Source organism: Nesterenkonia sp. K-15-9-6 (genome assembly GCF_052656005.1).
Genome location: NZ_JBQYEY010000009.1, coordinates 57,672 through 114,296 on the forward strand (window position 1 = coordinate 57,672; position 56,625 = coordinate 114,296).

General features: G+C 70.0%; 50 protein-coding genes and 2 pseudogenes (1 of these 52 cut by a window edge). 34 read left to right on the forward strand and 18 right to left on the reverse strand.

Features of this window, described 5'->3' with window-relative positions:
* The 3 genes in view from SD455_RS07545 to SD455_RS07555 are tightly spaced (at most 59 nt apart) and all read left to right on the forward strand, a layout consistent with a single transcriptional unit that may run on beyond the window.
* A protein-coding gene (locus SD455_RS07545; protein ID WP_311025006.1) for a Gfo/Idh/MocA family protein crosses the window boundary here: on the forward strand, positions 1-530 show its end. 646 nt of this gene lie to the left of the window's left edge; only the last 530 of its 1,176 coding nucleotides appear in the window; its start codon lies off the left edge, out of view; the stop codon is at positions 528-530.
* A 59-nt stretch (positions 531-589) separates the two neighbouring features.
* Positions 590-1,276, forward strand: coding sequence for a ThuA domain-containing protein (locus SD455_RS07550; protein ID WP_445507711.1), 687 nt, complete (start codon positions 590-592; stop codon positions 1,274-1,276).
* Entirely contained in the window at positions 1,273-2,424 is a 1,152-nt protein-coding gene (locus SD455_RS07555; RefSeq protein ID WP_445507712.1) for a Gfo/Idh/MocA family protein, read from the forward strand. Before SD455_RS07550 ends, SD455_RS07555 begins: the two co-directional genes overlap by 4 nt.
* Here SD455_RS07555 and melA read toward each other — a convergent pair.
* Positions 2,381-3,829: an alpha-galactosidase gene (gene melA, locus SD455_RS07560; RefSeq protein WP_311025013.1), complete on the reverse strand. Its 1,449-nt coding sequence runs from the start codon at positions 3,827-3,829 to the stop codon at positions 2,381-2,383. The genes SD455_RS07555 and melA overlap by 44 nt on opposite strands.
* Positions 3,830-3,911: 82 nt before the next feature.
* Here melA and SD455_RS07565 point away from each other — a divergent pair, with 82 nt between their 5' ends.
* From SD455_RS07565 to SD455_RS07590, 6 genes are all read left to right on the forward strand, one after another.
* Positions 3,912-4,715, forward strand: coding sequence for a helix-turn-helix domain-containing protein (locus SD455_RS07565; RefSeq protein WP_445507757.1), 804 nt, complete (start codon positions 3,912-3,914; stop codon positions 4,713-4,715).
* Between the two features lie 76 nt (positions 4,716-4,791).
* A complete protein-coding gene (locus tag SD455_RS07570; protein ID WP_445507713.1) occupies positions 4,792-6,087 on the forward strand; it encodes an ABC transporter substrate-binding protein in 1,296 nt (431 codons plus the stop codon).
* Positions 6,088-6,109: 22 nt separating this feature from the next.
* Positions 6,110-7,786, forward strand: coding sequence for an MGH1-like glycoside hydrolase domain-containing protein (locus SD455_RS07575; RefSeq protein ID WP_445507714.1), 1,677 nt, complete (start codon positions 6,110-6,112; stop codon positions 7,784-7,786).
* A gap of 124 nt (positions 7,787-7,910) precedes the next feature.
* Positions 7,911-9,206 (forward strand): ABC transporter substrate-binding protein, encoded by a 1,296-nt coding sequence (locus SD455_RS07580; RefSeq protein WP_085437366.1) that lies wholly within the window; start codon positions 7,911-7,913, stop codon positions 9,204-9,206.
* Positions 9,207-9,348: 142 nt separating this feature from the next.
* The gene (locus tag SD455_RS07585; RefSeq protein WP_445507715.1) at positions 9,349-11,397 is read left to right on the forward strand and encodes a beta-galactosidase; all 2,049 of its coding nucleotides are present in this window, start codon (positions 9,349-9,351) and stop codon (positions 11,395-11,397) included.
* A 39-nt stretch (positions 11,398-11,436) separates the two neighbouring features.
* The gene (locus tag SD455_RS07590) at positions 11,437-12,201 is read left to right on the forward strand and encodes an SAM-dependent methyltransferase (RefSeq protein WP_445507716.1); all 765 of its coding nucleotides are present in this window, start codon (positions 11,437-11,439) and stop codon (positions 12,199-12,201) included.
* Between the two features lie 13 nt (positions 12,202-12,214).
* Here the strand turns inward: SD455_RS07590 and SD455_RS07595 are convergent, their stop codons facing one another.
* Positions 12,215-12,970 (reverse strand): DUF305 domain-containing protein, encoded by a 756-nt coding sequence (locus SD455_RS07595; protein ID WP_445507717.1) that lies wholly within the window; start codon positions 12,968-12,970, stop codon positions 12,215-12,217.
* A 195-nt stretch (positions 12,971-13,165) separates the two neighbouring features.
* Between SD455_RS07595 and SD455_RS07600 the strand changes: the two genes are divergently transcribed.
* Positions 13,166-14,596: an LVIVD repeat-containing protein gene (locus SD455_RS07600; RefSeq protein ID WP_445507718.1), complete on the forward strand. Its 1,431-nt coding sequence runs from the start codon at positions 13,166-13,168 to the stop codon at positions 14,594-14,596.
* 71 nt (positions 14,597-14,667) lie between these two features.
* On the opposite strand, the gene SD455_RS07605 is transcribed toward SD455_RS07600, so the two are convergent.
* From SD455_RS07605 to SD455_RS07625, 5 genes are all read right to left on the reverse strand, one after another.
* Complete coding sequence (locus SD455_RS07605; RefSeq protein WP_445507719.1) at positions 14,668-16,281, reverse strand: aldehyde dehydrogenase (NADP(+)); 1,614 nt, start codon at positions 16,279-16,281, stop codon at positions 14,668-14,670.
* 42 nt (positions 16,282-16,323) lie between these two features.
* On the reverse strand, positions 16,324-17,277 hold the full coding sequence (kdgD, locus tag SD455_RS07610) for a 5-dehydro-4-deoxyglucarate dehydratase (protein ID WP_445507758.1): 954 nt from the start codon (positions 17,275-17,277) through the stop codon (positions 16,324-16,326).
* Positions 17,278-17,397: 120 nt separating this feature from the next.
* On the reverse strand, positions 17,398-18,288 hold the full coding sequence (locus tag SD455_RS07615; RefSeq protein ID WP_344684799.1) for a LysR family transcriptional regulator: 891 nt from the start codon (positions 18,286-18,288) through the stop codon (positions 17,398-17,400).
* Between the two features lie 164 nt (positions 18,289-18,452).
* Complete coding sequence (locus tag SD455_RS07620) at positions 18,453-19,154, reverse strand: FadR/GntR family transcriptional regulator (RefSeq protein WP_445507720.1); 702 nt, start codon at positions 19,152-19,154, stop codon at positions 18,453-18,455.
* Positions 19,155-19,168: 14 nt separating this feature from the next.
* Positions 19,169-20,302: an L-talarate/galactarate dehydratase gene (locus SD455_RS07625; RefSeq protein WP_445507721.1), complete on the reverse strand. Its 1,134-nt coding sequence runs from the start codon at positions 20,300-20,302 to the stop codon at positions 19,169-19,171.
* A gap of 153 nt (positions 20,303-20,455) precedes the next feature.
* Here SD455_RS07625 and SD455_RS07630 point away from each other — a divergent pair, with 153 nt between their 5' ends.
* Positions 20,456-20,704: a DUF6480 family protein gene (locus SD455_RS07630; protein ID WP_070159784.1), complete on the forward strand. Its 249-nt coding sequence runs from the start codon at positions 20,456-20,458 to the stop codon at positions 20,702-20,704.
* A gap of 13 nt (positions 20,705-20,717) precedes the next feature.
* On the opposite strand, the gene SD455_RS07635 is transcribed toward SD455_RS07630, so the two are convergent.
* Positions 20,718-21,725 (reverse strand): LacI family DNA-binding transcriptional regulator, encoded by a 1,008-nt coding sequence (locus tag SD455_RS07635; RefSeq protein ID WP_311025023.1) that lies wholly within the window; start codon positions 21,723-21,725, stop codon positions 20,718-20,720.
* A 106-nt stretch (positions 21,726-21,831) separates the two neighbouring features.
* Between SD455_RS07635 and SD455_RS07640 the strand changes: the two genes are divergently transcribed.
* Positions 21,832-23,505, forward strand: a complete 1,674-nt coding sequence (locus SD455_RS07640) for a flavin monoamine oxidase family protein (RefSeq protein ID WP_445507722.1) — start codon at positions 21,832-21,834, stop codon at positions 23,503-23,505.
* Between the two features lie 13 nt (positions 23,506-23,518).
* Positions 23,519-24,379: a carbon-nitrogen hydrolase family protein gene (locus SD455_RS07645; protein WP_445507723.1), complete on the forward strand. Its 861-nt coding sequence runs from the start codon at positions 23,519-23,521 to the stop codon at positions 24,377-24,379.
* A gap of 63 nt (positions 24,380-24,442) precedes the next feature.
* On the opposite strand, the gene SD455_RS07650 is transcribed toward SD455_RS07645, so the two are convergent.
* A complete protein-coding gene (locus SD455_RS07650; RefSeq protein ID WP_445507724.1) occupies positions 24,443-26,377 on the reverse strand; it encodes an HNH endonuclease signature motif containing protein in 1,935 nt (644 codons plus the stop codon).
* 328 nt (positions 26,378-26,705) lie between these two features.
* Between SD455_RS07650 and SD455_RS07655 the strand changes: the two genes are divergently transcribed.
* Both SD455_RS07655 and SD455_RS07660 read left to right on the forward strand, forming a co-directional pair.
* Positions 26,706-27,284, forward strand: coding sequence for a type 1 glutamine amidotransferase domain-containing protein (locus SD455_RS07655; protein ID WP_085437589.1), 579 nt, complete (start codon positions 26,706-26,708; stop codon positions 27,282-27,284).
* Between the two features lie 90 nt (positions 27,285-27,374).
* On the forward strand, positions 27,375-27,731 hold the full coding sequence (locus SD455_RS07660; RefSeq protein ID WP_070159036.1) for an L-rhamnose mutarotase: 357 nt from the start codon (positions 27,375-27,377) through the stop codon (positions 27,729-27,731).
* Positions 27,732-27,762: 31 nt separating this feature from the next.
* On the opposite strand, the gene SD455_RS07665 is transcribed toward SD455_RS07660, so the two are convergent.
* On the reverse strand, positions 27,763-29,034 hold the full coding sequence (locus tag SD455_RS07665; protein WP_445507725.1) for an ABC transporter substrate-binding protein: 1,272 nt from the start codon (positions 29,032-29,034) through the stop codon (positions 27,763-27,765).
* Between the two features lie 327 nt (positions 29,035-29,361).
* Here SD455_RS07665 and SD455_RS07670 point away from each other — a divergent pair, with 327 nt between their 5' ends.
* The 7 genes from SD455_RS07670 (at position 29,362) to SD455_RS07700 (ending at position 39,057) form a co-directional block, all read left to right on the forward strand.
* Positions 29,362-30,645, forward strand: coding sequence for an MFS transporter (locus SD455_RS07670; protein ID WP_445507726.1), 1,284 nt, complete (start codon positions 29,362-29,364; stop codon positions 30,643-30,645).
* A 31-nt stretch (positions 30,646-30,676) separates the two neighbouring features.
* Positions 30,677-31,963, forward strand: coding sequence for a BNR repeat-containing protein (locus SD455_RS07675; RefSeq protein WP_445507727.1), 1,287 nt, complete (start codon positions 30,677-30,679; stop codon positions 31,961-31,963).
* A gap of 71 nt (positions 31,964-32,034) precedes the next feature.
* On the forward strand, positions 32,035-33,201 hold the full coding sequence (gene rhaI, locus SD455_RS07680) for an L-rhamnose isomerase (RefSeq protein ID WP_070159033.1): 1,167 nt from the start codon (positions 32,035-32,037) through the stop codon (positions 33,199-33,201).
* Positions 33,201-34,142: an alpha/beta hydrolase fold domain-containing protein gene (locus SD455_RS07685; protein WP_445507728.1), complete on the forward strand. Its 942-nt coding sequence runs from the start codon at positions 33,201-33,203 to the stop codon at positions 34,140-34,142. The genes rhaI and SD455_RS07685 overlap by 1 nt, the downstream gene beginning before the upstream one ends.
* 30 nt (positions 34,143-34,172) lie before the next feature.
* The gene (locus SD455_RS07690; protein WP_445507729.1) at positions 34,173-36,209 is read left to right on the forward strand and encodes a bifunctional aldolase/short-chain dehydrogenase; all 2,037 of its coding nucleotides are present in this window, start codon (positions 34,173-34,175) and stop codon (positions 36,207-36,209) included.
* Positions 36,210-36,237: 28 nt separating this feature from the next.
* Positions 36,238-37,710 carry a rhamnulokinase gene (locus tag SD455_RS07695; RefSeq protein ID WP_445507730.1) on the forward strand — a complete coding sequence of 491 codons (1,473 nt, stop codon included), beginning with the start codon at positions 36,238-36,240 and terminating at the stop codon, positions 37,708-37,710.
* 66 nt (positions 37,711-37,776) lie between these two features.
* Entirely contained in the window at positions 37,777-39,057 is a 1,281-nt protein-coding gene (locus SD455_RS07700; protein ID WP_445507731.1) for an alpha-hydroxy acid oxidase, read from the forward strand.
* On the opposite strand, the gene SD455_RS07705 is transcribed toward SD455_RS07700, so the two are convergent.
* Both SD455_RS07705 and SD455_RS07710 read right to left on the reverse strand, forming a co-directional pair.
* Positions 39,017-39,325 carry a hypothetical protein gene (locus tag SD455_RS07705; RefSeq protein ID WP_445507732.1) on the reverse strand — a complete coding sequence of 103 codons (309 nt, stop codon included), beginning with the start codon at positions 39,323-39,325 and terminating at the stop codon, positions 39,017-39,019. The genes SD455_RS07700 and SD455_RS07705 overlap by 41 nt on opposite strands.
* A 13-nt stretch (positions 39,326-39,338) precedes the next feature.
* Positions 39,339-39,689 (reverse strand): hypothetical protein, encoded by a 351-nt coding sequence (locus tag SD455_RS07710; protein WP_445507733.1) that lies wholly within the window; start codon positions 39,687-39,689, stop codon positions 39,339-39,341.
* Positions 39,690-39,854: 165 nt separating this feature from the next.
* Between SD455_RS07710 and gudD the strand changes: the two are divergent.
* From gudD to SD455_RS07725, 3 genes and pseudogenes are all read left to right on the forward strand, one after another.
* A pseudogene (gene gudD, locus SD455_RS07715) lies at positions 39,855-40,034 on the forward strand (glucarate dehydratase); the annotation flags it as partial.
* A gap of 92 nt (positions 40,035-40,126) precedes the next feature.
* On the forward strand, positions 40,127-41,131 hold the full coding sequence (locus SD455_RS07720; RefSeq protein ID WP_445507734.1) for an AEC family transporter: 1,005 nt from the start codon (positions 40,127-40,129) through the stop codon (positions 41,129-41,131).
* 90 nt (positions 41,132-41,221) lie between these two features.
* Complete coding sequence (locus SD455_RS07725) at positions 41,222-42,127, forward strand: fructosamine kinase family protein (protein ID WP_237090082.1); 906 nt, start codon at positions 41,222-41,224, stop codon at positions 42,125-42,127.
* On the opposite strand, the gene SD455_RS07730 is transcribed toward SD455_RS07725, so the two are convergent.
* The 5 genes from SD455_RS07730 to SD455_RS07750 form a co-directional block, all read right to left on the reverse strand.
* Positions 42,099-43,460, reverse strand: coding sequence for an Nramp family divalent metal transporter (locus SD455_RS07730; RefSeq protein WP_445507735.1), 1,362 nt, complete (start codon positions 43,458-43,460; stop codon positions 42,099-42,101). The two genes, SD455_RS07725 and SD455_RS07730, sit on opposite strands and share 29 nt — an antisense overlap.
* A 93-nt stretch (positions 43,461-43,553) precedes the next feature.
* Positions 43,554-44,513, reverse strand: coding sequence for an electron transfer flavoprotein subunit alpha/FixB family protein (locus SD455_RS07735; RefSeq protein WP_070159093.1), 960 nt, complete (start codon positions 44,511-44,513; stop codon positions 43,554-43,556).
* The gene (locus SD455_RS07740) at positions 44,510-45,325 is read right to left on the reverse strand and encodes an electron transfer flavoprotein subunit beta/FixA family protein (protein ID WP_170922648.1); all 816 of its coding nucleotides are present in this window, start codon (positions 45,323-45,325) and stop codon (positions 44,510-44,512) included. Before SD455_RS07740 ends, SD455_RS07735 begins: the two co-directional genes overlap by 4 nt.
* A 188-nt stretch (positions 45,326-45,513) precedes the next feature.
* A complete protein-coding gene (locus SD455_RS07745) occupies positions 45,514-46,317 on the reverse strand; it encodes an ABC transporter permease (protein ID WP_083277350.1) in 804 nt (267 codons plus the stop codon).
* Positions 46,318-46,321: 4 nt separating this feature from the next.
* Entirely contained in the window at positions 46,322-47,035 is a 714-nt protein-coding gene (locus SD455_RS07750; RefSeq protein ID WP_070159092.1) for a FadR/GntR family transcriptional regulator, read from the reverse strand.
* A 313-nt stretch (positions 47,036-47,348) separates the two neighbouring features.
* Here SD455_RS07750 and SD455_RS07755 point away from each other — a divergent pair, with 313 nt between their 5' ends.
* The 9 genes from SD455_RS07755 (at position 47,349) to SD455_RS07795 (ending at position 56,067) form a co-directional block, all read left to right on the forward strand.
* Complete coding sequence (locus SD455_RS07755) at positions 47,349-49,019, forward strand: ABC transporter substrate-binding protein (protein WP_445507736.1); 1,671 nt, start codon at positions 47,349-47,351, stop codon at positions 49,017-49,019.
* A 14-nt stretch (positions 49,020-49,033) separates the two neighbouring features.
* The gene (locus SD455_RS07760; RefSeq protein ID WP_070159090.1) at positions 49,034-49,987 is read left to right on the forward strand and encodes an ABC transporter permease; all 954 of its coding nucleotides are present in this window, start codon (positions 49,034-49,036) and stop codon (positions 49,985-49,987) included.
* Positions 49,988-50,000: 13 nt separating this feature from the next.
* The gene (locus SD455_RS07765) at positions 50,001-50,879 is read left to right on the forward strand and encodes an ABC transporter permease (RefSeq protein WP_445507737.1); all 879 of its coding nucleotides are present in this window, start codon (positions 50,001-50,003) and stop codon (positions 50,877-50,879) included.
* Positions 50,880-50,883: 4 nt separating this feature from the next.
* Positions 50,884-52,518 (forward strand): dipeptide ABC transporter ATP-binding protein, encoded by a 1,635-nt coding sequence (locus SD455_RS07770; protein ID WP_445507738.1) that lies wholly within the window; start codon positions 50,884-50,886, stop codon positions 52,516-52,518.
* A 90-nt stretch (positions 52,519-52,608) separates the two neighbouring features.
* The gene (locus tag SD455_RS07775) at positions 52,609-52,983 is read left to right on the forward strand and encodes a RidA family protein (RefSeq protein WP_070159088.1); all 375 of its coding nucleotides are present in this window, start codon (positions 52,609-52,611) and stop codon (positions 52,981-52,983) included.
* The gene (locus SD455_RS07780; protein WP_445507739.1) at positions 52,980-53,345 is read left to right on the forward strand and encodes a Rid family hydrolase; all 366 of its coding nucleotides are present in this window, start codon (positions 52,980-52,982) and stop codon (positions 53,343-53,345) included. The genes SD455_RS07775 and SD455_RS07780 overlap by 4 nt, the downstream gene beginning before the upstream one ends.
* A gap of 115 nt (positions 53,346-53,460) precedes the next feature.
* Positions 53,461-54,381 carry an HpcH/HpaI aldolase/citrate lyase family protein gene (locus tag SD455_RS07785; protein WP_070159081.1) on the forward strand — a complete coding sequence of 307 codons (921 nt, stop codon included), beginning with the start codon at positions 53,461-53,463 and terminating at the stop codon, positions 54,379-54,381.
* Between the two features lie 70 nt (positions 54,382-54,451).
* Positions 54,452-55,618, forward strand: coding sequence for an acyl-CoA dehydrogenase family protein (locus SD455_RS07790; RefSeq protein ID WP_445507740.1), 1,167 nt, complete (start codon positions 54,452-54,454; stop codon positions 55,616-55,618).
* 50 nt (positions 55,619-55,668) lie between these two features.
* Complete coding sequence (locus SD455_RS07795; protein ID WP_445507741.1) at positions 55,669-56,067, forward strand: FAD-binding protein; 399 nt, start codon at positions 55,669-55,671, stop codon at positions 56,065-56,067.
* 21 nt (positions 56,068-56,088) lie between these two features.
* Here SD455_RS07795 and SD455_RS07800 read toward each other — a convergent pair.
* Positions 56,089-56,316 (reverse strand): annotated as a pseudogene (locus SD455_RS07800) (IS1380 family transposase); the annotation flags it as partial.
* Positions 56,317-56,625: the final 309 nt, after the last annotated feature.

Below are 56,625 nucleotides of genomic sequence, written 5' to 3' on the forward strand. Positions count from 1 at the left end.
TGCACACCTTCGTCACCTCCCGCCCGGTCTCCGGCTCTGCGGAAGGGCTCGGCGGCGCGGGGGACGTGTCCGGGGAGCGCGGGCCGGTGACGGTCGACGACGCGGCCGCCTTCACCGCCCGGTTCTCCGGCGGCGCGGTGGGCGTCTTCGAGGCCACCCGGTTCGCCCTGGGCCGGCGCAACGCCAACCGGCTGGAGATCAACGGCTCCCGAGGCTCGGTGGCCTTCGACTTCGAGCGGATGAACCAGCTGGAGTACTTCGACGGCGAGGACCCCCAGCAGGCCCAGGGCTTCCGGACCATCCAGGTCACCGACGCCGTCCACCCCTACACCGACCACTGGTGGCCGGTGGGTCACGGCCTGGGCTACGGGGACCTCTTCGTGCACCAGGTGGCCGACGTGCTGACCGCTCTGGACGCCCCCGAGGGTGCCCGGCCCGACTTCGGGGAGGCCCTCGACGTCCAGCGCGTGCTCGACGCCGTGGAGCGCAGCGCCGAGGATTCCAGCCGGTACACCTCCGTGACCCGCTGAGGGCCGCCTGATCGCCTGACCACCCCTTCGTCTGACCACGTTTTCGTCTGAGGAGATCCATGACCAAGAGAGCGCTCATCGTCCGCGGCGGCTGGGACGGCCACCAGCCCGTGGAGGCCACCGAGCTGTTCCTGCCGTTCCTTCGGGAGAACGGCTACGACTGCCAGGTGCACGAATCCCCCGAGGTCTACGCTGATGCGGACACGATGGGGGAGGTGGACCTGATCGTGCAGTGCATGACCATGTCCACCATTGAGGCCGACCAGCTCACGGGCCTGCGCACCGCCGTCGCCGGTGGGGCCGGTCTGGCCGGCTGGCACGGCGGCATCGCCGACTCCTACCGGAACAGCGACGGGTACCTGCAGCTGATCGGCGGCCAGTTCGCCCACCACCCGCCGGTGGCGCCGGAGGAGCGCACGGGTGAGCAGTCCGACTACTACATCCCGTATCGGGTGGACGTCCAGGAGAAGGACCACCCGATCACCCGCGGCATCGAGAGCTTCGACCTGGTCACCGAGCAGTACTGGGTGCTGCATGATGACCTGATTGACGTGCTGGCCACCACCACGCTGCCTCGTCGGGACTTCGACGAATGGGAGCGCCCGCACGTCAACCCGGCCGTGTGGACTCGCCGCTGGGGGAAGGGGCGGGTCTTCGTCTCCACTCCGGGCCACCGCGTGGAGGTCCTGGAGCATCCCAGTGTCCGCACCATCATCGAACGGGGGATGCTGTGGGCGAGCCGATGAGCGAGCAGGGAGGCCAGGTGCGGCCTGGAGCGGAGCGTGTGCGCCTCGGCATGGTCGGCGCCGGGAACATCAGCGGCCAGTACCTGGAGACGATCAGCCGGCTGGAGGCCCTCGAGCTCGTCGCCGTCGCGGATCTTGACCTGGACCGTGCGCGAGCCGTGGCCGAGCCCCACGGGGCGGCCGCGGAGGACCTGGACGGGCTGCTGGGGCGTGACGATGTGGACCTCGTGCTCAACCTGACGGTGCCGCAGGCCCACGCCGACGTCTCCTCCGCGGCGATCCGTGCGGGCAAGGGCGTCTACGTGGAGAAGCCCTTCACCGCCGACGTCGCCTCCGGACGCGAGGTGCTCCGGCAGGCGCGCGAGGCCGGGGTGGTCATCGGCAGCGCCCCGGACACTGTGCTGGGCACCGGGGTGCAGACGGCCCGCGCCGCACTCGACGCCGGGCAGATCGGCACCCCCATGAGCGCCACGGCGACCATGGTCATCCCCGGGCACGAGGCCTGGCACCCGAACCCGGACTTCTACTACCAGCCCGGCGGCGGCCCGCTGCTGGACATGGGCCCCTACTACCTGACCACCCTGGTGACCCTCTTGGGTCCGGTCCGGCAGGTCATCGGTGCCGCCGGCGCGCTGCGGGACGAGCGGGTCATCGGCTCCGGCCCCCGAGCCGGGGAGCGCATCACGGTCACCACGCCGAGCCACGTCACCGGCGCTCTGGTCCACACCTCAGGCGCCATCTCCACCGTGGTGATGAGCTTCGACGGCGCGGCCACCCATGCCGCGCCGCTCGAGATCCAGGGCACCGAGGGCGCGCTCGCAGTGCCCGACCCCAACCGCTTCGACGGCTCCGTGTCCCTGTTCCGCGGCGGCGCCGGCTGGGAGGAGCTGCCGGTTGCGGCCGGTTACCGGGAGGCCGCCCGCGGCTATGGGATCGCCGATCTGCTCTGGTCCGGCGCCTTCGACGGGGACCCTCTGCGCGGGCGGGCCCAGGGAGAGCTGGGGCTCCACGTGCTGGAGGTCATGGACGGGCTGCTGTCCTCCGCGGAGTCGGGTCGGGCCGTGGACATGACCACCACCGCGGAGCGGCCGGATCCGGTGTCGCTCAGCTCCGCAGCGCATCCGGCAGCAGCGCAGCGTGCGCGGTGAGCAGCTCCTCGGTCATCTCACGGATCTCCTCCACGGTGAGCAGGGCGGCAGTGAGCGGGTCCAGGGCGACGGCGTGATGGACGTGCTCGCGCGAGCCCTCCAGAGCTGCGCGCACGGCCAGCTCCTGCACGTTGACGTTGGTCCGGTTCACCGCGGCCAGCTGCGGGGGCAGATCACCGAAACGGGTGGGCCGCACCCCGGCGCCGTCCACGAGGCAGGCGACCTCCACGCAGGCTGATCCCGGCAGGTTCGTGATCACGGAGCCTTGGGAGCCGGGGGCGAATCCGGCGTCGCTGTTGGGGACGTTGCCGTGCACCACGGCCGGCCGGCCGGTGACCATCGCATTGACGATGATCGCCCCGTACTCCACTGACGGCTTCAGCTCCGCCTGCAGCTCGGCCAGCTGATCGCTGAGATCCCCGGATTCGTCATGGGCGGCACAGATCTCGTAGTAGTCCCAGCGGCTGGGGATGTACTCCTCCACCAGCTCCGGAGTCTTGCGGAAGTAGGGCAGGTATTCGGAGGCGTGGTGGCTGGACTCGGTCTGGAAGTGTCCGAAGGTCTGCATGATCGCTGTGCGGACCTGCTCGTTGCCGCCCTCGTAGTCGCTGGCGGCGTCAGCCTCGCCACTGTGGTCGCCGTCGTCGGCGGTCAGCGATGCCGCCGCCCGTCCGCGCCGGTGCCGGGCGCCCATGACCTCTCGCAGCCGCGGGTACAGGTCCTCCTCCCCGCGGCGGAAGGAGAGGATCCAGGCCTGGTGATTGATGCCCGCGCTGGTGAAGGTGACGTCCTCATAGGGCACGCCCAGGGTGCGGGCCAACATCCGGGTGGTGCCCTGCACGCTGTGGCACAGCCCCACGGTGCGGAGCCCCTTGGCGTTCAGGTAGGCGGTGGCCATGGCCATGGGGTTGGCGTAGTTGATGAACTGCGCGTCGGGGCACAGCTCGAGGGCGTCCTCGGCGATCGCGTCGTAGGCGGTCACGGAGCGCAGGAAGCGGAACACGCCGCCGGGGCCGAGGGTGTCGCCCACCGCCTGGTCGATGCCGTGGCGGCGGGGGATCTCGACGTCGTGCCGGTAGGACTCGATGCCGCCCACCTGGAAGGTGATGATGACGACGTCGGCGCCTCGGAGGGCTTCGCGGCGGTCGGTGGTCTGCTCGACGACGGTGGGGAACCCGTGATGCTCCACCAGGCGACGGGCCGCGCCGGCGACGCGGTCGAGCCGCTGCGGGTCGATGTCCATCAGGGCCAGCGTCGCGCCGCGCAGGGCGGGGAAGCTGACCAGGTCTCCGATGAGGCGGAAGGGGAACACGAATCCTCCGGCGCCGATGATGGCGATCCGGGGTCCTGCAGGTGCGTGCTCGATGCTGACGGGGGCGGGGGCTTCTGCTGTGATGTGGCTCATAGTTGCTACGCTAGACCGGGTGATGTTGAAGAAACTTCCGGATATCCCCCCAGATCCTCCTGGATCCTCAGCTGTGCAGGACATGCCTCCGGCGCTGTGGGTCCGGCGCGGCAGTCCCCCGGTGATGGAGCGGGCGCATCGGCATGATGATCTCGAGGTCAACATCGTGGTCAGCGGTCAGCTCGACTACCTGCTGGGCGGACGCCGGGTCAGCATCGGTCCCGGGCAGATCGCCCTGTTCTGGGCGGCCTTCCCGCATCGGCTCATCGACCCCGGTGAGGCGGACGTCTGCTGGGTGCACCTGCCGCTGAGCACCGTGCTCAGCTGGGGGCTGGGTGAGCGGGACATCGGGATGCTGCTGCGGATGCAGCCTGTCGTGGTGCCTCTGGAGGACGTGCCGGTGCGCGCCGTCGACCTCTTCGAGGTGTGGCGCACCGAGCTTGCCGGCGACGACGCCGAGATCGCCCTGCTGGAGGCGCAGGCGCTGGTGCGCCGGGTGCTCGCCTGCCACCGTGCGGGCACGGAGCCCTCGCCGTCTGCGCCGGGCCAGGGTGCGGCCGAGCATGCGGTGGTCATGGCGCGCTTCCTGGCCACCCATCACCGCCGTCCCGTCACCGTGGCCGACGCCGCCGGGGCCGCCCACCTCTCGCCCACCTATGCGATGGGCGTGTTCAAGAAGGTGCTGGGCATGACCGTGGCCGACTATCTGACCATGTGCCGGCTGGCGGAGGCCAAACGGCTGCTGCTGACCACGGACTGGTCCGCTGCCGACGTCGCCCATGCCGCCGGCTTCTCCTCGCAGAGCAGCTTCTACGTGCACTTTCGGCGCGACGCGGGCGCCTCGCCTTCCGGGTATCGCCGGCGGTATGACTCCATGCCGGACTGACATGCTGGGCGGCGTTGACCGTGACATGGGCCACTCATAGTCTTATGGAACGATTAAATCCCGAGGAAGGCCCGCCATGCCCCGGCACGTGTCCCATCCCTTCTCGCCTCGCGGGCTCCAGAGCGTCGCCGCCTGCGGAATCGTCGCCCTGGTGCTGACCTCCTGCTCCGCAGGGGACGCCGGCACCGCCGACGGCGACGTCGACCTGCGATTCTCCTGGTGGGGCAGCGGCCTGCGCGTGGAGCAGACCGAGGCCATCATCGACGCCTTCGAGCAGGAGCATCCGCACATCAGCATCGAGGGCTCATACTCGGACTTCGGCGGCCACTGGGAGCAGCTGGCCACGCAGACCGCAGGCGGCGACGCCCCCGACATCATCCAGATGGACGACAAGTACCTGCGCGAATACGCCGACCGCGGCGCGCTGCTGGATCTCACCGACGTGGACACCTCCGGCATCGACCAGGATGCCGTGGACAACGGCCGCACCGAGGATGGGCTCTTCGGCATCACCACGGGCATCAACTCGCTGGCTCTGGGGGCGAACCCCGAGCTCTTCGCCGAGGCGGGGGTGGAGATGCCCGACGACGAGACCTGGACCTGGGAGGACTTCGCCGCAATCACCGAGGAGCTCAGCGCGAACCTCGACGACTCCTACGGCACCAACGAGACCAATGAGCCCGGCGGCTTTCAGGCCTGGCTGCGTCAGCAGGGCCAGCACCTGACCACCGACGAGGGAGAGCTGGGATTCGAGGCCGACGACCTCGCCGAGTACTACGACTACTGGCTGGATCTCCTGCACGCCGGGGCCATGCCTCCGGCCGGAGTCATGGCGGAGAACCGCGGCGCCGACCCGGAGCAGCAGCTCATCCACACCGGGCGGGTGGCTCTGGCGCCGATGTGGACCAGCTCGCTGGCCGGGATCTCCGAGTCCGCAGGAGTGGACATGGAGCTGCTGCGCTTCCCCAGCCGCACCGGCAGTGCGGAGAACAACGGGCTCTGGTACAAGTCCTCCATGTTCCTCTCCGCGTCCTCCCAGACCGAGCACCCGGAGGAGGCGCAGCTGTTCATCGACTTCATGGTCAACGACGTCGACGCCGGCCTGCTGGGCCTCACCGACCGGGGCCTGCCGGCCAACCCGGCGGTGCGCGAGGCGGTCCTGGACGCCATCGACGGTCAGGACTTGGTCTCAGCCGAGTTCATCGCCGACATCGAGGACGAGCTCGCCGGGCCCGAACCGGTGCCTGCGCTGGGATTCTCCGCACTCCAGGAGATCATGATGCGCTACGAGGACGAGCTGTACTTCGAGCGGCTCACCCCGCAGGAGGCGGCCGAGCGCGTCCATCAGGAGATGGAGGGCGTCCTTGACTGAGGTGTCCGGGCCTGAGGCGTCTGTGCCTGAACTCTCCGTGCCTGAGCTCTCTCCGCCCGCGGCGCAGGCGCTCGCCCGCCTGCGCGAGGCTGACCGATCCGCTCTCTCCTCCGCGCTCGCGGAGGGACTGACCGCCACCGGGGCGGGATTCGCCGCCGTCGGGGGCCCGCTGCAGGAGAGGTGGGGCCAGGCGCTCGCGGACCTGGACGCCTGCCTCCGGGAGCAGCGTGGGGTCACCGTGCTGCATGAGGGCGGGGCGTACGACGGCGCCTGGGTCGAGTCCACCGGCACCATCAGTGCCGAGGTGCTCTCTCGGTTCGCCCCGCAGGCCGCCGCCGACACCTTCGCCCTCTTCGCCGAGCACCAGCGCGGCGACGGGCTCATCCCCTATAAGGTCACGCGGGACGGTCCGGCCTTCAGTCAGATCCAGATGGTCACCCCGCTGGCCCGCTCCGTGTGGACCCACCACCGCCTGCACGCCGAGAGCACCGCGTGGCTGCGCCGGATGTATGAGGCGATGTCCGCGCACGACGCATGGCTCGCCGCGCACCGGGACACCCGCGGCACCGGGGCGGTGGAGGCCTTCTGCACCTTCGACGCCGGCCATGACCTGTCCCCGCGGTTCTGGTTCGCCCCGGACCGATGCCTCGGCGGCGAGGCTTCCCGCTGCGACCCCGAGGCGCCGGGGGTGCCGTACATCGCCCCGGACCTCACGGCGAACGTGGCCTGCCAACGGACCTATCTGGCCCAGATCGCCGAGGAGCTCGGGGAGGACCCGACGCCGTGGCGGGCGGCCGCCGCCGCCAGCGGGGAGGCGCTGTTCGCCCACTGCTGGGATGCCGTGGACGCCGCCTTCTACGACCTCGACGCCGCGGGGCAGCCGGTGCGGGTGCTCAGCGATGTGCAGCTGCGCGTCATGGCCTGCGAGATCGGCGACGACGACCTCTTCGCCGAGGTGCTGCGCCGCCACCTGTTCGCCACCTCCCGGTTCCTGTCCCACTACGGGCTGACCTCCCTGGCCATGGACGACCCTCGTTTCGACGGCGACCACACCCGCAACTCCTGGGCCGGGCCGGTGAACATGCTCACCATGATCCGGGCGCCGCATGCCTTCGAGCATCACGGCCGTCCCGCCGAGCTGGCCGTGCTCCTGAAGCCCGTGCTCACCGCGCTGGCCGTCGCGGACCGCTATCCGCAGTGCCTGGACCCGTGGAGCGGGGAGGCCGGCTACACCTCCTGCTACTCCCCGGCGGCGCTGTGGGTGCTCGACGCCGTCGAGCGCCTCTGCGGCATCCTGCCGATGCCCTCCGGCGGCTTTGCGGTCACCTCCCTGGCGCCGACCCGACTGGAGCACGGCGCCGCGGCCGAGGCGGTGGCCGCCTCCCGCAGGCTGGGCGGGGTGACCTGGGAGGCCGTGTCCGACGACACCGGCACCGTGCTGCTGCGCGATGGGGCGGAGCATCTGCGGATCCCGCGCGGCTGGCGGGCCGAGCTGACTGAGGATGGCACGCTCACCGCCGTCGTCGGGGTCGCTCCGCGGCCGGTGACAGGGCGGCTGACGGGACCGGGCGCGCCGGGCGCCCCGGACGGCGCAGCAGGTGGCGGTGAGCTCACCCTGGCTCCGGATGAGCGGGTGCGCTGGGCCGAGGGGGTCGTCGTGGACCGCGGCGGACCGACGTTCATCGCTCCCCGAGCGTGAGGGGCGTCTCGGACGGCGCTTTCCCGGGCGTATTGACAGGTGAGTGGGATCACATCTATCGTGAGAAAAAATCGTTTCAATTCTCTGGGACGAGTTGCACCCCCTCACCTAGACGGAGAATCCCATGCCCCTCACCGGATCCCACCTGTCCGGCCGCATCGGCCGCTTCACCTCGCTCGCCGCGGCGGCCACCGTCGGCACCCTGGCCCTGACCTCCTGCGGCGGAGGAGGCGACGACGACGGCGACGTCGAGCTGCGCTTCGCCTGGTGGGGTTCCGACTCCCGTCATCAGGCCACCCAGGAGATCATCGACGCCTTCGAGGAGCAGAACCCCGGCATCACGGTCACCCCGGAGTTCGGCGACTGGTCCGGCTACTGGGACCAGCTGGCTACTCAGACCGCCGCCGGCGAGATGCCCGACATCGTCCAGATGGACGACGCCTACCTGCGCGAGTACGCCGACCGTGGTGCCCTGCTGGACCTCGACCAGGTGGACACCTCCGGGCTGGACCCGGACGTGGTGGAGAACGGCCGCACCGAGGACGGGCTGATCGGCATCACGACAGGTATCAACGCCATGGTGATCATGGCCAACCCGGACGTCTTCGACGAGGCCGGGGTCGAGATGCCGGACGACTCCACCTGGACCTGGGACGACTACCTGGAGATCACCTCCACCATCACGGAGAACGTGGACGGCGTCTATGGCGCCACCGGCCCGGGCCAGCCTGCGGACCTGCAGATCTGGCTGCGGCAGCAGGACAAGAACCTCACCACCGAGGACGGTGAGCTCGGCTTCGAGGAGTCCGACGCCGCCGAGTACTTCGAGCACCTGCTCGAACTGATGGAGGAGGGTGGCTACCCGCCGGCTTCGGTGATCGCGGAGGACCAGACCCCCGGTCCGGACGAGTCCATGACCGCCTCCGGCGAGGTCGCCATGGGCATGTGGTGGACCAACCAGCTGGCGGCGATCTCCGGGGCCGCAGGCGCGGACATGGTGCCGCTGCGCATGCCCTCCCACACCGGCAGTGCCGAGGACAACGGCATGTGGTTCAAGTCCACCATGCTGATGTCGGTGGCCTCCACCACCGATCACCCGGAGGAGGCCCAGCAGTTCGTGGACTTCATGATCAACTCCGAGGAGGCCGGCGAGGCCAATCTGACCGACCGCGGTCTGCCCACGAACCTGGACGTCCGGGACGCCGTCGTCGACCAGATCGACGGCGCCGACCTGACCTCGGCTGAGTTCATCGAGGAGATCGACGCCGAGATCGGCGACCCCGAGCCGGTCCCCGCCATGGGCTTCTCCGGGATGCAGCAGATCCTTCAGCGCTACGAGCTGGAGGTCTTCTTCGAGCGGCTCTCCCCGGAGGACGCCGCCTCCCAGATGATGTCCGAGATGGAGAACGAGCTGCGCTGACCCTTCCGCGCTGACCCTTCCGCGCTGACCTGTCCTCGCTGATCAGGCGTTTCGTCCCCGTCGTCTTCGCGTGTCCGTGGAATCCCACGAGGACACGCGAAGACGACGGGGACTGACGCACATCCGGCCCCACCACCAGGAGATGAGACGCATGACCGCCTCGGAGCACGACGCCACCGCCCGCGACACCACCCGCCTCGGCTGGCCAGCCGTGCACGGCCTCGCCTACGGCGGCGACTACAACCCCGAGCAGTGGCCGCAGGACGTCCGGGAGGAGGACGTCGAACTCATGCGGCAGGCCGGGGTGAACCTGGTCAGCGTCGGCATCTTCTCCTGGGCCATGCTCGAACCCCGCGAGGGCGAGTATGACTGGGGCTGGCTCGATGATGTGTTGGACCGTCTCCATGCGCAGGGGGTCTCTGCCGCACTGGCGACCGCCACCGCCTCGCCCCCGCCGTGGCTGACCCACCGTCACCCGGAGATCCTGCCGCAGGATGCCGACGGCACGATCCTCTGGCCGGGTGCGCGGCAGGCCTATTCCGTGTCCTCCCCGGTGTTCCGCGAGTACGCGCTGCGGATGACCCGGGCGATCGCGGAACGCTATGCGCAGCACCCGGCGCTGGCCCTGTGGCATGTGGACAACGAGCTGGGATGCCACAACGCCCATGACTTCTCCGACGACGCCGCGGCGGCCTTCCGCGCCTGGCTGGAGGCTCGGTACGGCACGGTGGAGGAGCTCAACGCCGCCTGGGGGACGGCGTTCTGGTCCCAGCGGTACAGCAGCTTCGAGGAGGTCCTGCCGCCGCGCAGGGCCCCGATGTTCGTGAACCCCACCCAGCAGCTGGACTTCCATCGGTACTCCTCGGACGAGTTCCTGGCCTACTTCCGGGAGATGAGGGCCATCCTGCGGGAGGTGACCCCGGGCGTCCCGGTGACCACGAATTTCATGTGCACCACCCGGTCCAAGACCATGGACTACTTCTCCTGGGCCGCAGAGATGGACGTCATCGCCACCGACCACTACACGATCGCCGACGACGACGAGCGGCACATCGAGCTGGCCTTCAGTGCGGACCTGACCCGCGGTGTGGCCGCAGGACGCCCCTGGATGCTGATGGAGCACTCCACCAGTGCGGTGAACTGGCAGCTGCACAACCGCACCAAGTCCCCGCAGGAGATGCTGAGGGACTCGCTGGGGCATGTGGCCCGCGGGGCGGATGCGGTCATGTTCTTCCAGTGGCGGCAGTCGGCCGCCGGGGCGGAGAAGTACCACTCGGCGATGGTCCCGCATGCCGGCCCGGACTCCGACGTCTTCCGCACCACCGTCCGGCTGGGGGAGGTGCTGCGGGCCCTGGAGCCGGTGAAGGGGTCCACCGTGCGGGCGCAGGTGGCGCTGGTGTTCGACTATGAGGCCTGGTGGGCCTCCGAGCTGGACTCGCACCCGCGCAATGACTTCTCCTACCCGGAGGAGGTCATGCACCTCTACCGGGCGCTGTGGCTGGCCGGGATGACGGTCGACGTCGTCCATCCCTCCGCCGACCTCTCCGGCTACCGTGCCATCGTGGTGCCCTCCCTGTATCTGGTCCGGGAGGAGCACGCGCAGGCGCTGGCCGACGCCGCCGAGGCCGGAGCGTCGGTGCTGATCAGCTTCTTCAGCGGCATCGTGGACGAGCACGACGCCGTCCGGCTGGGCGGCTACCCCGGGGCGTTCCGTGAGCTGCTGGGCATCCGCACCGAGGAGTTCTGGCCGTTGCAGGGCGCGGAGTCCCACGCCCTCCACGGCGGCGGCCGTGGCGAGTTCTGGGCGGAGAACACCCATCTGGAAGGAGCGGCTGAGGTGCACACCTGGGCCGAGGGCCCGTTGGCCGGGCGGCCGGCGGTCACGCGTCGTCCGGTGGGCCAGGGTGCGGCCTGGTATCTGGGCACCCGCCCCGACGGGGAGACGCTGCAGTCCCTCGTGGGCCGGGTGCTCGATGAGGCCGGCGTGGCGGCTGAGGCCGAGGCGCCGGAGGGCGTCGACGTCGTGCGGCGCCACGGCGAGGACGGAGCGACGTACCTCTTCGTGCTCAATCACACGGCGCAGGACGCCGTCATCGGCGCCGACGGCCGTGAGCTGATCACCGGCGCCGAGGTGGCTGGAGACCTCACCGTGCGGGCGGGGGAGGTCGCCGTCGTCGCGGAGGGTTGCTAAGGTTCCGGCACGGCCACGCGAGTGCCGCAAGGAGGCGCCATGGACCTGCCGGAGAGCTTCGTCATCCGCGAGTCGGGCTCACGCATCCTCAATCCACTGGACCCGGCCAAGCTGGACCAGCTCGGCCGCTCCCTGCGTCTGCCGCCCGGCCGCCGCCTGCTCGATCTGGCCTGCGGCAAGGGGGAGGCGCTGTGCACCTGGGCGCGTGATCTCGGGTTCACCGGCACCGGCGTGGACATCAGTCGGGCGTTCCTGGCCGACGCGGAGGCTCGTGCGGAGGAGCTCGGCGTCGCGGAGGCGGTGCGCTTCGTGCACGGGGACGCCGCCGAGCACGTCGCGGAGGAGCCGGTGGAGGTGGTCTCCTGTCTGGGGGCCAGCTGGATCGGCGGTGGCGAGAGCTGGGAGACCCACGTGAGCGGCACGGTGGCCCTCATGCGCCGCAGCCTGGCCCCGGGCGGGATGCTGCTGCTCGGTGAGCCCTGGTGGCGCAGGGTCCCGGAGACGCGGGAGGCGTTGGACGGATGCTACGCGAGTTCCGTGGAGTCCTACGCGGAGCTTCCTGCCTTGCTGGATCTCCTGGACCATGAAGGCTTGGACGTCGTGGGCGCCACTGTGGCGGATCCGGACAGCTGGGACCGCTACGCCGCTCCGCAGTGGCTCTCGGTGCGACGCTGGTTGGACCGCCATCCGCATCACCCGCTGGCCGATGAGATGCGGGAGGATCTCTCTGTCGCCCCGCGGCGCCATCTGCTGCATCAGCGGGAGCATCTGGGCTGGGGCGTGTTCACTCTGATGCCACGGTGAGGTGACTCCAGCCTCAGAGCTCGTCCAGCAGCTGCTCCAGCCGGGAGATCTCCGCAGTCTGGTCGGAGTGCACGTGGCCGGCCAGCTCCTGGACGGCCAGGTCGATGCCATTCGCCTGGGCGCCTTCGCTCATCTCCAGGGCGCCCTCATGGTGGACGATCATGCCTTCGAGGAAGAGGCGGTCGAACTCCTCGCCCTCGGTCTGCCGCAGTTCGGTCATCTCCTCCTGGCTGAGCATCCCCGGCATCGGGGTTTCGCCGTGGGAGTGGGTGTCCGGCGAGGGGATCTCGCCCTCGGCGACCTCCCGGGCCTCCTGAGGGACCGGCTGATCGCGGGCCTCCAGCCAGTCCGCCATGTAGCCGATCTCGCCCTTCTGGGCCAGGTGCATCCGTTCGGCGAATGTCGTGAGCTGCTCGGACTCCGCGCGGGCCGGGACCAGGGCGGTCATCTCGAGGGCCTGGGCATGATGGGCGATCATCATGGTCATGAACTCCGTGTCCACGTCATTCCACTCGTCGCTGAGACCCTGTACGCCGTCATAGTCCTCCGGGTCCACACGTTCGGTGTCCTCGCCGGGCCCGGAGGGCAGCAGCACCGAGGACGACGGCGCGGCCGCCTCCTCGGGCTCCGGGCCCTCATTCCCGCAGCCGGCGAGGGCGAGTGTGCCGCCCAGCAGCGCTGCACACAGGGTCGTCCGATGACGGCCCGATGTCGGCCGCACGGTGGAGTTTTCGCGCTGACCTGGGGTGATGGGGGTGAGGTGTGTCACAGAGAAATCTCTCCATCGATAGGTGATCGGGCGAACAAATATGTCGTCAACCCTAGACCTGAAGCAGTTGATTCGTAATACTACCTCTATCCGATCTAGGAGGTGTTGACGCCCGTGCGTCTTCCACGAATCACTCGACATCAGGCGAAGGCTGGGGCGGGGGCGGCCATGTCGCTGCTGCTGGCAGGAACTGTCATGACCCTGTCGGCCCCGCTCGCCGCCGCTGCCCCGGACGACGGTTCCACCGTCCCGGAGGACGCCTTCAATGAGGACTTCTTCAGCGAGGAGGAGGTCAGCGAGGAGGCCTTCGACGAGGAGGGGGTCATCGAGCGGCTGAACCAGCTGGAGAGCGGCACCGGGGAGCCCGACGTCGGGCCCGGCGAGGTGGCCAGCCATAATATGGAGCACCTGAGCAACGTCCCGAAGAACGGGCCGCTGCAGTCCACCGGCTCTGACATCGCCTTCCAGGGCGAGTATGCCTATGTGGGCAACTATGACGGCTTCACCGTCTACGACCTGGCCGACCCGGCGAACCCCGAGCAGCTGGTGCAGGTTCACTGTCCGGGTCCGCAGAACGATGTCTCGGTCTACAAGGACGTCCTGGTGCTCTCCGTGGACGCCCGTATGGAGGACGACACCTGCGGCGCGGACCGCACCGCCGACACCGAGGACTACTGGGAGGGCCTGCGGATCTTCGACATCAGCGACCCTACCGAGCCGGAGTACGTGAAGGCTGTGGAGACCAAGTGTGGCTCCCACGCCAACTCGCTGGCGCCGTCGAAGAACGGCAACATGCTCTACGTGTACGTCTCCTCGTACTCGCCGAACTCGGCGCTGGCGAACTGCCAGCCCCCGCACGACCTGATCTCCGTGGTGCAGATCCCGGTCAACGCCCCGCACGCCGCGAAGGTGGCCTCCGAGCCGGTGCTGTTCCCCGACGGCGGCTACGAGGGCGATGACCGCGGCGGATACACCGAGACCAGCGGCTGCCACGACATCACCACCTACATCGAGCACGACCTGGCCGCCGGCGCCTGCATGGGCGACGGCATCCTGATGGACATCTCGGACCGCAAGCGTCCGAAGGTCATCAGCCAGGTGCGCGATGTGGAGAACTTCGCGTTCTGGCACTCGGCGACGTTCAACAACGACGCCAGCAAGGTCGTCTTCACCGATGAGCTCGGTGGTGGCGGCTGGGCCACCTGCACCGAGGAGTTCGGCGAGACCCTCGGCGCCAACGCCATCTACGACATCGTCGACGGCGAGCTGGAGTTCGCCTCCTACTACAAGATCCCGCGCATCAACTCCGAGAACGAGAACTGCGTGGCGCACAACGGCTCGCTGATCCCGGTGGATGGTCGGGACCTGATGGTGCAGTCCTGGTATCAGGGCGGCGTCTCGGTGTTCGACTTCACCGACTCGGCGAACCCGGAGGAGGTCGCCTGGTTCGACCGCGGCGAGGGCATCAGTGACGGCGGCACCTGGTCGTCGTACTACTACAACGGCTACGTGTACTCCTCGGACCTGTCCATCGGCTTCGACACGTTCCAGCTGGACCCGTCCATCGACGGCGACGCCCGCAGGGACCTGCCCGAGCTGAACCCGCAGGGTCAGGAGAGCTTCTGACCTGAACGCGTACGAAGCGCCGAGCCGGATCACCGGCTCGGCGCTTCTGCGTGTGGAGAGGGCGGGCGGGGTCAGCCGTTGAGCTGGACCTGCCCGTCCACCCGTCGGTTGAGGTTCCACGGGTTGGCGGCCTGCACGGGGGCGGGCAGCAGCTCCTCGGGAAGGTTCTGGTAGGCCACGGGACGCAGGAACCGCTCGATCGCCAGCGTGCCCACGCTGGTGGTCCGGGAGTCGGAGGTCGCGGGGAAGGGACCGCCGTGGACCATCGCGTGGCCCACCTCGACACCGGTGGGCCAGCCGTTGGCCAGGATGCGCCCGGCCTTCTGCTCCAGGACCGGCACCAGGGGCCGGGCGGTCTCGTGGTCGCCGTCGGTGACGTGCAGGGTGGCGGTGAGCTGCCCCTCCAGGCGACCGGCCGCGGCCAGCAGGTCCTCGACGCCGTCATAGCGGACCACCAGGGAGGCCGCGCCGAAGATCTCCTCGTGCAGCACCGGGTTGTCCAGGAACTGCGCGGTGGTCGCGCTGAACACCACCGGGGCAGGGGCGTTGGCGCCCTCGCCGGTGCTGCCGCGGCCGACCAGTGCCACGCCGGCCTGCGCACCCAGCTGCTCCACGCCGGCGTTCCAGGATTCGGCGATGGACCGGGTGAGCATGGTCTGGCCGCTGTGCCCGGCGGCGGCTTCACCGACGGCGGCGACGAAGGCGTCACCGGCCTCGCCGGTCGGCACGAAGACCAGGCCCGGGGAGGTGCACAGCTGGCCGGAGGATCCGGTCACGGAGGTCAGGTAGGCGGAGGCCAGGCTCTGCACGGACTCCGGGCCGCCGGAGAGTGCGCCGTCGAAGAGGAACACCGGGTTGATGGAGCTCATCTCCGCGTACACCGGGATCGGCACTTCCCTCGCCGCGGCGGCCTTCATCAGGGACACCCCGGCTGCACGGGAGCCGGTGAATCCCACCGCCTGGATGACCGGGTCGGAGGCCAGCGCCTGGCCGATGGAGGCGCCGGGTCCGTAGATCAGGGAGAACACTCCGGGGTGCAGGTCGAAGGCCGCGACGGCGTCGGTGATGGCCCGGCCCACCAGCTCCGAGGTGCCGGGGTGGGCGTTGTGGGCCTTGAACACCACGGGGCAGCCGGCGGCCAGCGCGGAGGCGGTGTCGCCCCCGGCGGTGGAGAAGGCCAGCGGGAAGTTGGAGGCGCCGAAGACGGCCACCGGCCCCAGGGGGATGCGGCGCTGGCGGACGTCCGGCTTCGGCAGCGGGCTGCGCTGCGGGTCCGGGGTGTCCAGCCGGGCGCCCCGAAAGTCGCCCTGACGCACGACGGCGGCGAAGAGCCGCAGCTGGTTCACGGTGCGTCCTCGTTCGCCCACCAGGCGGGCCTCCGGGAGGCCGGTCTCCGCCATCGCGCGGGCGGTGAGCTCCTCACCGAGCGCGTCGATGTTCGCGGCGACCTGCTCCAGGAAGGCGGCGTGGGTCTCCGGGGCGAGCTGGGAGAAGCTCGGGTACGCCTCGGCGGCCGCGCCGGTGGCTTCGGCGAGCTGGGACTCGTCGATCAGCGAATAGCCCGGTTCGAGTGCCTCATCGGTGGAGGGGTCGAAGCCGGTGACGGTGCGGCCGGTGCCGGCCACGGAGCGTCCGGCGATGATCGACTGCCCGGTGAGGGCGGTTGCGGTGGTCTGTGCGGTCATGCTCAGCTCCTTGTGGGTGCGTGGCGTCTGATGTCGATCCTCTCAGACTGCGGAGAGGGCGGGGGAGGGGTTCGCGGGGCGGACACCGGCGGCGTCGATCAGGTCGCGGAGGTCCTGCAGGTCGCCCTCTGTGAGGTCCTGCAGCGGCGGGCGGACCGGGCCGGCGTCGCGTCCCACGGCCTTCAGTCCGCCCTTGACGATGGAGACGCCGTAGCCCTTCACCCGGTCCCGGATCTCCAGGTACGGCAGCACGAAGCGGGTGAGCTTCTCGGTGACGGCGGCACGGTCCTGGCGGCGCACGTCGGCGTAGAACTCCAGGGCGAACTCGGGGACGAAGTTGTACATGGCCGAGGAGTAGGTGCTCATGCCCAGCTGCAGCATCGGCAGGGCGAAGGTCTCGGCGGTGGGCAGTCCGCCCAGGTAGAAGAGCCGGTCGCCGTTGGCGGCGACCACCTTCGTGACGGCCTCGATGTCACCGGTGGCGTCCTTGAAGCCGATGAAGTTCTCGTGCTTCTCCGCCAGCCGGGCGACGGTCTCGGCGGAGTAGACCGCATTGGCGCGGTTGTAGACGATCACGCCGATGTCGGTGGCGGAGCAGACGGCGTCGACGTGGGTCTGCAGGCCCTGCTGGTCGCATTCGGTGAGGTAGGGCGGAAGCAGCAGCAGCCCCTGGCAGCCGGCGGCCTCGGCGGCCTGCGCGTTGGCCACGGCCTGGGAGGTGGACCCTCCGGCGGAGCCGAGCACCGGCACGTGGGCGCCGGCCTCCTCCACCGCGAGCCGCACGACCCGGGCGTTCTCCTCACCGGAGAGGCTGAAGCCTTCGCCGGTGCCGCCCGCGGCGAACAGCCCGGCCACGCCCTGGCGCGCCTGCCAGTTCAGGTGCTCGCGGTACGCGTCCTCGTCCAGGGCGAGGTCCTGGGTGAAGGCGGTGACGGGGAAGGAGAGCAGGCCGTCCTTGAGGTGCTCGGCGAGCTCGAAGGGGGTGAACTGCTGGATGGAGTGCTGGGACACGGGGGGGCCTTCCTGGATCGGGATGCGGCGAGCACCGGGGGCGACTCGTGACCTTCACTGTAGGAAGGCGGTCAGCCGGGCGTCCAAGGCCGCTTCGGCATGAGCTCATGTTGAGCTGACATGACCGTCGAGGGCGGACAGGAGGCGGTGCAGGGCAGGGTTGCGCTGACCCCTGCGCCAGATGGCATGGAGCTCGACGACGTCGGTGGTCTGGTCGGCCAGCGGCAGGTGGGTCACCCCGGCGACGCCCAGGCGCTGGGCGGAGGCGGGCACCAGGGCCACGCCGCGGCCGGCGGCGACCAGGGACACCATGGTGAGGATCTGGCTGACGGTGTGCACCACATTGCCGTGTTGGATGGGCACATTGCGGATGGCGAGGTCGTAGAAGTACCGAGCCTTGGTGGGGGAGTACATGATCAGCGGGACCTCGCGGAGGTCGGCACCGGCGACGGGCCGGTCCAGGGCGGCCAGTGGGTGGCCCTCCGGGACGACCAGCTCGAGGGCTTCGGAGAGCAGCAGGCGGGACTCGAAGAGCTCATGGTCGATGGGCGGGCGGGCCAGGCCCAGGTCGATCTCGCCGTTGATCAGCGAGTCGACCTGCTCCCGGGTCACCTGTTCCCGCAGGTCGACGTCGACGTCGGGCAGCTGCTCGGAGAGGGTGGAGAGCAGGGTGCCCAGCACGGAGAATCCGGACGCGGCGGTGAATCCGATGCGCAGCACGCCGGCCTGACCTCGGGCGATGCGCCGGGCGGTCAGAGGCGCCTGCTCCGCGGAGACCAGCAGCTTGCGGGCGTCGGCGAGGAAGGCCTTGCCGGCGGTGGTGAGGGCGACCTTGCGGTTGTCGCGCTCGATGAGCTGCACCCCGACCGTCTTCTCCAGTTTCTGGATCTGTCGGCTCAGCGGCGGCTGGGTCATGTTGAGGCGTTCGGCGGCGTGGCCGAAGTGCAGCTCTTCGGCGACGGCGACGAAGCTGCGGATCTGGTCCAGCGTGAACACTATGCACTCCAAGTATTGATTAGGTGGTGAGTGATCCCTTCAGTGCATCATGGTGTCATGCGCGTCACAGCCCTTCAAGGCGTCGTGGCTCTGATGCCGAAGGGGCATCGCGTAGTGCAGAATGAGACGTCGCGCAGTGCTGAACGGGTGGTTCGGGAGTGATGTCAGGCCAGGACCCGGCGTCGGGAGGCGGTGAGGTGGGCGCGCATCGCGGAGGACGCCGCCCGGGGATCGGCCTCCGCGATCGCGTCGAGCACCGCATGGTGCTCCGCCAGCGCCGCAGTGGCCGGGGCCTCGCCATCCGGCGACTCGGCGCCCTGTGGTGCTTTCTCCCCGCCCTCCAGCCGGCGGCGCGGCATGGCGATCATGGAGGCCCCGAGCTGCTCGACGGCGGTGAGCAGGTGCGGGTTCCCGGAGGCGGCGGCGATCTCCCGGTGGAAGGCGAAGTCCTGTTCCACCGCCGTGGCCGGATGGGTCGCTCCCGCGGCGAAGGCGGCCAGGGCCGCCCGCAGGTTCTCCAGCTGCGCGGGGCTGCGGCGCTCGGCGGCGAGCGCCGCAGCCTCACATTCCAGCGCCATGCGGAACTCGATGAGCGTCGCGCGCTCCTCCGGGGTCCGGGGCGGGGGCGGGGAACCCTGCGCATGCTCGGCAGGCGGGGTGAGCGCGAAGCTGCCGGCGCCGCGCCGGGTGCGGATCAGGCCGGCGGCCTGGAGCCGCCCGAGCGCCTCCCGCACCACGGTGCGGCTGACGCCATGCTCGGTGATCAGCTCGGCCTCGGAGGGGAGCTTCTGGCCGACGGTGATCTCGCCGTCGAGGATCTGGCGACGCAGGGTTTCGGTGAGCCGGGCGGTGCGGTTGGTGCTCATAGGCCGATTCTGCCTCAGCGGGTGCCGAACTCCACGGTCTCGGTGGTCCAGGCGCGGGCCTGCTCGCTCAGCGTGATGCCCAGTCCGGGGCGGTCAGGCACCATCATGCGGCCGTCGGCGATCTCCAGGCGCTCCTCGAACAGCGGGTTCAGCCAGTCGAAGTGCTCCACCCATGGTTCGGTGGGGTAGGCGGCAGCCAGGTGCAGGTGGATCTCCATGGCGAAGTGCGGGGCCAGTGTGAGCCCAGCATGGTGGGCGAGTCCGGCCAGTCGCAGGAACTGGGTGATGCCACCGACGCGCGGGGCGTCGGGCTGGATGATGTCGCAGGCGCGGGCGGCGATGAGCCGCTCATGCTCGGCAACTGAGGCCAGCATCTCTCCGGTGGCGATGGGGGTGTCCAGTGCGGAGGCCAGGGCGGCGTGGCCCTCGGCGTCATAGGCGTCCAGCGGCTCCTCGATCCAGATGAGGTCGAACTCCTCCAGGCGGCGGCCCATGCGCAGGGCGGTGGCCCGGTCCCACTGTTGGTTGGCGTCCACCATGAGCGGAGTGTCGGGGCCGAGGTGTTCGCGGACGGCGGTCACTCGGCGGAGGTCCTCGGCGGTGTCCGGCAGGCCGACCTTGATCTTGATGCCGCCGATTCCGGCGGCCAGCGACTCATCCGCCCGGGCGGTGATCTCCTCCACCGAGGCGTGCAGGAAGCCTCCGGAGGTGTTGTAGGTGCGCACCGAGTCTCGGTGGGCGCCGAGCAGCTTGGCCAGAGGGAGCCGGGCGCGGCGGGCCTTCAGGTCGTACAGAGCGATGTCGAGCGCGGCCAGGGCCTGGGTGGCCACCCCGGAGCGGCCGACGGAGGCGCCGGCCCAGAGCAGCTTGTCGTAGAGCTTGGCGATGTCGTTCGGGTCCTCGCCGAGGGCGTTCTCGGCGACCTCTCGGGCGTGGGCGTACTGGGCGGGGCCGCCGGCGCGCTTGGAGTAGGAGAAGCCGACGCCCTCGTGGCCCTGCTCGGTGGTGATCTCCGCGAAGAGGAAGACGACCTCCGTCATGGGCTTCTGCCGACCGGTGAACACTTTGGCGTCGGAGATGGCGGTGGCCAGGGGCAGGGTGGCAGTGGAGAGGCGGATGTGGCGGATGGTGTCGGGAGTGTAAGCCATGCCACAGATCGTACAAGTCGACTACTTGTATGACTACTGCCGGTCGTGCATGACGCGATGCCAGTACGGTGAATCTCCAGCGGGGTGCTGGTCCCGTGACGCCGACGGGCGGGGCCGCCTACAGTGGCTCTCCCGACCAGGATGGAGGAGATCATGAGTCCAGCCTCGACGCCCCAGAAAGGTCGCCCCGGTCCCGAGCCGGAGGAGACTCCGGGTCTGGAGCCTGGAGGCGGTGTGCCGCCGGGCGAGACGCCGCCCGAGTCGGGGAGCACCGCGGAGGCCCATCCCGAGACTGCGCCTCGTCGGCCGCCGCGGGCGAAGGCCGTCGTGACGGTCATCGCCGTGCTGGTAGGACTCCTGCTGCTGGTCTTCCTCGGCTACATCGCCGGCATCCTCGGCTGACCGGCGGCTGAGCTCAGGCTCCGACCGTGGACTCCCGCGGCACCAGGGTGGGAGTGAACACCGGGTGCTGGACCGGGGAGTCAGGGTCGTCGATCGCTGCGACCAGCAGCTCAGCGGCCCGCTCACCCATCTCCGCGGCGGGCTGCCGCACCGAGCTGATCGGAACCGTTGCGGAGGCGGCGAACTCGATGTCGTCGTAGCCGATCAGCGCGATGTCCTCGGGGACGCTCACGCCGGTCCGTGCCAGCTCCTGGAGCACCCCCAAGGCGACCAGGTCGTTGGTCGCGAAGATCGCGTCCGGCCGCTGCCCGGAGGGCAGGTCCAGCAGCTCGCGGGTGGCCTGCCGACCCGACCCGACGTCCATCGCGCCGGTGTCGCACATCCGCACCGAGACGCCGTCGTGCTCCGCCGCCGCGGCCTCGGCGCCGGCCAGACGGTGGGCCACCTGCCGAATGCCCATCGGACCGCCGATCACTGCGATCCGTCGGCGCCCCTGGGCGATCAGGTGCTCGGCGGCCAGGCGGCCCCCGAGCCGGTCATCGGTGGAGACGGAGGAGAACTCGTCGGCCCCGGACTTGCGATCCACGATCACCACGGCGGTGCCGTGCTCCTTGAGCCGACGCAGCCGGGCGAGCACGTCGCCCACCGGGGAGATGAGCAGTCCGGAGACGCGCTGCTCCTCGAACAGCCGGAGGTGGGTCAGCTCCCGCTGGCGGTCCTGCCCGGAGTTGCCCAGCAACAGGGGCCGGTTCATCTCGCCGAGGCTCTTCTCGGCGCCGGAGGCCACATCGGCGAAGAACGGGTTCGCGACGTCGAGGACGATCATGCCGACCGCGCGATTCTGCCGCTGACGCAGCTGCCGGGCAGCCTCGTTGCGCACGTAGCCCAGCTCCTCGATGGCGGCCTGGACGCGCTCGCGGGTGGTCTCGGAGACCTTCTCCGGATGGTTCAGGGCGTTGGAGACCGTGGCCGGCGAGACGCCGGCACGTGCCGCGACGTCCCGCACTTGAGCCATAGCCATGGGGACAGAATACCCATCCCGTCCCGGGCGGGGGCGATTCCGACCTCGCATGGCTCAATGCCTTCAGTGTTGCTAGCATCACATCGGACTGACCAGGGAGGATGCGATGACGCAGACGGCACACCGGTTGACGGCCTTCGGCCCGGACTTTCCGTTCCCCTATGACCGGTGGCTGGAACACCCCGCGGGGCTGGGCCAGGTTCCCGCCGAGGCCCATGGACGGGAGGTGGCGATCATCGGCGGCGGCATCGCTGGTCTGGTGGCCGCCCATGAGCTGATGCGCCTGGGGCTGCGCCCGGTGGTCCATGAGGCCGAACGGCTCGGCGGCCGGCTGCGCTCCGAGGCGTTCCGCGTCCCCGGGGAGGAGGACTCCCAGGTGATCGCCGAGCTCGGCGGGATGCGGTTCCCCCGCTCCTCCGCGGCGTTCTTCCACTACGTGGACCTCCTGGGCCTGGAGACCGCTCCCTTCCCGAACCCGCTCACCGAGGCGGCCGGCAGCACCGTCATCGAGCTGGGCGGGCAGGCCTGGTACGCCCGCACCCTGGAGGACCTGCCCGCGCTGTTCCAGGAGATCGCCCAGGCCTGGGACGGCGCCCTGGACTCGGTGCTGCACCTGAGTGCCCTGCAGGAGGCCATGCGTCGTCGTGATGCCGCCGCGGTCAAGCAGATCTGGGACGAGCTGGTGCCCGCCTGGGACGACCACAGCTTCTACGAGTTCATCGCCTCCTCTGAGGAGTTCTCCCGGCTCTCCTTCCGGCACCGGGAGGTCTTCGGCCAGGTGGGGTTCGGCACCGGCGGCTGGGATTCCGACTTCCCCAACACCATGTTGGAGATCCTCCGCGTGGCGGTCTGCGAGTTCGACGACGACCAGCACCTCATCCGCGGCGGCGTCGAGCAGGTCCCCCGCGGCCTGTGGGCCCAGCCGGTGGACGACGCCGCCCACTGGCCGGCCGGCACCTCGCTGGCGGATCTGCATGGCGGACAGCCCCGGGGTGCGGTGACCCGGGTGTTCCGGGCCGAGGACGGACGTTTCGCCGTCGTCGACCAGACCGGGGAGGAGCGCCGCTACGACGCCGTGCTGGCGACCTGCCAGTCCTGGCTGCTGACCACCCAGGTGGAGGTGGAGGAGGAGCTGCTCTCCCAGGACCTGTGGATGGCGCTGGACCGCACCCGCTACATGCAGTCCGCGAAGACCTTCGTCATGGTGGACCGCCCCTTCTGGCGGGACGTGGACCCGGAGACCGGACGGGAGGCGATGAGCATGACGCTGACCGACCGGCTCACCCGGGGGACCTATCTCTTCGACGACGGCCCCGACCGGCCGGGGGTGATCTGCCTGAGCTACTCGTGGATGAGCGACGCCCTGAAGATGCTCCCGCACCCCGTGCAGCGGCGAGTGGACCTGGCCCTGGACGCCCTGAGCAGGATCTACCCGGACGTGGACATCCGCTCCCACGTGGTGGGGGAGCCGATCACCGTCTCCTGGGAGAACGACCCCTATTTCCTGGGGGCGTTCAAGGGGGCGCTGCCGGGGCACTACCGATACAACGAGCGCATGTACTCGCACTTCGTCCAGCGGGGCCTCCCGGAGTCCGAGCGCGGCATCTTCCTGGCCGGAGACGATATCTCCTTCACCCCCGCCTGGGCGGAAGGGGCGGTGCAGACCGCGCTCAACGCCGTCTGGGGGATCATGACGCACTTCGGTGGGCGGAGCGCCGCTGAGAATCCCGGGCCTGGTGATGTGTTCGACGAGCTGCGGCCTGTGCGGCTCCCGGACTGAGGCGGGTGTGGAGATGACGGCTGAGGAGACGGGGGCTGAGGAGGCTGGGGCGGCCGAGTCCCTCACCCTGGCGCTGGCGCAGGTGCCGCCGGTGGAGATCGGCGACGATGCCGTCGAGCGTGCGCTGGCGCGGACGGAGCGGCTGGCCGCCGAGGCCGCGGCGGCCGGTGCGGACCTGCTGGTGCTGCCGGAGATGCACCTGAGCGGCTACGCCATCGGTCGGGGCGCTGTGGAAGCCGTCGCCCAGGAGCCGGGCGGGCCGGCGCTGACACGGATGGCGGAGATCGCCAGGGCCCACGGTGTGGCGATCTGCCACGGATTCCCTGAGCGCGACGGCCAGCGGGTGTACAACAGTGCGGCGTTCATCGATGAGCAGGGCACGGAGCTGCTGCGCTGGCGGAAGCTGCATCTGTTCGGGGATGTCGATGCGCGGCAGTTCGACAGGGCTGGTGCTGCTGGGGCGGGGCTGACCGACGCAGGACTGGTGGCGGACTGGCGCGGCTGGAGCGTCGGCCTGGCCATCTGCTATGACATCGAGTTCCCCGAGACCGCGCGGCGACTCGCGCTCGCCGGGGCCGACCTGGTGGTGGTGCCGACGGCGAACATGGTCGGGTTCGAGGCGGTCTCGCGCCTGCTGGTGCCGGCCCGGGCCCTGGAGAACCAGTTGTATGTGGCCTACGCGAACTACACGGGTGAGGACCCGGAGTTCCAGTACAGCGGGCTGAGCCTCATCGCCGGGCCTGACGGCGCTCCCGTCGTGGCGGCCGGGGCGGGAGAAGAGCTGCTGATCGGTCGGATCAGTGCTGAGCGGCTGGTCGCCTCGCGCTGCGCGAACCCGTATCTGGAGGATCGGCGCGGCGACATGCTCGGCTGAGGCGGTCAGGCAACGGGGAGTGCGTCAGGGCGGCAGCGTGGCTGTCGGCAGCTCACGTGTGGCTCAGTGGTGTCGTCTGTCGGCGTCGTAGAGGATGGCCACTGTCGCACCGGACCCCGGGGTGGTGTGGCGGGCTGCGATGAGGTCGTTGTGCCGCTGTGGCGCGAGGATATGCCGCTGTCGTCCCGGGGGTCGGGCAGGCGGCAGTCGGTGAGAGCGCAGCCCGGGATACGGCAGTGAAGACGTCGACCGCTGCGATGGTGGTGGCCCCTGTGATGGTGGTGGCCCCTGTGGTGGGGGCGGCGCCGGAGCCTGCGGCGGTGGTGGGGCGGTGGTGTCCGGTGCTGCCTGCTCGGGTTCGGGCAGGGTGAGCAGTCCGTGGGATTTCAACCGGTGGTGGCGTCGGCACAGGGCCTGCAGGTTGGCCCCGCTGGTGGGGCCTGCTGGGTACGGGGTCCGGTGGTCGAGATCGCAGCGCTGCGCGGGGATGGTGCACCCGGGGGCTTGGCAGGTCCCGTCGCGGAAGATGATGGCATCGCGCAGCCGGGCAGGTGGGTGCCGGCCGGTGGAGGTGATCGCCAGGATGTCCGGAGAAACGTCCCTTGCGCCGGGCTGTGAGCTGGTGCTGGGTCCGGTGCTGGGTCCGGCGCTGGGTTGAATCGGCCTGGTGGTCGGGCTGGTGGTGGCGTGGTACCAGTCGTGGGCGGCGCGGGGGTCACCGGCGAGGTGGCGGGCATCGCTGGCCGGGATCACCCAGTGCCGATCGGCACTGATGCCCGGGTCCTGACTGTGTCCGGTCAGGGTGGTCTCAGGGACCATGACCGCGATCTTCGCCTCCACCGGGGCACCCTCCACTCGACCCTCAAGCAGCCAGGCGGCGAACAGGTCGGCCTCCAACTGAGCCAGAGTCCGAGGATCCGCGCCGTCTGCGGGTGGAGCCTCGAAGCGGTCGGAGTCTCCGGGGGCGGGGGTCTCACCGGGAAGGATCTCAGGACCGTCCTGGACCTGGAGGGGAATGGCGCCGCTGGTCGCCGGGTCAGGGACGGGCAGCTCGGGGTACTCAACGGGCAACACCTGCTGGACCGGGTAGCACCCCGGGCTCTGGGTCTCGGTCGCCTCGGTCGTCTCGGTCGTCCCGGTGATCCCGGCTTCACTCGTGGTGCGGGTGTGGGTGGTGCAGTCAGTGTTGGTCTCTGCTGGGGCGGGGATGCTGTGGTGCTGGTGGCCGCGGGCCACCGCGCGGAGCCGATTCGCGATCGCGGCGGCCGCCACCGTGGGCAGCCGGGCCTCGAGGTAGCTCATGGCGTGGTCGTCGTGCTGGATGCGTACCCATCGATCCGCCCGGGCGCGGTCGCAGTCGGCTTGGTATTGGACGGGGTCCAGGGTGGCGGTGTAGCGGCGCAGCCAGGCCCGCAGCTCACCGAGGCTCATCCGGGCTGCGGCAACTGCCGCCGCGGTGTCGAAGTCCTCGAGGTGCGCGGCCCGGATCAGGGTGGTGGCGGTGGTGGTGATCGCGCGCAGTCGGGCGGTGTCGATGACCCCGGCGGTGTAGGCCTTCCAGGTGGCAGAAAGTTGCTGGCGGGCGGTGCGGGCGGCGGTGAGCATCCCCGAGGCTACCTGCTCGCTGACCCCCAGGGTGGCGGCGGTGTCACCGGTGGCGGCGTCCCAGATGGCGCGGCGGGTGTGATGGTCGAGTCCGGCGGCGTCAGCTTCTCGGGCTCTGCGGTCTTGGTAGGCCAGCAGGCCGGTCAGGGCTTGGGCTTCGGTCTGTCGGGTGGTGATGATCAGTTCTCGGGCGGCGGCGAGTTCTGGTTCGCGGGCTAGGTGCGCGGCTCGGGCGGGCCAGAACACGGGTCCAGCAACACCAGAACCAGAACCACCAGCAGCACCAGCGGCAGCACCAGAACCAGCGGCGGCAGCAGCGTGACCGGAACGACGGGCGTCGTCGTGCTGGTCGTGCTGGTCTGGGTGCTGGTTCACCCCGTCCTGGTCTTCCATGTCTCCCACGCTATCCACCCCCTCTGACACGTCCCGGAGAGGCTGAATCTGACCTCCAGATCGCCCCGCCTCGGCTGTGCCTCCGGCGCGTTCCGATCTCCTCCGGTGTGCTCCAGACCCTACGACCACGCACTGACGCAGCCGGAAATGGCCACGTCGCCCCCTCGCCGTCGTTCCCCGCCCTGCACAGCAGATGAACAGCTCCTGCGAATTGCGTGAATCTGGGAACAGTCTCCTGGGCCCGCGCGTTCTGTACGGATGGAACCCGTGATCCCGCCGCACCGTGGCCCTCACCGCGGACGGCGGTTCCGACGAGAGGAGTTCACTGATGACCCACCACACCGAGTCAGTCGCCCCCGAGGGCATCTCGATCGACGGCAAGACCATCGCACTGCTGGTGACCGACGGCGTGGAGCTGCCGGAGCTCACGGAGCCGCTGGCGGCAATCCGTGGGGCGGGAGGTACCCCGAAGATCGTGTCTCCGAAGGAGAGCTCCCTTCAGGCCATGAAGGGGGACTGGGAGCACGCGGACCACTTCGACGTCGACCATCAGCTCGGCACCGTCAGTGCCTCCGACTTCGACGCGCTGGTGCTGCCCGGCGGCACGCTCAATGCTGACTCCCTGCGCATCGATGAGAAGGCCCAGGAGTTCGTCTCCGGCTTCTTCAGCGAATCCAAGCCGGTGGCGGCGATCTGTCACGGTCCCTGGATCCTCACCGAGGTCGGCCAGGTTTCCGGCCGGCGGATGACCAGCTACGCAGCGCTGCGTACAGACCTGAGCAATGCCGGGGCGCAGTGGGTGGACGAGGAGGTCGTCGTCGACGGCGGCGTGGTCACCTCCCGCACTCCGAAGGATCTCGACGCCTTCAACCGCGCCTTCCTGGAGCTCGTCGCGGCAAGGGCCTGAGTCTTTCAGGGGCCGCTCGTTCCGCCTCTGGAGTTTCAGCCTCAGAAGTGAAACGATTCACGTCACGTGAAGCTCACCTGAGGAGGACCCATGCGTCGCGTCTGTTTCCAGCTGCAGGTCAGGCCGGACCGGATCGAGGAGTATACGGAGCGTCATGCCGCCGTCTGGCCGGAGATGCTGCGGGCGCTCAAGCGCTCCGGCTGGCACAACTACTCCCTGTTCCTGCGGGAGGACGGTCTGCTCATCGGCTACGTCGAGGTGGAGTCTCTGGAGGCCGCTCAGGCGGCCATGGAGGCCGAAGAGGTCAATGCCCGGTGGCAGGCGGAGATGTCCGAGTTCTTCGTCGAGCTCGACGGAGCCCGTCCGGACACCGGATTCCTGGAGCTGAGGGAGGTCTTCCATCTGGAGGACCAGCTCACCGACGCCGACGACGACGGCGCCCGCTGACGCCGCCGCCGAAGGGCAGGGGTGCTCGTGCTCACTCGCCGACGGCGGCCCGTGCTTCCGTCAGCCACTGTTCCGCCGCGTCCTCCGGTGAGGCGCCGTGGTGCAGCAGCTGGTCGATGACCCGCGGGGTGATGTCCTCGATCGCCGTGGAGCCGGCCGGGCCGATCCAGCGGGGAGCAGGGTCACGCTCCGCGACCTCCTCCACATAGTCCACCTCGGCCTGCTGGTTCTCGTCCAGGGAGCCCTCGAGGGTCTCGCGCATGGCGGGACTGTCCGGGACTCCGCGTTCCAGTCCCAGGATCTCCACGGCCTGCTCGGAGTTGACCAGGAAGTCGACGAGCTGCGCTGCGGCGTCGGGGTCCGGGGTGTCGGCGGCGATCGCATAGAACTGTGAGGACTGCTGCCAGACGCCGGGGGTCGACGACTCACCGGGCAGCGGCCACAGCTCGAGGTCCTCGCCCACGGACTGGGAGAACGTGGAGAGGAAATTGCTCCAGTCGATGGTCATCGCGACCTGGCCGGTGGCCAGCAGCGTCTCCTCCGGGGCCGCGCCCTCCTGCTCAGTGATCACGCTGGCGGGTGGGGCGGCGCCGTCGTCGACCATCTGCTGCATGCGGGTGAACATGTCCTCCAGCGCCTCCGCAGAGACTCCGACCTGGCCGTCGTCGGTGTAGAGCACCTCGCCGTGCTGGCGGGCGAACACTTCCACGGTGTCGTGGTCGAACCCGTCGGCGCCGTAGACGTCGGTGTTCTCGGCGATCTCGGCGGAGATCTCCTGGAAGTCGTCCCAGGTCCAGGTCTGCGGATCCGGCAGCTCCACCCCGGCGTCCTCGAAGATGGTGGGGTTCACCAGGACTGCCAGCGCGTTGCTGCCGGTGGACAGCGCGTACTGGGTCCCGTCGATCTGCCCGTTCTCCAGGGCGCCGTCGTCCAGGGTGCTCATGTCCAGGGTCTCGCTGACGGTCTCCAGGTCCAGCAGGGCGCCGCGGTCCGCGTACTCGCCGGGGTAGGCGCCGCCGAGGGTGAAGACGTCCGGGGCGTCTCCGCCGGCGACGGCGGTGGCCAGCCGGTCGAAATGGCCAGCGGTGTCCGAGGACTCTCCGGAGACGGAGATCCCGGTCTCGGATTCGAAGACCTCGAGCGCCTCCTGAGTGAGCTGGTTGCGCTCGGTGCTGCCCCACCAGGCGAAGCGGAGGCCGCCGTCGGCATCCGGGGATCCGCAGGAGGTCAGGGTCAGGGTGACGACGGCGCCGAGCGCGGCGGTTGCGGGGAGCGTGCGGCGGGTGGGTGATGGGTGGGTCATGGTGTCCTCACGGGGCTCGTGTTCAGAGGGAACGGTTCTCCGCGCCGTGGGTGTCGGTGCCTGCGAGCCCTGTCCTCGCGACCCGGCGTGGTGCGAGTCACAGTAGCCCTGGATTTTGTTCTTCCACAAGGCAAAAACTCGAATCCATCATTCCTTGTGGGAATGGCTCCATGTGTGACGCGTTGGTCAATCTCTGCCGCCGTCCCGCGAAGGTCTGTCGACATGCCTTGTGAAACGATTCAATCTGTCCTAGCCTGGGTGTGCTCCATCACGTGATCCACGTCAAAGCCGACGATCACAGCTCCTCCGCGACGAAGGGAGTCTCCTGTGCCCGAGACCCTGAATCCCGCCCAGCGACGACGCGCCTGGTGGACCGCCGGTGTGGCGGGAATGGCCTCCTACATGGATGCCGGCGCCATCGTCACCACCGGAACGGCCCTGGTGCTCTACCGGGAGGAGTTCGGGTTCACGGAGTTCCAATACGGTCAGCTCTCCGCGCTGCTGACGGCGATGATCGCCGTCGGGGCACTCATCGGCGGGCCGCTGGCCGACCGGTTCGGGCGCCGCCGGGTCTTCACGCTGACGCTCTTCGTCTACATCCTGGCTGCGGCCATCCTCGTCTTCGCCCCGGGTGCGGGCTGGCTGTACGTGGGCATCCTGCTGCTCGGCTTCTCCTCCGGGGCGGATCTGCCGCCGTCGCTGGCCATGATCGCCGAATCCGCGCCTGACGGGGAGGAGGGCAAGTTCGTCACCCTCTCCCACGCGCTGTGGATGATCGTGATCCCCATCGTCAACGTCATCGGCATCTTCGTGGGTGACCTCGGCGCGGACGGGGCGCGGCTGATGTACGCGCACCTGCTGCTCGTCGCCGTCGTCGTGCTGGTCCTGCGCTGGCGCCTCCCAGAGTCTCCGCTGTGGCAGGAGAAGCGGGAGGCGGTGCGCACCGGAAGCATCGACAGGGCCAGCCTCAAGGTGCTGTTCGGGCCCACCTACCTGTGGGCGCTGATCGGCGTCTCGCTGTTCTACGGGATCCAGAACATCGCCGCGAACTCCAACGGCCAGTACGCCATCTACCTGTTCACCGACGTCGGCGGGGCCACCGTCTCCACGGCCTCGTTGCTCAATGTGATCGCGGTGATCATCGGTCTGGGCGGGACCTTCCTGGTCATGCGCTTCAGTGACACCCCGCTGCGCATGCCGCTGTTCCTGCTCGGCACCGTGCTCGCCGTGGCCGCCTGGGTGCTGCCCGGTCTGCTGGGCGTCACCACGGCGACCGTCTTCCTCATGGCCGCCCTGTTCTGGTTCGCGCAGCAGCCCTCCGGTGAGCCGCTGTTCAAGATCTGGTCCCAGGAGATCTTCCCCACCGAGTATCGCAGCGCCGCCCAGGGCATCGCGATCGCCTTCACCCGCGCCGTCGCCGCCGGTGCGGCCCTGGTGACGCCGCTGATCATCGAGCAGAGCGTCCCCCTGTTCTTCTACTGCATCGCCGGAGTTCTGCTCACCGCCGGACTGATCGGATGGTTCTGGGTCTCCCGGATGCCTCAGGTCATCCACCAGGAGAAGGCCGCCGGGCCGCAGAGCGCCCGGGTGCTGGCGGAGCAGGCGAAGTAACCCTATGGACGGATCAGGCGTGCGGTCAGAGGTGGGTGAGGCATGGGCCGGGATGTACGTCGGGTTCGCCCTGCTGACCTCCGGGGCCGACCAGTACGTGGGGTACTGGGACGCTCAGCGGCGCCTCGTCGTCGCTCATCGACAGCTCGACGGCGACAGCCCCTGGGTCCGGCAGGTGCTCGACGAGACGCTCGGCTGGGACTCGCACAACCACATCTCCCTGGGTCTGGACCGCGGCGGCCACCTGCATGTCTCCGGCAACATGCACAACGACCCGATGGTCTACTTCCGCACAAGGGTGCCCGGCGACGTCGGCACGCTCACGCGGTACGACCACCTTGTGGATCCTGGGACCGAGGGGTCGGTGACGTACCCGGAGTTCGCGCACCGTCAGGACGGCCGTCTGGTGTTCAGCCACCGCAACGGCGGCTCGGGCGACGGGGCCACGTATGTGAACATCTACGATGAGGCCGCTCAGTCCTGGAGGCGTCTCCTGGAGACGCCGCTCTTCGACGGTTCGGACCGCGACGGCCGCGGGTCTTGGAGCGCGTACCCGCAGGGGCCCGAGCTGGGACCTGACGGGTGGTTCCACCTGCTGTGGATGTGGCGGGAGACTCCCGACGCCGCGACCAACTCCCTGCTGACCTACGCGCGCAGCCGGGACCTGGTCTCCTGGGTCGATGCGCACGGTCGTCCCGTGGAGGTGCCGTTCACCTATGGCACGGGAGATCTGGTGGATCCCGTCCCGCCGCGCGGGGGCCTGTTGAACGGCAACGCACGGCTCGGCTTCGGCGCCGACGGGAGCGTCCACGTGATCTACCACAAGTACGACGCCGACGGCCTCTCCCAGATCTGGGCCGCCCGGCCAGGCGGTGTCGAGTCCATCGGGGCGCCAGGGTCCTCCTGGGAGATCCGGCGGCTCACCGAGTGGGAGAGGCGGTGGGACTTCGGCGGTCACGGGACGCTCGACTTCGAGGTCGAGGTGTTCGGCTCGGAGGCCCAGCCGGATGGTCGCGTGCGCGTCGACCTCCGGGCCTTCGGAGAGCGACGCAGCATCGTCATGGATCAGGAGCTGCGAGCTCTGGGGGAGGGGCCCACGTCCCCCTGGCCGGACGGGCTCGACGTGGTGCGCGGCGACTTCCCGGGGCTGCAGGTGAATATGCTGCACGGCCGGGGAGTCGGCTCCGGCGGAGGGCGGTACGTGCTGCGCTGGGAAAGCCTGCCGGAGAACCGGGACCGGCCCTATGCGGATCACCCGCAGGGCGGACCGTTGGAGGTGGTGCGCCTGCCTGAGGTGCAGGACGGGCCCGCCGGTTGACACGCCTGTGACCATCATCATACGATGCTCGCAGGTTTTGAAACGATTTACTACCGGCAGGACTGAGGACCATGACGACATTCGCAGAGATCGCTCCGCAGCTGGAGGGCCAGGCGATCGAGGTGCCCTCCTGGGCCTACGGCAACTCCGGGACGCGGTTCAAGGTCTTCGGCACGGCCGGCACCCCGCGCACGGTGGAGGAGAAGATCGCCGACGCCGCCACGGTGAACCGCTTCACCGGTCTGGCGCCGAAGGTCGCGCTGCACATTCCGTGGGACCTGGTGGACGACTTCGCCGCGCTGCGCCGCTATGCCGAGGACCTGGGCGTGGAGCTGGGCACCATCAACTCCAACACCTTCCAGGACGACGACTACAAGTTCGGCGGTCTGACCCACCACGACCCCGCCATCCGGCAGAAGGCGATCGACCACCACCTGCAGTGCCTCGAGGTCATGAACGCCACCGGATCGCGGGATCTGAAGATCTGGCTGGCCGACGGTTCCAATTATCCGGGACAGGCGGACATCCGCGGTCGCCAGGACCGGCTGGCCGAGTCCCTGCAGACCATCTATGCCCAGCTCAGCGGCGACCAGCGCCTGGTGCTGGAGTACAAGTTCTTCGAGCCGGCGTTCTACCACACCGACGTCCCGGACTGGGGCACTGCACTGGCGCACGTGCAGGCCCTCGGGGACAACGCCACCGTCTGCCTGGACACCGGGCATCACGCCCCGGGCACCAACATCGAGTTCATCGTCGCCCAGCTGCTGCGGCTCGGGAAGCTCGGCGCCTTCGACTTCAACTCCCGGTTCTACGCCGACGACGACCTGATCGTCGGCGCGGCCGACCCCTTCCAGCTCTTCCGCATCCTCTTCGAGGTCATCCGCGGCGGCGGCTACGGCCCGGGCTCCGAGGTCGCCTTCATGCTGGACCAGTGCCACAACGTGGAGAAGAAGATCCCGGGCCAGATCCGCAGCGTGCTCAACGTCCAGGAGATGACGGCCCGCGCACTGCTGGTGGACCGTGAGGTGCTCGGGCAGGCTCAGCAGGCCGGAGACGTGCTGGGCGCCCACGAGGTCTTCATGGACGCCTTCTACACCGACGTCCGCGCTGACCTCGCCGCCTGGCGGGAGTCCCGCGGGCTGCCGGCGAACCCGATGCGAGCCTACGCCGAGTCCGGCCACCAGGAGCAGATCGAGGCCGAGCGCGTCGGCGGCACCCAGGTGGGCTGGGGCGCCTGATGCGCGCCGCCGTCGGGGCTCTGGACGCCGTCGAGGCGCAGGACCACACGCTGGCCGGCCCGCACGGGTCGCTGCCGGTGCGTCTCTACCGCAGGCAGCCCCCTGCGGCGGCGCAGCCGGGACCGGCGCTGGTGTGGGCCCACGGCGGCGGCTTCGCCTACGGCGACCTGGAGATGGCCGAGGCCGACTGGGTGGCCCGATCCCTGGCCGCCCGCGGGATTCCCGTCGTCTCCGTCGACTACCGGCTGGCTCCGCCGTTCGAGGCTCTCGACGCCGCTGACCTGCACCAGGGCGAGCCCGAGACTGGAGTGCGCTTCCCTGTGCCGGGGGAGGAGCTGGCGGCGGCCTTCGACTGGACCCGCGCGCAGGCCGTCGAGATCGGGGCGGACCCGGAGCGGATCAGCCTCGGTGGAGCGAGCGCCGGCGCGAACCTGGCCGCCGGCGTCGTGCTGACCCGCCTGGCCCGGACCACGGGCGACGACGACGAGCACCCCGCCCGGCCGCTGCCGGCCCATCTGCTCCTCGCCTACCCCACCCTGCACGCCGTCCAGCCACCTACGCCTGCGGATCTCCGCGCGCTCCTCGACGCCGATCCGGAGGCCGACCGCTTCGGCCCCGAGCCGGTGCGCCGCATGTACGAGAACTACCTGGGCCGGCCGGCCGAGGACGCCCCCGTGGCCGCCGTGCCCGGGACCGCCGACGTCGGCCAGCTGGCCGGGCACCCGCCGACCACCCTCGCCACCGGCGAGGTCGACGAGCTGCGCGTCTCCGCCGAGACCTACGCGGAGTCCCTGCGGCAGGCCGGCGTCGACGTGGACCTCCGGATGGTGCCCGGCGTCCGGCACGGCCATCTCAACCGGCCCCACGAAGGGCCAGCGGCCGCACAGGCGGCGCAGCAGACCATCGAGCAGTTCGCCGCGCGGCTGCTCCGCACGCCCTGAGACCCTGACTCACCCACAGAAGGATCACTCATGACGAACCCCACCGTCGCTGACCTCATCACCCGGTCCAACCGGCTCGGAGCCGACCCGAAGAACACCAACTACGCCGGCGGCAACACCTCCGCCAAGGGCGTCGACGTCGACCCTGTCACTGGGGAGGAGGTCGAGCTGCTCTGGGTCAAGGGCTCCGGCGGCGACCTCGGCACCCTGAAGGAGTCCGGCCTGGCCACCCTGCGCCTGGACCGCATGCGCGCCATGGTGGGCACCTACCCGGGCGTGGAACGCGAAGATGAGATGGTCGCCGCCTTCGACTACTGCCTGCACGGCAAGGGCGGGGCCGCGCCGTCGATCGACACCGCCATGCACGGGCTGGTGGACGCCGCCCATGTGGACCACCTGCACCCGGACTCGGGCATCGCGATCGCCACCGCCGCCGACGGCGAGGAGCTGACCCGCACCATCTTCGGGGACAAGGTCGTCTGGGTGCCGTGGCGCCGTCCCGGGTTCCAGCTGGGCCTCGACATCGCCGAGATCAAGGAGAAGAACCCGCAGGCGATCGGCTGCATCCTGGGCGGCCACGGCATCACCGCCTGGGGCGACACCTCCGAGGAGTCCGAGCAGAACTCCCTGTGGATCATCGACACCGCCGCCGCCTATATCGAGAAGCACTCCCGGCCGGAGCCCTTCGGCCCGGCGCTGGACGGCTACGGCGCCCTGCCCGCGGATCAGCGCCGCGCCAAGGCCGCCGCGCTGATGCCCACCATCCGCGCCATCGCCAGTGCGGACAAGCCGCAGGTCGGCCACTTCTCCGATGACGACGTCGTCCTGGACTTCCTCTCCCACGCCGAGCACCCGCGACTCGCGGAGCTGGGCACCTCGTGCCCGGACCACTTCCTGCGCACCAAGGTCAAGCCGCTGGTGCTGGACCTGCCCGCAGACGCCGCCGTCGATGACGCCAAGGCCCGTCTGCTGGAGCTGCACGAGGCCTACCGGAAGGACTACCAGGCCTACTACGACCGTCACGCCGACGCGGACAGCCCCGCGATCCGCGGCGCCGACCCGGCGATCATCCTCATCCCCGGGGTGGGCATGTTCTCCTTCGGCAAGGACAAGCAGACCGCCCGGGTGGCCGGCGAGTTCTACCTCAACGCCATCAACGTGATGCGCGGCGCCGAAGGGCTGTCCCGCTACGCGCCCATCGACGAGCGGGAGAAGTTCCGCATCGAGTACTGGGCGCTGGAGGAGGCCAAGCTGCAGCGCATGCCGAAGCCCAAGCCGCTGGCCACCCGCATCGCGCTGGTGACCGGGGCCGCCTCCGGCATCGGCAAGGCCATCGCCACCCGTCTGGCGGCTGAAGGCGCCGTCGTCGCCATCGCAGACCTGGATCTGGAGAAGGCCCAGGCGGTCGCCGCCGAGCTGGGCGGCCCGGACAAGGCCATCGGCGTCGCCGCCGACGTCTCCGACGAGGCCGCCGTGCAGGCCGCCGTCGATGAGACCCTGCTGGCGTTCGGAGGGCTGGACATCGTGGTCAACAACGCCGGCCTCTCGCTGAGCAAGTCCCTGCTGGAGACCACCGCCAAGGACTGGGATCTGCAGCACAACGTGATGGCCAAGGGCTCCTTCCTGGTGTCCAAGACGGCGGCGAAGGCGCTCATCGACCAGGGCCTGGGCGGAGACATCCTCTACATCTCCTCGAAGAACTCCGTGTTCGCCGGCCCGAACAACATCGCCTACTCCGCCACCAAGGCCGACCAGGCCCACCAGGTGCGGCTGCTGGCCGCCGAGCTGGGAGAGCACCAGATCCGCGTCAACGGCATCAACCCCGACGGCGTGGTGCAGGGCTCCGGCATCTTCTCCTCCGGCTGGGGCGCCAACCGAGCCAAGACCTACGGCATCGAGGAGAAGGACCTGGGCAGGTTCTACGCCCAGCGCACCATCCTCAAGCGCGAGGTGCTGCCGGAGAACGTCGCCAACGCGGCCTTCGCCCTGGTCAGCTCGGACCTGTCCCACACCACCGGGCTGCACGTGCCGGTCGACGCCGGCGTCGCCGCCGCCTTCCTGCGCTGAGCCGCAGCCCGAGCGAGAGGCAGACTCGATGAGCACGACGACGCAGCCGACCACCCAGCATGCGGCCGTGGACCTCGGCGCCTCCAGCGGGCGCGTGGTCCTGGGTCAGGTGGGTCCGGACACGCTGCAGCTGACGGAGGTGTCCCGCTTCTCCAACGGGCCGGTGCACCTGCCCGACGGGCTGCGGTGGGACCTCATCGGCCTGTTCGACCACGCCCTGACGGGGCTGGGCGAGGCGGTCCGTGTCGCCGACGACGACGGCGGCCTCGCCTCGGTGGGCATCGACTCCTGGGCGGTGGACTACGGTCTGCTGGCCCGCGCGGCCGGCGACGGCGGCCTGGCCCTGCTGGGCGCCCCGTTCCACTACCGGGACGAGCGCACCGCCGCCGGTGTGGAGGCGGTGCACCGACGGGTCCCCTTCGCCGAGCTGTACCGGCGCAACGGTCTGCAGTTCCTCCCGTTCAACACCCTCTACCAGCTGGCCGCCGACGAGCTGCTGGCCGGGCCGGCGGGGGCGGCCGTGGAGCGCGCCCTGCTGGTGCCCGACCTGCTGGGCCAGTGGCTCACCGGCGAGGCGACGGCGGAGGCCACCAACGCCTCCACCACCGGGCTGGTCAACGTGGACACCCAGGACTGGGACCATGAGCTGATCACGACACTCGGGCTGCCGGCCGGGCTGTTCCCGGACATCGCCGCACCCGGCACCACGCTGGGGGAGACTCGTGACCAGCTGGCCCCGTTCCTGGGCGGACAGCGGCTGCCGGTGACCCTGGTGGGGTCCCATGACACCGCCAGCGCGATCGTCGGCACCCCGCTGTCCTCCCCGCACGCCGCCTACATCTCCTGCGGCACCTGGGGGCTGGTGGGGCTCGAGCTGGATCAGGCCGTGGTCACCGAGGCCAGCCGGGAGGCGAACTTCACCAATGAGGGCGGCGTGGACGGCCGCTTCCGCTTCCTCACCAACGTGATGGGCACCTGGCTGCTCTCTGAGACCCTGCGCACCTGGGAGCGTCAGACCGGCCGGGCCCAGGACCTGGGGGCGCTGCTGGAGGCCGCGGAACAGGTGCCCGCCGCCGACGTCGTGATCATCGACGTCCAGGACGAACGCTTCGTCGCCCCCGGCGACATGCCCGCCCGGATCGCGGACTGGTGCACCGAGCACGACCAGCCGACCCCCGGCTCCGAGCCCGCCCTGGTGCGCTGCATCGTGGAGTCCATCGCCGCAGGCTTCGCCCGCGCCCTCGACGACGCCGCCCGGCTGGCCGAGAGGAGGGTCGACGTCGTGCACGTGGTCGGCGGAGGGTCGCTGAACGCCCTGCTGTGCCAGGCCACGGCGGACCGCAGCGGTCTCGACGTCGTCGCCGGCCCGGTGGAGGCCACCGCCATCGGCAACCTGCTCATCCAGGCGCGCACCGCCGGGACGCTCAGCGGTGAGCTGGAGGACCTGCGCGAGCTGATCACCCGCAGCCACTCGCCGACCACGTACCGTCCGCAGGTGTGACGAACCCCCTCAGCAGCTGGATGTACCGTGATGCGCAGCAGCATCACCTCACGAAGAAGGAGCCCCATGGTTGAGCGTCGTCTCCCCAAGCCCCGTGACCTTGCGCCGCTGATGCAGTTCAAGAAGGTCGACTTCAACGCGAGCCGTCGTCGGCTGAACGCGGCGCTGACCATCGAGGATCTGCGCCGGATCGCGAAGCGGCGGACCCCGAAGGCCGCCTTCGACTACACCGACGGCGCGGCCGAGGGCGAGCTCTCCATGCACCGGGCGCGGCAGGCCTTCGAGGACGTGCAGTTCAACCCCTCGATCCTGCGGGACGTCTCCGCAGTGGACACCTCCACCACGATCTTCGGCGGGCCCTCGGCCCAGCCCTTCGGGATCGCGCCCACCGGGTTCACCCGGCTCATGCAGACCGAAGGCGAGACTGCCGGGGCCTCGGCCGCCGGCGCGGCGGGGATCCCGTTCACGCTCTCCACGCTGGGAACCACCTCCATCGAGGATGTGAAGAAGGCCAACCCGCACGGGCGGAACTGGTTCCAGCTGTACGTGATGAAGCAGCGGGAGATCTCCTACCGCCTGGTGGAGCGCGCCGCGGCCGCCGGATTCGACACCCTGTTCTTCACCGTGGACACCCCGGTGGCCGGAGCCCGGCTGCGGGACAAGCGCAACGGGTTCTCCATCCCGCCGCAGCTGAGCCTGGGCACCGTGATCAACGCGATCCCGCGGCCCTGGTGGTGGATCGACTTCCTGACCACCCCGCCGCTGGAGTTCGCCTCGCTGTCCTCCACCGGGGGGACCGTCGGCGAGCTGCTGGACTCCGCCATGGACCCGTCCATCAGCTTCGAGGACCTGACGATCATCCGGGAACTGTTCCCCGGCAAGATCGTCGTCAAGGGCGTCCAGAACGTGGAGGACGCCAAGACCCTGGCGGATCTGGGCGTCGACGGCATCGTGCTCTCCAACCACGGAGGCCGCCAGCTGGACCGGGCGCCGATCCCGTTCCACCTGCTGCCTGAGGTGGTCCGCGAGGTCGGAGACGACCTCGAGGTCACCATGGACACCGGCATCATGAACGGCGCCGACGTCGTCGCCGCCCTGGCCATGGGGGCGAAGTTCACCTTCGTGGGGCGGGCCTACCTGTACGGGCTCATGGCCGGCGGCCGCGCCGGCGTGGACCGGACCATCGAGATCCTCAGTGAGCAGGTGGAGCGGACCATGCGGCTGCTGGAGGTCTCCACGGTCGAAGAGCTCGAGCCGAAGCACGTCACTCAGCTGCAGCGCCTGGTGCCGCGGGAGGCGTCGACGGTCAGGACGCCGAGCCGTGGGCGGCCATCGTCAGCAGGCTGAACAGCGTCATGGCGATGACCGCCAGGATGAGGATGCCGACGACGATCTCGATCCACGCCACCACGACCACCCAGCGGAGGGGCTCGCCTCCCAGGCGCCGGGTCCTGCGCACCAGGATCAGCGCCAGGGGCCCCAGAAGCATCGGCAGGAGCACCAGCCCCACCAGGACGGTCACGACGGCGCGGTCCGCCGCCCGCTGAGCGGCGGTGAAGCGGTGGACCGGAGGGGCCGTGGGTGCGAGCGCGCTGTGCTGCTGCGAGCAGGTCATGGAGCTGCCCTCCTCACAGTCCGCCGGTGGCCAGGATGATGAGCCCCAGCACCACCGGGATCAGCGTCAGCACACCGATCGCCAGGGATATCCACCCGAGCACCAGGCCGGACAGAGCGCGGTGGCCGTTCCGCCGCGCCCGGACGGCGAATCCGATGGCGACCGGCCCCAGCACGATGTGCAGGAAGAACAGCCCCACGATGCCCAGCGCCAGGGAGACCGACGCATCACGCTCGGCATTCTGAGCCTGCGGGTTCGGCGGCGGAGGCATGGGCGGTCCGGCCGGTGGAGGGGCGGGCAGCGCCCCCTGCGGAGGGGCGGGCATCGGGATCTGACCTGGAGTCACATGCGGTGGCTGGCTCATGCCTCCACGGTAGCCAGATCCGAGGGGCCTGGCAGGCCCCCACCGGCAGCCTGTGGAAAACGCGACTGGGGAGGGCCTGGAGGGGAGGGCCCAGGGATCAGCGCCCGGCGTCGGAGGGCTCCCGGGCGGGCTCCTCGCCGGGCACCGCCAGCAGGTCAGGACGACGGCGCCATCGCCGTGCCGCAGCGGCCCGGGCTCGGCGTGGACCTGGACCGGAATCGCCTGGAGGAGGCCCATGAGCTCTACCTGCGGGAAGGGCTCGGTGCCCGCGACGACGCGGTGGCCATGCAGTATCTCGTCCCGGGCTGGGAGTTCGATCCCAAGCGTCCCTGCCTGCTGCGCTGACCTTCCTGCTGAGCTGACCTGCAGAGGTGGCGCGCTGTAGGGTGCGGGTGGATGCTCCGCCGCCGGCGGGCACGGCCAGCGAAGGAGGGTGAGTGGAGGGCGTTCTCCTCGGTTTCAGCGTGGTGGCGGTGCTCGTGCTCATCGGCGCCGGCACCGCGGCGATCGCCCCGCAGAAGGCCCGCTCTGCGCAGCGCGGGGTCACGCCGTTGGTCTACTACATCACCAACCCGTGCCTGATGGTGGTGCTGGTCTCCCAGACGGATGTCCGCATGGTGGCCGGACTGTACGCGCCGCTGGCGCTCGGCATCGCCGGGATCACCGCCGTGGTCTTCTCCGCCTATGGCCTGCTGGCGCTGCGACGACGCCGACGTCGGCCGATGCCCGACGGCGACGGCGCCAGAGCCAGCGCCCGTGACGGTGGCGCGTCGGGTGCCGCCACCGGTGCCGACGTCGCGGTGGGAGCGATGGCCTCCTGCTACGTGAACGCGGGCAACATCGGGGTGCCGATCGCCCTGTACATGGTGGGTACCACGGCTCCGGTGGTCTCGGTGCTGCTGGCCCAGCTGCTGGTGCTCGCCCCGCTGTTCCTCACGCTCTTCGGGCTGCTCGGGCGTTCCGGCGGGCCCTCCCGGGCCCGGACCATCCTGGGCTCCATGCTGAACCCCGTCACGCTGGGCGTCCTGATCGGGGCGGTCCTCTCCCTGCTGGACCGGCGGCCGCCCGAGGTGATCTGGGAGCCGGTCCGGATGCTGGGGGAGGCCTCCATCCCGCTGATGCTGCTGATCTTCGGGATGGCGCTGTGGCAGGAGCGGCCCTTCGCCGTGCGGGAGCGCCGGGCCGACGCCGTGGTGGGCACCGTGTGCAAGGTCGCCGTCATGCCGGTGGTCGCATGGGCGCTCGCCGGCCCGGTCTTCGGGCTGACCGGTGCCGAGCTGCTGGGAGTAGTGGCGATGGCGGCGCTGCCCACCGCGCAGAACGTGTTCGTCTTCGGCCTTCACCACGGGATGCCGGTCACCGTGGCCAAGGACGTCACCTTCGCCAGCTCGCTGCTGAGCCTGCCGGTGGTGCTGCTGGCCGCCTGGCTGCTCGGCGTGTGATGCGGATCAGCGTCCAGACCTTCACCGGGCCCTGCGGCGCGTGATACGACGTCTCTGAGACCCAGGCACGTCGCGGAGAGGAGCCACCGGGTGACAGCTGCATCGTCCATGCTGCTCCCACGCCTGCAGCAGGCAGGCCTGGACGACGTGGTGCGCGTGGAGCCGGTCGCCGGGGGTCTGGCGGCGACCGCCGGTCTGGCTCACCGCCGCGACGGCACCACGGTGTTCGTGAAGACCTTCGGCGGGCCGCCGGGCGACGATGCCTTCGCCGCGGAGGCTGAGGGGCTCACGGTGCTGGCTGAGGCGGGCGGAGTCGTCACCCCCGAGGTCGTCCTCGCCGACCACGATCTGCTCGTCCTCTCGACGCTGCATCCCCGGCCGGACGCCGAGGTCTTCTGGGAGCGGCTCGCCCATGAGCTGGCCCATCTGCACACCTCCACCCGGCACCCCCGCTTCGGGTGGCACCGCCACAACTGGCTGGGTCGGCGACAGCAGATCAACACCTGGGAGGACGACGGCTTCGAGTTCTTCGCCCAGCACCGACTGCTGCGGTGGCTCGACGAGCCCCGCGTGCACGACGTGCTCGGGGTCGCGGACCGAGCCGCCCTGGAGCGGCTGTGCGACCGACTGCCTGAGCTGCTTCCGGCGGCGCCGGCATGCCTGGTCCACGGTGACCTGTGGGCGCAGAACCTGCTGGCCACCCGGGAGGGCCGGCCGGCACTGATCGATCCGGCGGTGTCCTACACCTGGGCGGAGATCGACCTGGCCCATCTGTGGACGACGGCTCCGCCCCCGGAGGCCGAGACGTTCTTCGAGCTCTATGCCGACCTGACCGGGCTCGACCGGCACTGGGGGGACCGCATGCCGATCCTCCAGCTGCGCCAGCACCTGGCGGTGATCGCCCAGTTCGACACCGACTGGGGTGCCGCCGACGTCGTGCGCGCCACCCTCGCTCCGTTCCGCAGCCTCAGAGCCAGCCCAGCGTCTGGGGGATGACCCACAGGGTGAGCAGGGACAGGACCACGATGCTGATCCAGCTCCAGATGACCACGAATCTGCCGGGGCGGTACCGCGCCGGGATGAACTTCACCGCCACATGGAGGTTCACCGCGAAGAGCACCGGGCTGATCGCGAACGAGACCGCGCCGGCGGCGGGCACCAGCATCGCCGGATTCGGGAACAACGTCAGCGCGATGATCGCGCACACCACCATCACGCCCATCATCACTCGCATCAGGGTCCGCTCGGTCCACCACGGGCGGTCGGCGTGCGTCGCCACCAGCTCGGTCAGGCAGGCCGCGAAGGTCCGAGGGAATCCGTCGAAGATGATCAGCACGGTGGAGAACAGCGCGGCGGAGGCCCCGGCGATGAAGATCGGGAACATCCACACGCCCACGGTGTCGGTGAAGATGTGGGAGATGGCGAGGATGGTGCCCGCACCCTCCGGCTTGTCCTCGCGGGCGAAGAGGATCATCGCCCCCAGCACCAGGTACATGGTCGCGATGATCCAGGAGACGATGTGCCCGATCCGGAAGTCGTAGAGCGCGGCCTTGAACCAGGCGTCGGCGTAGGGACGCACCTCAGCGGGCGTATGCTCCACCGCCTGCGGCCCGAAGACCTCCCGGACGCGCACCATGCCGCGGCGCTTGCTCGTCATCCACAGCGAGGCCCACACGCCGACGCTCAGGTCGGTGGGCATCCAGCCCATGAGCCCGGCGACGAGCAGCGCGGACCCAGCGGGGATGGCCGGCAGCAGCAGGTGACCCCAGGCCTCGCCCTGGACTCCGCCGACCACGAAGGCGACGACGGTGCCGATCACCAGCACGATGGCCAGCACCTTGTTGACCCATTCCAAGCCCCGGTACTTCCCGGCCAGGAGCAGTCCGACGGCCAGCAGGGACAGCACCACGCCGTAGGCCAGCAGGGATCCGACGCCGAAGCTCGCCCACAGCACGGCCGCCGCGGCCGCGACGATCGCCCCGACGGCGGTGCAGCCGATGACGATCGTGGCTGCCAGCACGGCCCAGACCGCCCACTTCTTCGGCCCCGGGATGCGGGTGTAGGCGGAGAGGATGGACTCGCCGGTGGCGGCGGTGTATCGCATAGCCAGCTCGAAGCCCTGCCATTTGAACAGGAACGCCACCGGCAGGACCCACAGGAGCGCGAACTCGAAGTGCGCACCGGCCAGCGGTGCGGTGACCAGGTGGCTGGTCCCCACGCCGGCCATGGCCACCAGCAGGCCGGGTCCGAGGAAGCGCAGGATGCGCAGGCCCCGGACATCGGGATGCTGCTCCATCTCACGGCGATCGGCGGCGGCGTCCTGGCTCATGGTTCGGGTCTCCCTCATCCCTGGGTGCGGCGGTCCTGCCCGCATGACCCTCTCATGGTATGTGAGGCAGGCCACATGCCGCTGGCCCGGGGGTCAGCCCTTGCGGCGGCGCAGCTCCTCCACCATCTGCGGCACGACCTCGAACAGGTCGCCCACCACGCCGAAGTCGGCGATCTCGAACACCGGGGCGTCCTCGTCCTTGTTGATCGCCACGATCGTCTGGGCGGTCTGCATGCCGGCGCGCTGCTGGATCGCCCCGGAGATGCCGGCGGATATGTAGAGCTGCGGGGACACCGTCACGCCGGTCTGGCCCACCTGGGCGGCGTGGTCGATCCACCCGGCGTCGGTGGCCGCGCGGGAGGCGCCGATCGCCGCACCCAGCTCATCGGCCAGCTCCTCCAGCGGACCGAAGTTCCCGTCCACCCCGCGGCCGCCGGCGACGACGACGCGGGCCTCCGTCAGGGCCGGGCGCTCCGAGACCTCGAGCGGAGTGCGCTGAAGGACCTCGACACCGCCGGAGGCGGCGGCACCCTCGGCGAGAGAGGGGCCCACCGGCAGTGCGACCACCTCGGGGGCCTGGCCCGCGACGACGGCGGCCTCCACCGAGTTCGGCTTCACCGTGGCCACCAGGGCGCGGTCCTCGGCCACCTCGGCGGTGGTGGTGTAGGAGCCGGCCAGCACGGACTTCGTGACACGCCGCTCGGAGTCGATGCCCACGGCGTCGGTGATGATCCCGGTGTCCAGGCGGACCGCCAGGCGGGCGAGCGCGTCGGTGGAGTCCGGCGTGTCCGGGGCGAGGATCGCCGAGGCGGCGGTCTCCTGCACCGCGGTCTCCAGCAGGTCCACCAGGGCGGGGTCCGGGGTGAGGATCTCCGCGTCACCGGTGTAGACGGTCTGCACACCCTCGACGGCGACCGCGTCGACGGCGCGGTCACCCGGGGTCCCGGTGACCACATGGACCTCGCCGAGCGTGGCGGCCAGGGTCAGCAGCTCCTGCTGGGCCGAGGAGAGCCGCGCGTCCAGCGACTCGAAGAACACCAGGGCAACACTCACAGCACACGCTCCTTTGCCAGGAACTCCACGATCTTCACGCCGGCATCACCCTCATCGGTGATGATCTCGCCCGCGGTGCGCGGCGGACGCGCCTCCGCGGTCAGCACGGTGGCCTTCGAGGCCACCGCGGAAGCGTCCAGCCCGACGTCGGCCAGACTCCAGGAGGTCATCGGCTTCTTCTTCGCCGCCATGATCGCCTTGAAGTTCGGGTACCGGGGCTCATTGGCCTGGTCGGTCACGGAGACCACGGCCGGCAGGGCGGCCGCCAGCCGCTGCTGCTCCGTGGCGGAGGCGCGGGTGACCACCAGCCGGTCCTCCTCCAGCGCCACGGCGGTGGCCTGGGTGACAAGGTTGAGTCCGAGTCGTTCGGCCAGCTGCGGCGGCACCGCGCCGGACTCGCCGTCCTCGGAGGCCATGCCCGTGATGACGAGGTGCTCGCCCTCGGCATCGCCGTCGGCCAGGACATGCTCGATCGCCGCGGCCAGCGCGGCAGAGGTGGCGACGACGTCGGCGCCGGTCAGCGCGTCGTCGCTGAGGTGGAAGGCGTCATCGGCGCCGATCTGCAGGGCCTTCTTCGCGGCGGTGGCCGCGCCCGCCGGCCCGATGGTCAGGGCGGAGACCCGCACGTCCCGTGAGGCGGCCTCCTTGATCTGCAGGGCGGCCTCGAGCGGGTACTCATCCAGCTCACCCAGGATGCCCTCCGAGCGGTCGATGCGTCGCTCCGCGGTGAACCGGCGCTCCAGCTGAGCGTCCGGCACCCATTTGACCAGGGTGATGATGTGCAGGGGGGTTCCAGCTGCCGATTCAGGCATGGGGCTGACCTCGCCTCACTCTCCGTGCGATTCCGAACAGATCCGATGGTGCGGGAGCGGGGCTCCCGCCAGCAGGCATCCCAGCCATGGTGCCACGAAACGCGTCCGGAGGTGAGGTGCGCGACCTCAGGTGTCATGGTCAGGTGTCATGGTCAGGCGTCATGGTGCGATAGGGGGTCTGGGAGGCGTCAGCTCGACGCCGCCTGCAGGGGGATCCGGGGTGAGCGCGCCGCCCACCAGGTCCCCAGCAGGGCGGTCACCGACCCGGCCAGGCCGATCGCGGCCAGCACGACGAGCTGGAACTGCGCGGCCTCGACAGGCGAGGCGCCGCCGAAGAGTGCGCCGACGAAGGCCCCGGGCAGGGTGACCAGTCCGGTGTTCTTCGTCTGGTCGAGGTTCGGGAGCAGGGCCTCCCGCACCGCTTCCCGGCGCATCTGGGCCGTGGCCTGGGCCGGTCGCGCCCCCAAGGACAGCCAGGCCTCCACCTCTCCGGAGCGCTGCTGCAGGCTGGAGGCGAACCGTCGCATCGCGAGCGTGGAGGCCGTCATGCAGTTGCCGATGGTGATGCCGGCGATGGCGATGATCTTCTCCGTCTCCCACGCGACCAGGCCCAGCAGCAGCACGACCGCCACGGTCATGGTGCCGCCGATCAGCACGCCGAGGACGGCTCCTGCGGGGCCGCGGGGGAGCTCCTTCGCCCGTCGGAAGGAGGTGGCCGAGGCGGTGGAGAGCATGAGCAGGATGAACAGCACCACGGTCCAGGGAGCGGTGAGCACCCCCTGCAGCAGCAGGGCGATGAGCGTGAGTTGGGCGGCCGCCCGCACCAGCGCCACCAGCGGCAGTGCGCCGAGGCGGATGCCGGAGCGGCGCAGCAGCACCACGGTGGCGGCACCCATCACGGCGATGCCCAGCCCGTACTGGGCCCAGTCGCGGAGGGAGCCGACCGCCAGGTCGGCGGCCCAGGTGTCGCCCAGGCTCAGCGGTGCCGCCATCGCGTCACCGCTGCAGGTCCAGGTGGGCGGCGACTTCCTCGAGATGCTCGGCCATGAGGCGGCGGGCCTCGTCGGCGTCGTGCCGGCGGATGGCCTCGTAGATCCGGCGGTGCGCCTCCACCGCGGTCCTCAGCTTCTCGTCGGGCAGGTGCAGGCCTGCCTCTGAGGGCGTCATCCAGTCGTGGGTGACGTTCAGCAGTCGGGTGAGCATCGGATTGTGGGTCAGCTTCGCGATCTCACTGTGGAAGGCCATGTCCAGCTGGAAGAGCAGCGGCACGGAAGGGTCCGGTCGGGCGAGCTCCTCCTCGGCCTGCTCCACACGGTGGAGGAGCCCGGGCAGCTCCGAGTCCAGTGCCCGGTCGGCCGCACGCTCCGCCATCGGGGGCTCGACCACGGCGCGGAGGTCCATGACCTCCCGGAGCACGCGGTGGGAGGTCTCCATGGAGCCGAGCATCCCGGCGTGCAGGTCCGGACGCCGGACGGCGCGCACCACTGTGCCGCGGCCGCGCGTCCTGGTGATCAGCCCCCGCAGCTCCAGGTCCCGCAGGGCTTCCCGCACGGTGGTGCGGGAGACCTCCGCCGACTCCGCCAGGGCGCGCTCGTTGGGCAGCTTGTCGCCGGCCTTGAGCTCGCCGTCCTCGATCATGCTGATCAGGCGTCGGCTGAGCTGTTCGGCGACGGTGACCGAGCTGATGGAGAGTCCGTCGAGTTCGCGCATGGGTCCTCCGCTCCGTGGCCGGTCGTCTGCCGGCCGCGCTCCGTGCCTCCCCAGTATGGCGGATGCGTCTCTGGCGACCCGTGAATCGTCCACCGGTGGACCGGTGGTCCGACCAAGTGTCCATACCGTGGCATGGACAGGACGGGGCAGTCAACGCCCAGAGGGCCTACCAGTCGTTGAGTTTTCGCGAAACTCTTGACATCCATGTGATGTGGAGCACAGACTCAGGACTCATGAGATTTGGTCCGACCAAGTGACCTGATGCTCACTCGCGCTGTCCAATCCGCTCCCTGAAACGGTGGTGTCACGACCCATGAAGAAATCACTCGCCCTGCTGTCCCTGGTCGCCCTGGTGGGCTGCTCCGAGGTCCAGGAGATCGGAGAGCAGGAGGTCGACGCGCGTGAGGGGGAGTCGTCCGTTCCGCTGGCCGCCGACGAGGCCGTCGAGGGCGGCGACCTCGTCATGGCCCTGTCCCAGGAGCCGGACGCACTCGACCCCACCACGGCCCGCACCCGGGCCGGGCGCATGGTCTTCGAGTCCATGTGCGAGAAGCTCTACGACATCGACGCCGAGGGCGAGATCATCCCGATGCTCGCCACCGAGCTGCCGGACTACTCCGAGGACGAGACCGTGCTGCGGATCCCGCTGCGCGAGGACGCCGTCTTCTCCGACGGCACCCCCATGGACGCCGAAGCGGTCAGGACCAGCCTGGAGCGGCACCTGGAGCACCCCACCTCCGCGCGCAGCTCGGACATGGGGCCGATCGAGGAGATTCGCGTGGTCGACGACCATGAGATCGAGATCGAGCTGGCCGAGCCCTTTGCGCCCCTGGTGGCGACGCTGTCCGACCGCGCCGGGATGATCATGTCTCCTCAGGCGCTCGATGAGCTCGGGGACGACTTCGCCCAGGCGCCCAGCTGCGTGGGGCCCTTCGCGCTGGTGGAGCGGGTGCCGCAGACCCGCATCGACGTCGTCGCCGACCCCCACTACTACGGGGCCGACGAGGTCCACCTGGACTCCATCACCTACGTGATCATGCCTGACCACAACATCCGGGCCGCCAACCTGCGTTCTCGGGATGTGCACCTCACCGACACCGTCTCGCCCCAGGAGTTCGACGCGCTCGTCGACGACGCCGCCGGTGAGGTCAACGGCCTCGTCCTGGACTCCCTGGGATTCCAGGGGCTGACGCTGAACATCGGCAATGTGGACGGCACCGGCCAGCCGCCCGGTGAGATCGACACCGTGGTGGCCCAGGAGCCCGCCGTGCGCGAGGCGCTCTCGCTGGCCATCGACCGGGACTCCCTCGTCGACGTCGTGTTCAACAACTGGTACGTCTCCGCCTGCACGCCGATGTCACCGATCAGCACGTTCGCCGACGAGCGGGCCACCGACTGCCCCGAGCACGACCCGGACCGCGCGATGGAGCTCCTGGAGGACGCGGGGGTGGACATCCCCGTGGAGATCGACCTCACCGTGCGCAACGACCAGGACTCCCTGCGTTACGCTCAGGCCCTGCAGGCCTCCGTGGAGGACGCGGGCTTCGAGTTCACCATCCGGCCCATGGAGTGGACCGCCCTGCTCGATGCCCAGGACCGCGGCGACTTCGACGCGATCCTCGTGGGCTGGGGCGGGATGATCGACCCGCACAACAACCTGCACAACTACTTCTCCACCGGTGCCGGCAACAACTACTCGGGGCTCTCCGACCCGGAGATCGACGAGTACCTCGACGAGGCCGCCCGCACCGTGGACCACGACGAGCGCGTCGAGCTCTACGGGCAGGCGGTGGAACGGGCCGGCGAGCTGAACAACATCATCGTCACCTACCGGCTGAGCAACCTGGGTGCGGCCCACGAATCCATCGCCGGCGTCTGGTTCTCCCCGGACGGCATCCTGCGGGTCTCCGGTGCGGCGTTCGTCGACACCGAGGCGGCCGAAGAGGAGATCGACATCGACGAGCTCGACCTCGGCGACGACTGAGGGCCGCCGTCACGATGACCAAGAGCCGCTTCTTCCTGACCCGACTCGTCCAGTCCCTGATCACGCTGCTGATCTCCGCCGTCGTCATCTTCCTGGGAATCCGGGCACTGCCCGGTGACCCGGCGCGGGCGATGGCCGGCGATGAGGCCGGCCCGGCCGAGATCGCCGCGATCCGGGCCGACCTCGGACTGGACCGCCCGCTCGTGGAGCAGTTCCTCATCTTCCTGAAGAACGTCGTCACCCTGAACCTCGGGGAGTCGACCCGCACCGGGCAGGAGGTGACCTCCATGATCTCCCAGACGCTGCCGGTGACGCTCTGGCTGGCGCTCTACGCCGTGTTCCTGGCGACCGTCGGCGGCATCATCCTCGGGATGATCGCTGAACGGCACCGGGGACGGTTCCCGGAGTTCCTCAGCAACGGGATCGCCCTGCTGGGGCTCTCCCTGCCGAGCTTCTGGCTCGGCCTGCTGGGGATCATGCTCTTCGCGATCACCCTCGGATGGTTCCCGGCATCCGGGTACGTCCCTATGGGCGTCAACCCCTTGGCGGCGCTGTACCACCTCACGATGCCGGCGATCGTGCTGGCCACCGCGCTGGCCGCCGTGGTGACCCGCCAGACACGGGCGTCCATGATCGAGACGATGGGCACCGACTACGTCCGATTCGCCAAGGCCAAGGGGCTGTCCCAGCCGCGGGTGCTGTTCAAGTACGGGCTGCGCAACGCGCTCATCGCCCTGGTGACCATCACCGGACTCCAACTGGGCGCGCTGCTCTCCGGGGCGGTCGTCACGGAGCAGATCTTCGTCCTGCCCGGCATCGGGAGCCTCACCCTGGACGCCATCCTGGCGCGAGACTTCCCGGTGATCCAGGCCGTCGTGCTGGTCGTGACGGTGCTCTACGTGGTGATCAACCTTCTGGTGGACATCCTCTACACCGTCATCAATCCCCGAGTCCGGGTCAGTGCCTGAGGAGGACGTGCCCATGTATCAGACCACAGCCGCCGCGGCCGCGGCGGAGACGAGCCGCAGTCCTTTCATCCGGGGCCTCCAGCAGCTGGCCCGGAACAAGCTGGGGGTGATCGGAGGTCTCCTGCTGCTGCTCACCGTCATCGCCGCCGTCGGCGCCCCCTGGATCGCCCCGCATCACTTCGCCGCGGTCAACTTCCAGATCCCGTTCCAGACCCCAGGCACCGCCGGCTATCCGCTGGGCACCGACGACCTGGGCCGGGACGTGCTCTCACGGCTGCTCTACGGCGTCCGCACTTCCCTGTGGATCGGGCTGCTCTCGGTCGCCGTCGCCGTGGGCGTCGGGACCCCGCTGGGGCTGCTGGCCGGGTACTCCCGGGTGGCCGACGCCGTCGTCTCGCGACTCACCGACGTCGCCCTGGCCTTCCCGTTCCTCATCATCGCGGTCGGCCTGGCGGCCATCCGCGGGCCGAGTCTGGAGAACGCGGCCATCGCGCTGGGCATCGCGAACATCCCGATCATCGTGCGAGTGGTCCGCGGGGAGGCGCTGCGGATCTCCGGGCTGGAGTTCGTCCAGGCCGCCCGCGCCATGAACATCTCGCAGGCGAGGATCCTGTTCCAGCACCTGCTGCCCAACGCGTCCTCGGTGATCATCGTCCAGGCCACGGTGATCATCCCGGTGGCGATCATCGGTGAGGCGATGCTCTCCTTCCTGGGGCTGGGGATCCAGCCGCCCGAGCCGTCGCTGGGCATCATGCTCGCCGACGCCCAGGAGTACATCTACCGCTCACCCTGGGCGGCCGTCTGGCCGGGTCTGACGATCATCGTCATGTGCCTGGGCTTCAACATGTTCGGCGACGCCCTGCGCGACGCCCTCGACCCCAATGCGAGGTGACCCGATGACGACCACGGCACACGAGACGGACAGCTCGCCCATCAGGCCGGACCCGCTGATCACGGTGCGGGACCTCCGCGTCGCCTACGACGGGCAGGACGCGGTGCGAGGAGCCAGCTTCGCGGTGGCCCCCGGGCGCTCGCTGGCGATCGTGGGCGGCTCCGGATCGGGCAAGTCCACCACCGTCAAGGCGCTGCTGGGCCTGCTCCCGGAGAACGCCCGCGTCGTCGGCGGGGAGGTCGATTACGCCGGCGAGCGTCTGGCGGACCTCTCCGAGGGCACACTGCGCCACTATCGGGGAGCACGCATCGGGCTGGTGCCGCAGGACCCCATGGCGAGCCTGAATCCCTCGATGCGCATCGGTGACCAGATCTGTGACGCGCTGAAGCAGTACGGCATGCGATCCAAGGAGGATCGGCGGCGTCGGGCCCTGCAGCTCATGGACGACGCCGGGATCCCTGAGCCGGCGCGCCGGTTCCGGCAGTATCCGCACGAGTTCTCGGGAGGGATGAGGCAACGCATCCTCATCGCGATCGCGCTCTCCGGCGATCCGGAGCTGCTGATCGCCGACGAGCCGACCTCGGCCCTGGACGTCACCGTGCAGAAGCGCATCCTGGATCACCTGGACACGCTCGCCGAGGACAGGGGTCTGACTCGGATCCTGGTGACCCATGACCTCGGCGTGGCCGCCGATCGGGCCGACGAGGTCGTGGTGATGTCCGACGGTGAGGTCGTCGAGCAGGGCACCCCGAGGGGGATCCTCCGCGCGCCGAGCCACCCGTACTCGCAGCGGCTCGTGGACGCCGCCCCGCGGCTGGACGCCCACCGGCGCCGGGAGGAGGCGCCGCGGGAGGACGACGGGGGCCCCAGCTTCCTGAGCATCCGCGGTCTGGTGAAGGACTTCAAGATCCGGGGCTTCAAGGAGCCGCTGCGGGCCGTCGACGACGTCAGCTTCGACATCAGGAAGGGCACCACCACAGCGGTGATCGGAGAGTCCGGGTCCGGGAAGTCGACGGTCGCCAGGATCACCCTCGGGCTCGAGAAGGCCACGAGCGGTGAGGCGCGGGTGGGCGCACGCGCCATCCGGCCGGAGTCCCGCGATGACATCCGCTACCTGCGGAGCCTGACCCAGCCCGTGTTCCAGGATCCCTTCTCCTCGCTGAATCCGTACTGGAGCGTGGCGGGGCTCATCGCGGAGTCGCTCGTCCCGCGACGCGACCTCGGACGCGCGGAGAAGCGGCGCAGAGTCCGGGAGTGCCTCGATCACGTCGCGCTGCCGCAGTCCGCCCTGGGAAAGTATCCCGGGGAGCTCTCCGGCGGGCAGCGGCAGCGCGTGGCGATCGCCAGGGCGCTGGTCGCCGAGCCCGAGCTGCTGGTGTGCGACGAGGCCGTCTCGGCCCTCGACGTGCTCGTGCAGAAACAGATCCTGGACCTGCTGCGCGGCCTGCAGGCCGAGATCGGCGTGAGCTGCCTGTTCATCACCCACGACCTCGGCGTCACCTCGGAGATCGCGGACGAGGTCGTGGTCCTGCGGCGGGGCCGCGTGGTGGAGGCGGGACCCGTGGGGCAGATCATCGACGCCCCGCAGGATGAGTACACGACTGCTCTGCTGGAGGCCGTCCCAGGACGGGGCCTCTGAGGCCTCCTCGGTCTTCGGGGCGGGCGGCACAGAGCTGACATCAGTGACGCGCCACCCGGCGCTGACACATGACACGACGAAAGGTGAGGAATGGAACGCATCGGAACGCGGGAGATCGCCGGGGCCAGAGCGGCGGAGGCCGTCGCCACAGAGGATCTGATCTTCTTCTCGGGGATCACGGCGAAGGACACGTCCCTGAGCGCGGCGGATCAGACCAGCTGGTGTCTGCAGCGCCTGGACCAGCTGCTGGAACAGTTGGGCGAGGATCAGGGCTCCGTGCTGATGATCCACATCTGGCTCAGCGACATGCGCTACTTCGGGGCGATGAACAAGGCCTGGAACCACTGGATCGACAAGGAGAACCCGCCGGCGCGCACCTGTGTCTCCGGGGAGCTGCACCGGCCCGACATCCTGGTGGAGGTCGTCGCCACTGCAGCGCGCACGGCTGGGACGGAGGGCCGATGAGCATCACCAAGGCCGGACGTGTCACCGCCCCGGGGGCGCCGGGGATCCACCTGGCCTCCGCCCATGGCGGTCTGGCCTCGGCCTGCCTGACAGCGCCGGACAAGTCCCTGGACGTCGAAGGCCAGAGTCGGCAGATCCTCGAGAGGATCGATGACCTGCTTGCCGAGGTGGGAGGCCACCCCCGCCAGATCGTCATGGCGCAGGTGTGGCTGCTGAGCATCGACGACGCCGAGGACTTCGCGCGCGCCTGGAACGACTGGCTCGGGGACCGGCCGGTCCCGGCGCTGTCTGTGGTGCAGGCGTCGGCGGCCAGCCGGTCCTCCCAGGTCGAGATCCGGGCCTACGCGGCGACCCTCGAGTAAGTCCGAAATTCTTGGCGCGGCGCTGTCGAATGCGTCACACAGCGGGCGTACGGTGGGACGAGCCTGACGCCAGGCCACCTGCCGTACGCCCGTCTGATCGTTCCTCAGGAGAACCATGCCCCGTCCGGATGCCCCTGTCTCCAGCTTCACCCTCGGCCCCGCGCTGCTGTTCTGCCCCGGCAGCCGCCCCGACCGCTTCGGCAAGGCCGCCGAGCGCTCGGACGCCGTCATCGTGGACCTGGAGGACGCGGTCACCACTGCGGAGAAGCCCGCTGCCCGTGCCGCCGCCGTCACAGCCATCACCGGTGGGGACGATGACGTCCCCGCCCTCGATCCCGCCGTCACCGTGGTCCGTCTCAACGGCGTCTCCTTCGGGGAGCTCGACGCCGACCTGGCCGCCCTGGAAGGAAGCCCGGTGCGGCACGTGGTGGTCGCCAAGGCGGAGGACCTCGGCGTGCTCGACCACGTCGCCGCAGCCCTGCCTGACGCCCGGCTGATCCCTCAGGTCGAGAGCCCCATCGGAGTGCTCAACGCCCCCGCGCTGGCCTCCCACCCCGCCGTCGAGGCCCTGTTCTGGGGCACCGAGGACATGATCGCCGGACTCGGCGGGACCACCGCCCGCACCGCCGACGGAGCCTATCGGTCGGTGATCCGACACATCCGCCACAGCGTGCTCATCGCCGCCGGGGCGGCCGGCGTCCCCGCCCTGGACGCCATCAACACCGGCATTCGGGACCTGCCGCGGCTGGCCGCCGAGGCGGAGGACGCCTGCGCCAGCGGCTTCGTGGCCAAGGCCTGCGTCCACCCGCATCAGGTGGAGACCGTGCGTCGCGCCTACACCCCGGACGCCGGGGAGGTGGAGTGGGCCAAGGCCCTGCTGGTGGCCCTGCGCCAGGAGGCCGGCGCCGACGCCGACCCCCTCACCGTCGGCGCGTTCAGCTTCCGTGGGCAGATGGTCGACGCCCCGGTGGCGCTGCAGGCGCAGCGGATCATGGCGCGATACGACGCCACCCGCGTGCACCAGCCCGGAGAATGAGAGAATCAGCAGGCGAGCCCAGCGATCATGCCCAGATCTGCCGATGACCTCCTGATCTGAAAGGACCCCCATGTTCCCCGGCTTCTACGAGGAGATCCACGAGGAGTTCCGCGAGGTGGTGCGTGAGTTCGTCACCCGCGAGGTGGCCCCGCACTACCGGCGCTGGGACGCTGAGCACATGATGGACCGAGCCGTCTGGGAGGCCGCCGCGGAGAACGGGCTGCTCGGCCTCGCCGTGGGGGAGGACCACGGCGGCATGGGACTAGATGACTACCGCTTCCGCATGGTCATCGATGAGGAGCTCGCCCGGGTCGACGCCCTCGGCCTGGCCCTGGCGCTGCACCTCCACGACGACTGGGTGCTGCCGGCCCTGCTGCGCTTCGGCTCGCCGGAGCAGCAGGAGAGGTGGCTCCCGCAGTTCATGGACTCCAGCTTCATCGCCTCCGTGGCGTTCACCGAGCCCGGCGCCGGGTCCGACCTGCGCGGTGTGCGCACCAAGGCCGTCCGCGACGGCGAGGACTGGGTGCTCGACGGCCAGAAGACCTTCATCGGCAACGGCATCTCCGGCGACGGCGCCCTCGTGCTGGCCCGCACCGACGGCTCGGACGTCAAGCAGCGCGGAGGGGCGGGCTCCTTCAGCCTGTTCCTGGTGGAGAAGGCGGACAACCCCGGCTACCAGGTGGGCACCCAGCTGGACAAGATGGGGCTCAAGGCCTCCGACACGGCCGAGCTGTTCTTCTCCGGAGTGCGGGTCCCCGCGGCGAACCTCATCGGTGCCGAGGGGCAGGGTCTGGAGATCGCCAAGGCGATCCTGCCGCAGGGGCGGCTGGCCGTGGCGACGTCGGCCGCCGTCGTCGCCGCCGAGGTGCTGGGTCAGACCCTGACCTACGTGCAGGAGCGCCAGACCTTCGACCGGCCTGTGGCCGACTATCAGAACACCCGGTTCCGGCTGGCCGAGCTGCAGGTCTCCCTGGAGGCCACTCAGCGCTACGTGGCCGCCGCGGTGGAGCAGTTCAACGCCGGCGAGCTCGACGTCGTCGCCGCCTCCAAGGCCAAGATGTGGGCCACCGAGCGGGCCAAGGAGGCCATCGACGTCTGCCTGCAGTTGCACGGCGGCTACGGCTACATCCTGGAGTACCCGGTGGCGCAGGCCTACCTGGCGGTGCGGCTGATGACCATCTTCGGCGGCAGCTCCGAGATCCTGCGGGAGACTGTGGCCGGGGACCTGCTGGGCTGAGCGCCCAGCGTGAGCTCATCACCCTGGGCTGCTCCATGGGCGACGGCGCCATGAGCGCTCCCGATGTCGCGCTGGTGGACACCAAGTCGGTTCCTGCCGGCGTCCGCCGCGTCGAGGGTGACTTCGGCATGCTGGAGGGGCTCACCGACAGGCTCAGCCCCGCGATCGGGGGCTCCCGAGCCGCCACAGACGTAGGCTGGATCGACCACTCCGCCCAGATCGGCCAGACCGGTGTGACGGTCTCCCTGCAGCTGTACATCTCTCGAGACATCTCCGGGGCTATCCAGCACAAGGCTGGCATGCAGACCGCCGACGTCATCGTGGCCGTCAACAAGGATGAGGGGCCCGGTATTCGAGATCGGCGACTTCGGCGTCATCGGGGACCTTCACGACGTGATCCTGAAGATGGTCGAGCAGCCGCGCTGCCGCAGAGGCTGAGCGCTCCCTAGCCTCGATACACCGATGCGTCTGAGTGTGACGGGGGTCGCGCGATCGAACAACCGATCCATCCCGCCATGACGCAGAACGTTCATGTCCTCGATTGAGTCCGTCCTGGCCAGCATCGGCGTCACCAGCGCCACCACGTTCGCCCCGGCGTGCGTGCCCTTGTCTGTCGGGATGCTCAGACGTGACTGCGCGAACCGCTGGACCCCTGCGGACCGGGACGGGCGCAGCATCGGGACCAGCCCCGCCGCCGAAGTAGTGCCCCATAGAGTGGTGTAACCGTCCCGAGGGTCGTGACCGTCTTCGTCGTAGACGTGGGCGCGGCCATCGGGTGGCCCCTTCGAGGAATCTCCTATAACCTAACTCGAAAGGACATCACCACGATGACCGCTACTCATATTCCCGATCAGAGAGCCATCTCTGCCTCACCGCTGCCGTTGAACACCCCCGCACACCGGTGAATCGAGGCTAAGACCGTGTCCACGACTTGCGGGCAGGGTCAGTCCGGAGCCGAGCGGTATGCTCGACCCCGGTCCGTATGGGCTGTTCCGTCCGGTAGCCTG

Bases quoted from the DNA above. Each gene is read 5' to 3' on its own strand.
- SD455_RS07770 (WP_445507738.1), top strand. From the start codon at position 50,884: ATGACGACCACGGCACACGAGACGGACAGCTCGCCCATCAGGCCGGAC.
- rhaI (WP_070159033.1), top strand. From the start codon at position 32,035: ATGACGACATTCGCAGAGATCGCTCCGCAGCTGGAGGGCCAGGCGATC.
- SD455_RS07600 (WP_445507718.1), top strand. From the start codon at position 13,166: ATGACCCTGTCGGCCCCGCTCGCCGCCGCTGCCCCGGACGACGGTTCC.
- SD455_RS07660 (WP_070159036.1), top strand. From the start codon at position 27,375: ATGCGTCGCGTCTGTTTCCAGCTGCAGGTCAGGCCGGACCGGATCGAG.
- SD455_RS07765 (WP_445507737.1), top strand. From the start codon at position 50,001: ATGTATCAGACCACAGCCGCCGCGGCCGCGGCGGAGACGAGCCGCAGT.
- melA (WP_311025013.1), bottom strand. From the start codon at position 3,829: ATGAGCCACATCACAGCAGAAGCCCCCGCCCCCGTCAGCATCGAGCAC.
- SD455_RS07780 (WP_445507739.1), top strand. From the start codon at position 52,980: ATGAGCATCACCAAGGCCGGACGTGTCACCGCCCCGGGGGCGCCGGGG.
- SD455_RS07745 (WP_083277350.1), bottom strand. From the start codon at position 46,317: ATGGCGGCACCGCTGAGCCTGGGCGACACCTGGGCCGCCGACCTGGCG.
- SD455_RS07625 (WP_445507721.1), bottom strand. From the start codon at position 20,302: ATGGCTTACACTCCCGACACCATCCGCCACATCCGCCTCTCCACTGCC.
- SD455_RS07685 (WP_445507728.1), top strand. From the start codon at position 33,201: ATGCGCGCCGCCGTCGGGGCTCTGGACGCCGTCGAGGCGCAGGACCAC.
- SD455_RS07665 (WP_445507725.1), bottom strand. From the start codon at position 29,034: ATGACCCACCCATCACCCACCCGCCGCACGCTCCCCGCAACCGCCGCG.
- SD455_RS07775 (WP_070159088.1), top strand. From the start codon at position 52,609: ATGGAACGCATCGGAACGCGGGAGATCGCCGGGGCCAGAGCGGCGGAG.
- SD455_RS07695 (WP_445507730.1), top strand. From the start codon at position 36,238: ATGAGCACGACGACGCAGCCGACCACCCAGCATGCGGCCGTGGACCTC.
- SD455_RS07710 (WP_445507733.1), bottom strand. From the start codon at position 39,689: ATGAGCCAGCCACCGCATGTGACTCCAGGTCAGATCCCGATGCCCGCC.
- SD455_RS07580 (WP_085437366.1), top strand. From the start codon at position 7,911: ATGCCCCTCACCGGATCCCACCTGTCCGGCCGCATCGGCCGCTTCACC.
- SD455_RS07565 (WP_445507757.1), top strand. From the start codon at position 3,912: ATGCCTCCGGCGCTGTGGGTCCGGCGCGGCAGTCCCCCGGTGATGGAG.
- SD455_RS07740 (WP_170922648.1), bottom strand. From the start codon at position 45,325: ATGCCTGAATCGGCAGCTGGAACCCCCCTGCACATCATCACCCTGGTC.
- SD455_RS07700 (WP_445507731.1), top strand. From the start codon at position 37,777: ATGGTTGAGCGTCGTCTCCCCAAGCCCCGTGACCTTGCGCCGCTGATG.
- SD455_RS07690 (WP_445507729.1), top strand. From the start codon at position 34,173: ATGACGAACCCCACCGTCGCTGACCTCATCACCCGGTCCAACCGGCTC.
- SD455_RS07570 (WP_445507713.1), top strand. From the start codon at position 4,792: ATGCCCCGGCACGTGTCCCATCCCTTCTCGCCTCGCGGGCTCCAGAGC.
- SD455_RS07750 (WP_070159092.1), bottom strand. From the start codon at position 47,035: ATGCGCGAACTCGACGGACTCTCCATCAGCTCGGTCACCGTCGCCGAA.
- SD455_RS07655 (WP_085437589.1), top strand. From the start codon at position 26,706: ATGACCCACCACACCGAGTCAGTCGCCCCCGAGGGCATCTCGATCGAC.
- SD455_RS07640 (WP_445507722.1), top strand. From the start codon at position 21,832: ATGACGCAGACGGCACACCGGTTGACGGCCTTCGGCCCGGACTTTCCG.
- SD455_RS07630 (WP_070159784.1), top strand. From the start codon at position 20,456: ATGAGTCCAGCCTCGACGCCCCAGAAAGGTCGCCCCGGTCCCGAGCCG.
- SD455_RS07585 (WP_445507715.1), top strand. From the start codon at position 9,349: ATGAGACGCATGACCGCCTCGGAGCACGACGCCACCGCCCGCGACACC.
- SD455_RS07795 (WP_445507741.1), top strand. From the start codon at position 55,669: ATGAGCGCTCCCGATGTCGCGCTGGTGGACACCAAGTCGGTTCCTGCC.
- SD455_RS07605 (WP_445507719.1), bottom strand. From the start codon at position 16,281: ATGACCGCACAGACCACCGCAACCGCCCTCACCGGGCAGTCGATCATC.
- SD455_RS07590 (WP_445507716.1), top strand. From the start codon at position 11,437: ATGGACCTGCCGGAGAGCTTCGTCATCCGCGAGTCGGGCTCACGCATC.
- SD455_RS07550 (WP_445507711.1), top strand. From the start codon at position 590: ATGACCAAGAGAGCGCTCATCGTCCGCGGCGGCTGGGACGGCCACCAG.
- SD455_RS07755 (WP_445507736.1), top strand. From the start codon at position 47,349: ATGAAGAAATCACTCGCCCTGCTGTCCCTGGTCGCCCTGGTGGGCTGC.
- SD455_RS07650 (WP_445507724.1), bottom strand. From the start codon at position 26,377: ATGGAAGACCAGGACGGGGTGAACCAGCACCCAGACCAGCACGACCAG.
- SD455_RS07705 (WP_445507732.1), bottom strand. From the start codon at position 39,325: ATGACCTGCTCGCAGCAGCACAGCGCGCTCGCACCCACGGCCCCTCCG.
- SD455_RS07785 (WP_070159081.1), top strand. From the start codon at position 53,461: ATGCCCCGTCCGGATGCCCCTGTCTCCAGCTTCACCCTCGGCCCCGCG.
- SD455_RS07760 (WP_070159090.1), top strand. From the start codon at position 49,034: ATGACCAAGAGCCGCTTCTTCCTGACCCGACTCGTCCAGTCCCTGATC.
- SD455_RS07635 (WP_311025023.1), bottom strand. From the start codon at position 21,725: ATGGCTATGGCTCAAGTGCGGGACGTCGCGGCACGTGCCGGCGTCTCG.
- SD455_RS07620 (WP_445507720.1), bottom strand. From the start codon at position 19,154: ATGAGCACCAACCGCACCGCCCGGCTCACCGAAACCCTGCGTCGCCAG.
- SD455_RS07790 (WP_445507740.1), top strand. From the start codon at position 54,452: ATGTTCCCCGGCTTCTACGAGGAGATCCACGAGGAGTTCCGCGAGGTG.
- SD455_RS07555 (WP_445507712.1), top strand. From the start codon at position 1,273: ATGAGCGAGCAGGGAGGCCAGGTGCGGCCTGGAGCGGAGCGTGTGCGC.
- SD455_RS07730 (WP_445507735.1), bottom strand. From the start codon at position 43,460: ATGAGCCAGGACGCCGCCGCCGATCGCCGTGAGATGGAGCAGCATCCC.
- SD455_RS07645 (WP_445507723.1), top strand. From the start codon at position 23,519: ATGACGGCTGAGGAGACGGGGGCTGAGGAGGCTGGGGCGGCCGAGTCC.